Origin of the sequence: Pseudoalteromonas luteoviolacea (assembly GCF_021654285.1) — a bacterium.
GTDB lineage: Bacteria > Pseudomonadota > Gammaproteobacteria > Enterobacterales > Alteromonadaceae > Pseudoalteromonas > Pseudoalteromonas luteoviolacea_J.
Genome location: NZ_JAKFZS010000029.1, coordinates 1 through 55159, shown reverse-complemented (window position 1 = coordinate 55159; position 55159 = coordinate 1). Strand labels below are relative to the sequence as shown.

Sequence of the window (55159 nt, the reverse complement as noted above, 5' to 3'; positions counted from 1 at the left end):
TTGATAATATTGTGTTATATGCAATTCTTTTTTATTGGAAAATTGCCCTAAAGCAATGAAATATAAAGCCAAAATTGCATATTAAAACGTATTTTTAAGCTAGTTTTGGTTAATTTTAGACTGTAAAAAAATGTTAATTAAGTTGCTTTGTGTATGAAAAGTAAGTGATTTAAGTTTTTTTTCTTTGTTTTGTTGTTAATGCAATGTTTTATTTCAATTTATTAAAAGTGGTGATGCAAAATTAGTTTTGAACATGAAGTTGACATGGGCAAATGCATTTAGCATTATTGCACGGTTGATACTTCTAAAAAGGTATCCGGGGTACTCTTCTTAAGTTGAGTGCAAAAATTATAAAAGTAACATTACTTAATTGGTTGGGAACTATGTCTGTTAAAATCAGAAAGAGTCTTGTAGCTTCAGCGTTATTAGGCGCAGCAGCATTTGCAAGCAGCAATGTGATGGCAGATCCTTTGAATGACATACAGAAAGTAGGTCAGCAAACTCAAAAGGCTGCTCAAAAGTCTCAAGAAAAAGTTGATAACATTTACAGTCAGTCAATCGACATGATTGCTGATTATCGTGCTACTGTGGATGAAACAGAACTTCTAAAAGTATACAACGACCACGTTGCACGTTTGGTAGCGGACCAAAATGCAAATATTGAGTCTCTAGAGCGTCAGATCGCAACAGTTGATAAAACTAAGCAAGACGTTGTGCCTTTGATGTATCGCATGATTGATACACTCGAGCAATTCATCAAAGCGGACGTCCCGTTTGATACAGAAAAGCGTTTAGAGCGTGTTGAAAGACTACGCGAAACTCTATCTAACGCAAAAGTAACCACTTCTGAGAAATACCGTCAGGTACTTGAAGCATACACAGTTGAAACTGCTTACGGTACTGCAATGACTGCATCTCAAGGTTCACTGGAAATCAACGGTAAAAACATCAACGTTGACTTCGCACGTTTAGGTCGTATTGCATATGTTGCTCAGTCATTTGATCAAAAGAATGCATGGGTATGGGACAACAGTGCAAAGCAGTGGCAATCTCTAGGTGAAGAATACCTTAAGCCTGTTAAAGACATGATCCGTATTGCACGTGGTCAGGCTGCCCCTGAACTAGTTAAACTTCCTATTTTCGGCGCGGAGTAATAAGACATGAAGAAACTTTTTAAAGGTTTTGCAGTTGCTGCAGCATTATCAGTTTCTGCTGGTGCCGCATTAAATGCACACGCAAACACGGAAGCACTAGATCAGATCCTTGAGCAAGTTAAACAAAACCGTATCTCGGAAGGTAAAATTAACAAAGCTCGTGAACAAGAGTTCTTGTCTGATCGCGCAGACAAGCAAGCGCTTCTTAATAAAGCTAAACGTGACCTAGCTGCTGAAAAAGCACGTGGTGAGCGTCTTAACAAACAGTTCAAGCAAAACGAAGTTACACTTGCTGAGAAAGAAACTGAACTTGTAAATGCACAGGGTACTCTTGGTGAGATGTTCGGTGTTGTACGTCGTTCAGCTGCAGATGCTATCGGTTCAATCGAAGCGTCAATCGTAAGTGCTGAAAAGCCAGGTCGTGCAGAAGTTCTTCGTTCAGTAGCTGTAGCTAAAGAGCTACCAACTACACGTGAACTAGAAGAGCTTTGGATTGCATTCCAAACTGAAATGACTGAGTCTGCAAAGACATCGACTTTCGAAGCTGAAGTTGCTGAATTAAGCGGTGACATCAACGTGAAGCCTGTTACTCGTATTGGTAACTTCAACCTAATCACACAAGATGGTTATGTTGTATATGACGCAGAGAACAAAGCAATTGTTCCTCTAGGTAAGCAGCCTGCTTCTAACGTTGTTGCGACTATCGGTGATTTACTAAATACACCTGCAACTGGCTATGTACCTTTCGTAGTTGACCCAACTCGTGGCGCTATCCTTCGTCTAAACACACAAAAAGCAAGTGTTGAAGAGCGTTGGCACCAAGGTGACACAGTAGGTTACATCATCACTGCATTACTAGCACTAGGTGCTCTTATTGCATTGGTACGTTTTGTTGACTTAATGCTTGTTGGTGCGAAGATCAAATCTCAAATCAAGAACGCTAGCAACCCAACTGATAACAACCCACTTGGTCGTATCTTGAAAGTGTATCACGACAACAAGAACCAAGACGTTGAGAACCTTGAGCTTAAACTTGACGAAGCAATTCTACGTGAAACGCCTCGCATCGAAGCTGGTATCAACATCATCAAGATCCTTGCTGCTATCGCACCACTACTAGGTCTACTAGGTACGGTTGTTGGTATGATCTTGACGTTCGAATCAATCACTCTATTCGGTACTGGTGATCCGAAGATCATGGCAGGTAACATCTCTCTAGCACTTGTTACTACAGCGCTTGGTCTAATTGCAGCACTACCATTAATCCTACTTCACGCAATCGTTGCTGGTCGTAGTAAATCAATCCTACACATTCTTGACGAGCAAAGCGCGGGTATCGTTGCTGCGCACGCGGAGAAGGAGAAAGCATAATGCTAGTCCTGGTGGAGACGTGGGAATCTATCAGGGATTTTGTTGCTACAGGCGGCGACGTACTGTTCGTTGTCGCGATGGCACTCTTTCTTATGTGGGTATTAATGATTGAGCGCTATTGGTTCCTACTAGTTGAGTTCCCTAGAATGCATAAGGGGATTGTAACTAAGTGGGATGCCCGCCAAGATACTACATCTTGGTACGCACACAGAATCCGTGAAGCATGGGTTTCTGAAGCGTCTGAAAAATTAGATGAGCGTATGTTGATTATCAAAACATTGGTTGCAATGTGTCCATTAATCGGTCTACTAGGTACAGTGACAGGTATGATTTCAGTTTTTGAAACCATGGCTACACAAGGTACAGGTAATCCGCGTTTGATGGCGTCAGGCATTTCAATGGCAACGATACCAACAATGGCTGGAATGGTTGCGGCACTATCAGGTGTATTCTTTAGCACTCGTCTTGAGGCGAGAGCAAAAATGGCTAAAGAAAAACTAATCGATAGCTTGCCACATCACTAGAGAGAGATATAAATATGGCACGTAAACAGCGTTTTCGTGAAGAAGAAGAAGCAGCAGTAGATATGACACCGATGCTTGACATCGTATTCATCATGTTGATCTTCTTCATCGTAACTACCTCTTTTGTTAAAGAGGCAGGCATTGAAGTTAAAAAGCCAAAAGCTGCACAGGCTCAAACTAAGAAAAATGCAAACATCTTTATCGCTATCCGTGAAAACGGTGAGATTTGGATGGACAAGCGTCAAGTAGATGTTGAGCGTGTAAGCGCTAACCTTGAAAACCTATTGGCTGAACAACAAACTGAAACTGTCATTATCCAAGCGGATAAAGGCGCTAAGCACGGTGTTGTTGTGAAGGTAATGGACCAAATCAAGGCAACTGATGATGCACTAAAGATTTCAATAGCTGGAGCTAAGTAATGATTCGATTTCTGTTTTCACTTCTAGCAGGTGGGGCAGTAACTTTCGGCTTATTTTTCTTCATGTCTTACCTTATCTCCGGTGGAGCTGAAAGGGCAGACAACCAGAAGGAAGAGATTATAGTCGAGATTATGTCGAATCCGCCTGAATCAGATGTGCAGGAGAGGAAGCGTGTACCGCCTCCTCCTCCTCCACCGCCAAAGCAGCCGCCTAAACCGCAGCCGCCACAGCCAGAGACGTCAAATCCTGCTGCTGGTGCTATCGGTTTCAACATGCCTAGCATCAGTATTGGTGGTACGGCAGGTGGCTTAAGTGGCCCGGGTGATTTCGGTCGTGATGGTGAAGCAACACCGATCGTTCGTATTGAACCTAAATACCCACCGCAAGCTGCGCGTGATGGTAAAGAAGGCTGGGTACAGCTTGAATTTACAATCAACGAGCTAGGTGGTGTAGAAGATATTAAAGTTATCGCAGCTGAACCTAAGCGTATTTTCAACCGTGAAGCGCAACGTGCACTTCGTAAGTGGAAGTACAGACCAAAAATTGTTGATGGGAAACCTGAAAAGCAATTTGGTATTCAAGTTCAACTAGATTTCAACCTTAACCAAGACTAAGGAGTAAGATATGAAGCAAATGTCAAAAGCAACAGCTCTTGCTCTGATGATGTCACTAGCTGGCGGTGCTCTTAGCACCGCAGCATTTGCAGCGCCAGATCCAGCAAAGATCGAAGAGCGTAAAAATGCGAAGACTAAAGTCATGGGTGAGCGTGTTGGTAAAAAGGTCATCAAAGCGTTTGACCTTTACAACGAAGATAAAGTTGATGAAGCCATCACTTTACTTCTTGAAATCGAAGCATCTGACGATTTTGATAAAGCTACAGTTAATCGCTACTTAGGTAACCTTTATGCTCAAAAAGAAGAGTATAAAACGGCTATCAAGTATATTCGTCAAGCAATAGCTCCTGACGTGCTTAATTTTAAAGATCATGCAGATCTAATGAAATTACTTGGTGACCTTTTAATAGGTACTGAGCAGTACGAAGGTGCTAAAAAGGCTTATTACGATTGGATGGACTTTACCGGAGAAAAAGACGCTAAAGTTTACGGTCGTATTGCGCAAGCAAACTATGAACTTAAAAAGTTTGCTGATGTAATTGAGCCTGCTGACCAAGCGATTGCTTTGAATACAGAAGAACCTAATAAGTCTTTCTACATGCTGAAAATTGGTTCATACTTTGAACTAAAACAGTATAAGAACGCAGTTAGTGTTGCAGAAACGCTTGTTAAAATCTTCCCTGAAGATAAGCAAGTGTGGACTCAACTAGGTTCTTTCTATATGCAAACTGAGCAGTACCGTAAAGGTCAAACTGTGATGGAAGTTGCATATGAAAAAGGCTATTTTGAAAAAGAGAACCACTACAAGATTCTTGGTAGTTACTATTCTTTGAATGAGATCCCTTACAAAGCGGCTATTACGTTTGAAAAGGCGATGAAAAACAAACACATTGAGCGTACAAAGCAAAATGTGACTGCGACAGCAAGTTACTTCCACCAAGCGAAGAACATTGACAAAGCAGCAAAGTACTACGAAGAAGCAGCTAAGTTTGACGACGATGCGGAAATGTATAGAAAGGCTGGTAGCTTATTGCTACAGGACCTTCAATACGCAGCAGCAGTTGTTCGTTTGAACAAAGCACTTGAACTGGGCTCTAAGAAGAAGGGTGCAATCTACTCTGACTTAGCCGAAGCTTATCTGTATCAAGAAAAGTACAAGCAAGCATACCGTGCGATTACTAAGGCTCAAGAAGATCCTAAAACTCGCAGATTTGCTCGCAGCTGGGGTGCTTTTATAAAAGAAAAAGCACAACGTAAAGGCATCAGTCTTTAATTTAAAAGCCCCGTAAGGGGCTTTTTTATTGCCTATATAAAAGTTTGATTCAAAACAGATCCATACAATATTTTTTACGTAAACTAGCAAGTTCTGTGTTTTTAAGTAAATTACTCAGTACCCTTAGGCTTATGCTATCGAATAAGCACGCAGCTAAAGTTGAATATCACGTTAAATTTAGGCCATCAGAAAGCCGTTTGTTTGGAGAGAAAATGTCAAAAAGTTGTGTATTTGCCACCGTCCTATCGAGCATATTTATTTTAAGTGCTTGTAGCGAACCTACAGCGCCTGTTAACTTAGCTGACTTTACACAAAAGCTTCATGCCCTAAACTGGTTTATGTCTGGCTCTCAAGAGTCTGAACTTGATAAGGCAATGCCATATGATGAGTTATATTTATCACAAAGACATGCGTTGCTTGATTCAATTAATGCAAAAGAGTTGTCTCAGTTCGACGCGAGCACAATTATGTATTTAAAAATACAGCAACGCTATCCCGAGCGTTACTTAAGCTGGCCGGTACAGACTAATGTTTTGGCATTGTCACAAGCGTATTTTTCTCCCCAAGAAATCGATACATGGTTACTTAATGTCAAAAGACGATTGGAAGATGGGGCCGAGAGTAATATCCACCTCTCTAGAATCGAAAAAAGCCAATTGATGGATTATTTATCTGACTCAGATCACCAAAGTGATACGGTAAATGTGTTTAAGGCGTTTCTTACACAATATAAAACGCGTTCAGGCATTGGGTTATCTCAACTTCCAAATGGCACCGAGTGGTATCAAAGTAAGTTAAATTACTATACTGGCACAGTGCATGCGCCACATGATTTTTTGCGCATAATACAAGACAGTAAAAAGGAAGATGCGTCGAAAGTTGCTTTTGAATGGCGTGCTGCAGAATTTAACAAACCGTTTGTGTTGGCTTTTCTCGAAAAGGCTTGTCAATACAAGTCTGGTTTGAATTGGCGAGACCATTTTATTGATATTCGTGAAACGTTTAGTCGTTGTGAATATAAATTAGATAACGATAATCTCTATATTGCCGCCATTGTTGCTGAAGTGGATCTGGGTGTACATGCATTTTCATGGTCACAGCAACAAGCAATGCATAGGCTACAATCTAAATTAGCGCTGGATGAAGCGCAAGCCTATGCTTTACTCAAAAATATCGTATTTTATCCTGCTTCGATATTCGTATTACTTGAGCAGTTTATGCCTCTTTAATTTTGGTTACTGGGGAACATTGTGAGCACCTTTGTGTCGCAGGATCTTGCACTAATAGGGTATCTTCGATTTCTTGTTCACAATCGCAACAAAAGCCAAATTGGCCGATATCAATTTGGCACAAAGCAGCTTCTAGCTGTACTAATCGTTGATAACTCGGAAATTGGCTTGGGCATATCTTCTCGTTAATGCTATCAATCCAATCAGATGGTGCCGTATTTTCTAATAACTCCGCTAACGCCAATATAACGGGGTTTGTGTTTGTTTTTAAATCTAGGACAAAGCTTGCTCGTGTACGAGCAAGCTCTTCCCTTAACTTTTTTTGACATTGCTTTAGTAGATTTTCATTCATGGGCAGCTTCTCCTCTGAAGGCCCATTATCTATTGCAGAGTAACTTAGACGTTATGATTTGAATCAAGAGACGGAGATTTTGCGTATTTCTGTAATACGCTGACAACTTCGGACTTGGCTTTTAAGCGTTTTATTTCCTCGAATAAATCGTGTGCTTGAGGATATTGTAATTTTAAGTAACCAAGCCACTGCTTTGTTCTGGCAGAAAAGTATTTCTCACTGACATTCTCATCTTGATGCATAGAAGAATGAACAATATGGTAAACCACTTCTTGCCATTCAAGTGGTTTGTAATCCTGTTTATTGATATGTGCTTTTATCTTTGCGGCCAAATCAGGGGTAGCAAGGGCGCCACGGCCCAACATTAAATCTTCACATTGACTTTGCTGTTGACATCTAATTGCGTCTTCTACTTGCCAGATTTCCCCATTAGCAACGACTGGAATGGTTAATCGTTCAAGTAGTGGCGGTATTTTTTCCCAATATGCAGGGGGACGATAGCCGTCGCGTTTAGTTCTTGCGTGAATAGCTAAGCTAGACGCACCTGCACTTTGCACTGCGTCAACAATTTCACTGCTATTTGCATCGTCATCGAACCCGAGTCGGATCTTCGCGCTTACCACATGCTCGTCAGGCACTGCTTCACGCACTGCCTTGATGATTTGGTAAATTTGTTCTGGCTCTTTGAGTAATACGGCACCGCCTTTACTCTTATTGACTGTTTTTGCAGGACAGCCAAAATTTAAGTCAACACCATGTGATCCTAGCTTGACAGCTTTTCGAGCGTTCGCTGCAAGTACATGAGGTACTTGACCTAATAGTTGTATCCTAACGGGGGTGCCTGATCGCGTCAGTCCACCGTTGAGTAATTCTGGGCAATAACGGACAAATACACGTCTAGGCAAAGTTAAGTCAACAACACGAACAAACTCAGTGACACATAGGTCAAAACCACCGATATCTGTGAGTAATTCACGCATTTTAAAGTCGACAACGCCCTCCATTGGGGCCAATATAAGCTTCATCAGTACTGCACCAAATTAAAATTCGGGCTATTCTATATGAGATGGAGCGAATTATTAATATAAATCTTATCTGTTCCTCATACTCTAAGTACCCACTGTGTATGGCTGTACACTCAAAAAAGAAAAACTTTGAAATTTGTTTTCAGGTAACTGGGTCTATTAAATGAACCCGAATTAATGATTGAGAGAAAAATTATGAATACAGTAAAGAAAAATTCCTTAGCGTTAACTTTAAGTGCAGCAGTTGTCAGCTCTGCGGCTCTGGCTTCTGGAGAGGCTTCTGCAAACCCATTTTCTTATGAAGTTATGACATCGGGTTATCAAGTAGATGCGAGTGAAGGCAAGTGTGGCGAAGGTAAGTGCGGCGGTGACGCAAAGAGCAAAGAAGGCAAGTGCGGCGAGGGTAAATGTGGCGGCGCAGCAAAAAGTAAAGAAGGTAAGTGTGGCGAAGGTAAATGTGGTGGCGCAGCAAAAAGTAAAGAAGGCAAGTGTGGCGAAGGTAAATGTGGTGGCAGCACTAAAAGCAAAGAAGGTAAATGCGGTGAAGGCAAATGTGGTGGTAGCCACTAATAAATAGTGTCGCGTGGCATTTAGATTAGGAAGTGATAATGAATAAGAGTTTCGGCCATGTCGGACTTGGCCTGCGCAGAGAAATGTTGGATGACATTTTGAACAGTGCGCCTAATATGGTGGATTTTTACGAGGTTGCACCAGAAAATTGGATGACACTGGGTGGGCGGTTTGCTAAGCAGTTTGAGCAGTTAACTGAGCAGCATAATTTTGTTTGTCATGGTTTATCCTTATCACTTGGCTCCTCAGATCCGCTAGATACTCAATTTATTGCTGATTTAAAAACTTTTTTTGAGCAGCATAACGTCAAGTGCTACAGCGAGCATCTCAGTTATTGTTCGGGCAATGGGCATATGTATGATTTGATGCCCATCCCGTTTACTGAAGAAGCTGTGATGCATACAGCCAAGCGGATTGCTGAGGTTCAAGAGCGACTTGAGAGGCGCATAGCTGTCGAAAATGTGTCGTATTATGCGGCGCCAGGACAAGAAATGTCTGAGCTTGACTTCACGCTTGCTGTTTTACAAGAGGCAGATTGTGATTTGCTATTGGATATCAATAATATCTATGTAAACTCGATTAATCATGGCTACGACGCTATGTCTTTTCTTGCCGCAATGCCAACTGAACGAATTGCATATGGTCATATTGCAGGCCACTACGAAGAGGCGGAAGATTTATTAGTCGATACTCATGGAGCAGATGTTTGCGACCCTGTTTGGACGTTACTGCAAAAAGCGTATGAGTTACACGGGCTGTTTCCAACGCTATTGGAGCGTGACTTTAATATTCCACCTCTAAATTTACTGCTCACTGAAGTACAGCAAATACATCAAGCTCAAGCAGTGCATCAGAAGCAGCAAAGAGGGATTGCTTAATGTCATTTCAAGAAGTTCAAGCTGCTTTTGTTGCCCATATTAAAGATCCTGAAAATACGGTAAAACCTAGCGATATTGAAGATCGCAGAATGAAAATTTATAGAGAGTTGTTTTTTAATAATGTAGAGGGGTTTGTTGCATCAGCGTTTCCTGTATTAAAAAGCCTATATGATGAGAAACACTGGATAGCATTAGTCAGGCAGTTTTTTGCTGAGCATGAATGCACAAGTCCTTATTTTTTGGAGATCAGTCAGGAGTTTTTAAAGTATTTGGATCAAGGTTATCGCCCTAATGAGTCAGATCCGGTATTTATGTTTGAATTAGCACATTATGAATGGGTGGAACTGAACGTGTCGATTTTGCAGCGCGATAAATATGACTTGCTATTTGATGCTGAGCTCGACGAAAATCAACCCTTATTTCTTTCTAGTGTTGCTCAATGTGTGCAGTACAGGTTTCCAGTCCACCAAATTCAAGTTGATTATCAACCAGAGCAACCTCAAGAGGGGCCATATAGCTTTGTCGTGTATCGAGATTTAGAAGAAGAAATCCAGTTTATCGCATTAAATCCAATGACAAGTCTATTGCTGGCTAGCGTTGAGCAGCAACCAGGTATGAGTGTTTTGGAGATTTGTGAGCAAATAGCCCAACAAACTGCTGGTTTTACAGCTGCACAATTGGCAGTGGGTGCACTACAAACTTTACAACAGTTCGCTGAAAAAGGAATTGTCGTTGATAAAAGCAGCCGCTCACCTTTATTGATGTCATAAGTTCTACTAAGATGTGAACGCGATTTGTGCTAACGCCTTGAGTCTCTTATTTGGTTTCAAGGCACATAACTAAGGTTGTCCTCATGTCTAACTCTGAACGAAAAGATCCATTCAAACTTTCCTATTTTCTCGCTTTCCTTGCATGCTTTATTGGTATCGGATGCTTAAATGCGATCCTTGGCTGGATCTATTTAGGTGGCTAAACTTCTAGATGCGTCTATGATAACAAATTAGCAAGATTTTATGGGTTACTTATTCACCGAGTTTGGCCCATTTATTGTACCTTTACTCGTTTTTTCTTCGATTTTTTTCCATTCTCGTTTAAAGTCGATCCTTTCTTGTTATAATCACTTTCTTTCTAAAAGAAATCTGAAAAACGAACGATTATGACACAACAAAACTTGTCTTTGATCAAAGATAGCATTGCAACTGTTCCTGATTACCCAAAGCAGGGGATCATGTTCAGAGATGTAACAACATTACTTGCTAACCCAAAAGCATTCCAAGCAACAATCGACGCATTTGTTGCTGCGTATAAAGACCAAGGATTTGATAAAATTATTGGCACTGAATCTCGCGGGTTTATTTTTGGTGCCCCACTGGCATTAGCGCTTGGTATTCCATTTATTCCTGTGCGCAAGCCGGGCAAATTACCAAGAGCGGTGATCAGTCAGTCTTACCAATTAGAATATGGTGAAGATACATTAGAGCTTCATACTGATGCAGTAGTAGAAGGTGATAAAGTATTGTTGGTTGACGATTTATTGGCAACTGGTGGAACAATTGAAGCGACAGCGCAATTGGTATCTCGCTTAGGTGGTAAAGCGACAGATGCCGCTTTTGTTATTTCATTGCCAGAGTTAGGCGGTGAGGAGCGAGTGACTGCACTGGGCATTAATATTCTAAAATTAGTAGAGTTCGACGGCGAGTAGTATCAATGAGCTATCAGGTCTTAGCAAGAAAGTGGCGACCTCAGTCATTCCATGAAATGATGGGGCAGGAACATGTAAAACAGGCATTAATAAACGCCTTAAATGAGCAAAGGTTACACCACGCTTATTTGTTTACAGGTACCCGAGGTGTGGGTAAAACGACTATTGCTAGGATCTTCGCGAAAAGTCTAAATTGCGAAGAGGGCATATCATCGACACCTTGTGGTCAATGTAGCACATGTATAGAAATCGAATCAGGTAAGTTTATTGACTTGATTGAGATTGATGCTGCTTCAAGGACAAAAGTCGAGGACACAAGAGAGATCTTAGATAACGTCCAATATGCTCCCACTCGTGGACGCTATAAAGTGTACCTCATTGATGAAGTACACATGCTGTCTAAGCATAGTTTTAATGCTTTGCTAAAAACGTTGGAAGAGCCGCCAGAGCATGTAAAGTTTTTGCTAGCGACGACCGATCCTCAAAAGCTCCCTATTACGATTTTATCGCGCTGCTTACAGTTTAACCTTAATGCAATGGCAAAAGGTCAAATTGTAGAACAGTTGGCTAAGATACTACCGCAAGAAAACTTTCAGTTTGAAGATGATGCGCTCAACATTTTGGCAAAAGCGGCTGATGGGAGTATGCGTGATGCGTTGAGTTTGACTGATCAAGCTATTGCGCAAACGAATGGTAATTTGACCGTCACCGCTGTACAACAGATGCTTGGCTTGATGGATAGTAGCCATGCGATGTTATTGATGAGCGCAGTATTATGCCAAGATGGCAGTGCTATGATGGCAGAAGTTGAGAATATCGCACTCAAAAACGGAAACTTTGTCAGCGTCATCGATGATTTAATCGCGTTATTACACGTTATTCAATTGACTCAGTTAGTTCCACAAGCGGCGCATGTAGGTCAATTTGACCAACAGCAAGTTAAAACACTTGCTGAACAGTTATCCCCTCAAACTGCACAGCTTTTATATCAGCTACTTTTAAGCGGTAAAAAAGATCTGAGTTGGGCACCGGATGCAAAGTTGGGTTTTGAAATGGTGATGTTGAGATTGCTTGCTTTTGAAGGCACTGATTTTTCACAAGCGAGCATAGCGCCAGTTTCAACTTCTTCAAATCATGGGGAGGTTAAAAAGTCTAAGGCTGGTGCACTGCGCGATATACTGAATCAAAACCAAAAAAAAACAGTTCAAAACGCACCTGAATCAAATGCAGTAGCGCAAGGTATGCCTCAGCCGTCACAAGTGCAGTCGCAGGCGTTACCTGAACAACATGCGTCTCAGCAACCACCTATGCCGACACCGCAGGCGGTGCCTGAGCAACATGCCCCTCAGCACCCATCTATGCAGACTCCGCAGATGGCACCTGAGCAACATGCGTCTCAGCAACTATCTATGCCGACACCGCAGGCGGTACCTGAGCAACATGCCCCTCAGCACCCATCTATGCAGACTCCGCAGATGGCACCTGAGCAACATTCGCCTCAGCAGCCACCTATGCAGATACCGCAGGCGGTACCCGAACAATATGCGCCTCAACAATCTGAGCCTGCTAACCTCTCTTTACCTGAGAGTGAGTCTTCACAGGCAGATTCAGGCCCATCAGAGTTTGATCAACAGTATAACGATATAATGGCTCAAGCCACTGCTCAGGGCTTTAGTGAATCGGGTTCATCAGCAGGCTTTTCAAATTCTGGCGAGATGTCATCGCCAGTCCATGCAGAAATTGCACCGTCGGCTAGTCAGCTTTATTCGCAAAAGCAAGGCCAAGCACAATCAGCGATAGCCAAAATCTTACAAAACAGACAAATATCTGGCGCAGGCAAGCTGCTGGGAGGCACTGAAGAGCCAAAAAAGCCTGATTCTAATCAAAGTACTTTGAACTCTCACAGAACTGCTGTGAGTAAAACGAGTATGCCTATACAAACTCAGGCACAGCCTTCTTCTACGACAGCGGAGCCTCAGAGTACAGAACGAACCAATACAAATGTGGCGACGACCCATCGCGTACCAGTACCACGTGCTAAAAAGCCAGAAATCACAGAGCGCTTTAAAAAAGACGAGAGTAAATTAGCACCAGAATTACTTGAGCAGTTATCTCCAGCTCCGGCTAAAACTGATGAGCCAGAGCATGTGATTGAAATTCCCATTCCTGAGAATTTTACTAGCCCAATTAGTAGTTTGAAATTTGCACATGAGAAAGATGATTGGGCAAGCTTGATTGAAAAGATGGGATTGAGTGGTCGCGTTAGGCAGTTTGCTTTGCATGCCATGTTTAATAAACAGGGTAACACTTGCGTTCTGAAGGCTGAGCAGAGCCAACAACATTTAGACTCGCCTATGCTACGAGACAAATTGCAGCAGTCATTTACACTTGCTTTGAACGAGCCTGTAGAGTTGCATATGGAATTTGTAGAGCAGGTGAAATCAACGCCATTTTTAATTCAACAAGATATTGATCAAAAACGGTATTTAGAAGCCGTTGACGCGGTAAACTCAGACCCCATAATAAAGACCATGGTTGCTGAGTTTGACGCGGTAGTAAATGAAAAATCGGTAAAGGCATTGTAATTGACAGCAATAGACTTTATCTTTGAGCCAATTAAATTATTGAAGTAAGAGAGTACACTATGTTTAAAGGTGGAATGGGCAATATCATGAAGCAAGCTCAGCAAATGCAAGAGCGCATGGAAAAAGCCCAAGAAGAAATCAAAAGCTTAGAAGTAACTGGTGAAGCAGGTGCTGGTCTTGTAAAAGTAACTATGCTTGGTAGCCACAATGTTCGTCGTGTAGAAATTGACGAGAGCCTAATGGAAGACGACAAAGACATGATTGAAGACTTACTAGCCGCTGCAGTAAACGATGCAGTTCGCCGTGTAGGTGAAGAGACACAAAAGCGCATGTCAGACGTGACTGGTGGAATGCAAATGCCACCAGGCTTCAAGATGCCTTTTTAAGGGTTTTTTGATATAAAAATCAATAGCTTAAATTGCGGTTAGGTGCCTTTGGGACATATGTGGGACATTGTTTTGGCCCAATCTAGCCGCAATTTCGTCCCTGTGCTCTGGTCTTTCATCAACTATCCAGCGAGCATAGACCGTCCTGATCATCCCCCAATCTTTGTGCCCCAACTGTTTTGCTAGCCATGCGGGTTCTGCTTTTGCCATCAACATTTGTGAAGCGAAAAAGTGCCTGAGTTGATATGGTTCACGATGAATAAGCTTTGCTTTTCTTAACCACCCAGCCCATTGCTTAGGTGCTGTTGTTAGCTCAGGGCGCAAAAAAGGCTTGTTCTCCCTACTTAAAAATACTCTTCGTCTTTCAATTTTCTTTTTTCTCCCATGTTTTAAATGTAGTGTTTCATTAATTGGGGCTAGCATGTATGTATGCTCTTGCTGCTCTTTCAGTACTTTTAATGCACGAGGCATTAATTCGACTTTACGAATACCAGCGGCGGTTTTAGGTGGTTTTAATTCACCTTTGCGATTAATGTTATATTTCACATGAACAATACCCTTGAACAGGTCTACATCTTCCCATGCAAGCGCTTTCATTTCACCGGGTCGTAAGCCTGACCAAGCTAAAAACTCAGTCATGCGCTTTGTCTGAGGAACATGAATAACATCAAGCAACCTTTCTAATTCCTCCTGAGTGAACGGGTCAACATCATCATCTTCAGAGGGATCTTTTTCAGTTGTTAATCGAGAAGCATTCTGAAAAGGGTTCATGGGTAGCTCTCCGTTTTTTACACCTTCATCCAGTGCACGCCTGAGGACTAACAGATACTCTCTAACAGTTGAGGGGGCTAGGTTTCGCAGCATTTTCTTCCTGAGCAGCTCAATACAGCGAGGGGTAATTGTATTAATCTCCTTGTGCAGGAAGCCATACCTCTTCATTACATTGACTCCAGTGCGAAGCTTTTCACGAGAACTGTATGACAATTCTAGTTCTCGCGTTTCTCTTATGAGTTCAATGCACTGCTCAACAGTTGATAGCTTAAATTCGGGCTGTTTAACCTCGTTGGGGAAGTGCTTAAGCCAAAAGCCCTCTGGATCAACTTTGAACATGCCGCTTGCAATATCAAGCTTAATTGCTTGTAGCTTCATATTGGCAAAATCGATATTGTTCAAAGTTGGCTCTATGCTTAAGCTTCGTTTTGTGTAGTTACTTTCGCCTGGTAGCTTGAAATGAATCCTTAGCTTTCCACCGTGGCAGTACACTCCCTTTGTTGCTTTAAGTTTATCTTCAATTTTTACATCCATTTTAACAACTCTATAGTGATTCGGTATTTTCAGTTTATAAGATGTTTTCGTATTTGTGCTACATTTACGAAAATAGGTGAGTTACGACTACCCCCATCTTTTTTCCAAATTTCACCTTGAGGTGCTTTGCTATGATAGATTTTCTGATACAGCGCACCTTCAGTCATGCCAAGTATGTGAGCGCCTTTTTTTAGTTTGACGAAGCAGTCATCATTACCAGATTCTAATTCCTCTACCTTTTGGTTTAGTTGCGTTATTTCATTTCGTAGCTGATTTACTTGGTTCAATAAATCAGCTTCTAGCAGCTCTTGTAGACAGTCCAGGCTATTCATGCTGCCTCTCCTTTAGCGTCAAACTTGGTTGTTTCATTTCCCCACACGGACCAACCGTGTTTTGATGTCCGTGCAAATAGCTCGACCTTGGGCGCATCACCTGCCAACTCTTCGCACTTTACTCTGAACTCATTCGGTTTGCGGCTATGCTCCAAAACAGGGTAGTTACCTGAATAGTTGATAGCTTTAAATAGCTCATCACCATTCAGCTCGCAATTACCAACCGCGCGCACCGACCGTGACGCGACTTTAGGTTTGCCTTTAGTTGCGATGATGGCTGACTCACTACCTGAACGGGTCCAGTAACCCATACCAAAAAAAGGTAAGCCATTTTTTGTAAGTTTATTCCACATAAAGCCGTTCATATTTTTAAGAGTGAAGCCCCATGCTTTAACAACTTCGATAGCTTCTTCAGGCATGGCTCCCACGTACCACATAACTAAAATGCAGTTGTCTGCTGCAATGCTATCGACAGGCATTGCTTTTAACTCATCTACGCTCATTGTGTCGTAATGTTGGGCTGCACCAGACTTCATAGAGCCACCAGATTTTTTGCTGTTAAATTGCCATGCGGGATCTGCGTATATCAGACCGAATTTTTGCTCTTGAAATTCTTTAAACATTTTCAGGCCTCAGTTGTATTGTTTGGGTGTTGATACTCAAGAGCAAAATTAGTCATTGAATAAGCTTTAGCAAACCAATTCATTGAAGCTTCTGGATCTCCATTTTCCTCAACTAGCTCTGTTACGTACTGGCCATTTGCAAAGATTGTAGTTAGACCTTCATCTTCGTTGTATTCATATGTAAATACGTTTTTAGGTGGCTCAATTGTTGAGTGGTTGTGTTGTTGCTGTCCATCGATGATACTCTCCAAGCGAGCTAGCTTTTGCTCCATGATTTCTTCTATAGCTAACTGCCCGTGCATCATTTTTAGCTGGTTAAGCATGATTTGAACGTCTGCTATTTCGTCTTGAAGATTACATAAACGGTCTTTGCGATTTTGGGTGTGAAATCTATTTAATTCAGCGGTAAGCTCTCCCATCTCACCCATAGCCATGCTTACTTGTGCTGCGGCACCCCAGTGTTCAATTGCTCTTTTATATATCTGGTTCATATCAATTCCTTTTTAATCAATGTGGTTTAAGTTGTTTAAGCGATGGTAAACACGCGCAGAGCGACCAGGCTGCTTAGCAATCTGAGGGTAGTGGTACAGCCAACCAACATCATTCGGGTTTATTTTCCAGTTAATGTTGTTGAGCTGCTTGGTCACTATCGCTGCTGCTTGTATGCCGTGTCTATTTTTCAATTGCTCTAAAGTGGTTGCTTTACTCAATTGAACCTCCTCTTTGGTGGGCTAACTTAAGCTCACTGGTGTTTACATACTTTGAAGTGTTGCCAACTAATAGTAGGGCTGCATAGCCTTCACCTAGACCAACCTTACAGGCGGGAGCCATCCCAATAATTTCATGCTTAGTGCCTTGCCACTCCGCCTCTCTACCTATTGCGTAATACATGTCACTTTCCTTATGCAGCCAACTCTCTTCGTCCGTTATAGCCCGGGGCAGTTATAACTCCATCTTTCTCAAGTTCTTCTAAAATGTTTGCTGCGTTGTTGTAACCAATTCTTAAGTGGCGTTGTAAAGCTGATACAGTTACCTTTCCAGTTTCAATAATGAAACTTTTTGCTTCTTGGTAATGCTGCGGTTTATCGTTGCTTTGAGGTTCTTCATTATCTGAGCTGCCCATAGAAGTGAACAGGCGATCTAGTAATTCACTAATTTCACCGGCGCATAGTAAAAATTCAGCATCAAGCTTTACTGCTATATCTTCTTTTGGAATGTCAGAATTTGATTCTTTGATGGTGTCGGAATAACTAAGGCGCTTGAGTGAGCCGTCATTTTTTAGCGTAAATTCAATGCTCTCACTCCATTTGAGCGCAAGCTCAGTGACGCGCTTTCCACTGTCTAGATGCAATCTTGTTTCGTCACTACCCAGTGCATGACGCTTCAATGCCACCTCATCCCCTTCGTCTGTCGGGTCTTCAAGCTTGGCATCATATCCAAGAGTGAAGCTTTCAGGGGCTTGCGTTTTTGTTAACCAATCAGTTAGGTGTACGTCTAAATCAAAGTCACAAAATGCAGGAATTATAGGAAGTGTACCGACTGACTTTCTGAATAGCGCTGCTAGCTGCTCCGCTTTGTTAAAGCTCGACTCGTTAACTACAAACAAACCGCGCTTAGTATCGATAAAAGCAAAGTGACAGCTTGATTTTGTAAATGCTTGCGGCAATAGAGCTGTGATAATACTTTCTTTTAGCTCGTCTTTTTCTTTCTTTTTAACGAGGCGACTTTCTTCATGTTCAATATGTCGAACTCTTTCATAGAGAGCTTCATTAACTACCGCTGCAGGTAGTATTTTCTCTTCGCGCTTTGCACATAGCAAAATAAACTCTTTTGAAAAGTGGGGGAGGGTGAGGCCGTGTTTACCAAGCGCATTTGTCCAACCGAATGTACTGTACTCCTGAGCGCCGCATTTTCTGAATGCGTCTTGCTGAAGTAACTGTTCAAGTTGTTCCTGTGAGTAATCAACAGGAGTTTTGTATTTATATACTACTAGGTTTGTGAATCTCATTTTCTTTCCTTAAGTTTTTAAATTCTGTTCAGGCTACATAGGTAGCCATTGAAATTTGGGGCGACCAGCTTTGGTGGTCATTACCCCCCCCCTCAGCATCAAGTACAGGTACTTTTTTCATGCCTTTTAAGTTTCTAAACTGGTCAGGTAACTTCTTTGCTTGAGCTATGTATTCGTCTACAGAACTTGGCATTGAGAGTTCACCACTAATGCTCGTGGGCTTTGCCTTTTCAAATAGGTCTTGCTGCAGCTCGGCTACTTTTACTTCCCAATCATTCGCATTGTTTGGCGCATCATCACCACGCAGGTCATTTACTTTCTTGATTGCCGCTTTACGACACTTGGCCAAACTTACTCCGTATACACAAAACATAATTAACCTCGATGAGCTAAATATTCATACCGCCGTTATACTGCTGGTGTTGATGCCCTGTATTATTTGGATTGCCTAGCATCTGCATCTTGCCGTTTACGTTCACTACTATTTGCGTTGTGTGCTGCGTTTGGCCGCGGCTATCTTCCCATTTATGCGTTTGCAAACTGCCCTCGATATACACGTGTGAACCCTTGCGCAGGTGTTGCCCAGCCACTTCTGCTAGTTTTCCGTGAATAGCTATGCGATGCCATTCAGTACGCTCTTTTGGCTGACCAGTGCTTTTATCTTTCCAGCTATCTGTTGTAGCTAAGCTGATATTTGCCACAGGATTTCCGTTGGGCAAATAGCGCACTTCAGGGTCTTGGCCGAGATGACCTACCAGAATGACTTTATTGACACCGCGAGCCATTAGTCATTACTCCAATAAGTCTCGTACTCACCCGAGTTCAACCCTCCATCCATTTCAATTGTGGCTTTAGTTACGCACATGTTGAAAAGGATCTTTTCTAGTCGATATAAACTTCCTAGCGCCTTTCTTTCCCTTACATCTCCGCCGTCAATTCTGAGGCCAATAACCTTCCACTTTTTATCTTCTTGCTCGCATAAATGAATGTCATACTTGCAGTCATGGCGGTCTGATTCGCCACAAGGGTCGAGGTAAACATTGATAAAGCTGCCATAATTACGCTCAGTGATTTTAAGGTAAATCTCACCTTCATAGTCACCGCTATCTTCTTGTGCACCTTCCATTACTTGTTGAACAAGCCAAGATAGAGAAACTTCATCAGGGACCTCGCCCATGATGTTTTTAAGCTCCTCATCAAGTTTCGCTGCGAGCTTTTGGTCGTAAAAGTCTTGTGCTGCCTCTGCTAATCTATTGATTACAAATTGGTGATAAGTAGGTAGATCACCAATCTTTTCAAGTTGAGGTATGATTGCGTTGGTTAGTTTTTCCTCCATTGCCTTGCCAAGGTCGCCGTACGATCTGAATGCTTGGTCTGCAACATCTTCTATCAGCCCATCTACCTTTGCAGAAATGGCTTTTTCAATAGCGCCATCCTGAATCTTTTGCTGCAAAACCTGACCAAACATATCCTGTACGCTTGTATCACTTGGGTCGATTGTTGGTATAAACTGGTTTTCTTCACTCATTGTTCTGTCCTTAATTTCAAAGTTAAATTAGCTTTTAGTGCTTTCTTCAGCCGCATCACGCTCGGCCCAATACTGATCTGAAACTGCTTCGTCATAGTCCCAATCTTCGTTGTAACCATATTCACGGGGATCCATCTCAGGCTTGGTAATTTGAAAAGCGAATTTTGAGTATTTACGCTTTTGCTCTTGGGATTGCTCATTCCAGTTGGGAGCGATATCACAGATCAACATCTCACCGTTTTGGATAATGTAAGTACCGCAGTTGCTTCCTGTATCCTCATCTGCATATTTAATTGAGATTTTCTCTTCGGGGAGTTTCTTTGATAAAGCGATAATTACAGGTTTTGGGTGTGACCATGCTGTTTTAAAGCGAACCTCAGAACCTTTGTTATTCTCTGGGTTTTGGCCATATGCATTCCACTTCGTGCCCCATGCAGTTCTTGCAAAGTCCATCATGTGGTAATGACCGTGATTTCGCTTGTTTCGCATCATCATGACGAACTGCTCAAAAGTTTCATCTGACATGTCCAAAGCGCTAGAGCGAAGCTGATTGACAAGTTGCATTCTGCCCAGCAACTCGTTGTCGCTTATCTTCTCTTTGCACATGAGCTGCGCCGCACTCTCTGCCACGCTACAAACTGAATCTGCATCATTGAGACTTAAGTCTTCGTGCCTTGGGATTGCACAATTAAAATCGATATAACCTTCCTCATTGAGCATTGATTCGATTACTTTTGGGCTTGCTTCAATAATGTTTGTTATATGATTAGGCATAATTCTGTCCTTAACTTATCTATTAATTGGCTTGATAGCTGGGGCTTTATAGCGTATCCAGCTCCCACGTTTCGCGGTGTAATGCAGCTAAATCCATATTGTCTTTATGTAGTTCTATGCGGCGCCGTGCATTGCATTGTCTGCGCTGGTCTTCCAAAATGAGAGCATCCCTCTTATTTGTAATTGCTTCGGCTTCTTCTGGGGTTTTTAAAAAGTTCATCTCATATTCCTTCATAATAAGAGGGGGCTAAGCCCTCCTCAGATTGGGATAAATTTATGCTGCCTGCGTACGCTCAAGTTGCTGTGTTAAGTGGCGAATGTAATCTTCAGCTTCACCTAGCTTAATATTCATAACCCTTAGCGCAGCGCTTTGTGCTAATTCACTTTCGGCAGGCCATTGGTCGTAGAATTTGTATTTGTAAATCGTGGTTTCGGCGCTTGTTGACTCTTCAACTGTATAATCATCATTTGCGGCTGGCGCTTGTTGTACGGCTACTTCTTCAAGTTGCAACGCTTGGTTACGCATTGCTGTTAGTTGTGAAATAGCGATAGAGACGGCTTGCTCAGCGGCAACTGCATCTGCAAAAAACTCTTCAGTAATTGGTTTGTTTTGAAGCTCAGTGATTTTTGCCGATATTTCGTCGCTGCTTTTTCCAATCATTTCGGTGGGTGCCAGCGCTATTTTGCCGACAGCTAATTGTTTTTCTAGTTCAGCTTGCTGTGCGGCTAGCTCTTCGCGCTGCTTTGTGTCTGCATGCATTTGCCACAGAGCCTGAATTGTTGATTCAACGGTTTCAATGGCTTCGTGAATTAACTCTTGATCGAAAACTGATGTATCAATTGAGTCCACAGCTTCGAGACAATCAGAAATTTCCTGTAGAGATGCGCCTTTGCAGCTATCAACAAACCCTTTTATTTGGGCTATTTCTGCGCGCTGCGCGTTGAGTAGGGCTTCACGCTCGCGCTTTTTCTTATCTTCAATCTCTTTACGTCTAGCTTGTTCGGCTTTATATGCGGAAACATAAGGGGTGTAAATATCACTCGCTTTAGCGATTAAGTCATCACCAGCTAACTTCAGCTGTTTTGCTAAGTCTTTTCTGCGAGTATCTAAGCTGGAAGTAAGCTTATTTGCTTCAATCTGGATTTGGCGCCCTTGCTTGTAGTTCTCATCAATAGTCATATCTGGAACTTTGCTTTTGGGGTACCGTCTTTTAAGCTCTTTAAGGCCTTGCTCAGTCAATTCGCTGCTAAATGCTAAAGTAGTTAAGTCTGTTGATTGCTGTGTCATCGTTACGCTCCTTGGATACGTGTGATTTGCTGTTGCTTGATTTGGTTAATTTGGTTTTCGCAATCTGAGTGATTAATAGATAAAGAGAGGCATAAGCCTTTTAATTCAGGTTTTATCTTCTTATATGCAAGCTCTAGAACTGTTTCGTTTTCAGCGGTTTCAAGTTGCTGTTTAAAGCTTGAAAACTTTTTCCTAAAGCCTTCTAGCTGCTCTTTTCGTTTGCGAGCAGCACTATCTTTGACTAGCTCTAATTGCTCTTTTCGGGCTTTGTTAACTTGGTCTTTCAGGTCTTTTCTACCCAATGCCTCTGCGTACTTGATTGCTTTTGTATAAGCTTCTCTTAGCTTTGTTTCTGTATCAGAGTTATTGATTTCTTGAATGTAAGGTTCAAAATCAGCTTGAGGTAGAGCCCAAGAGGGGAGTTCTGGGGTTTCCCATTGAGCCGCAAGATAAGTTGATTCGTTTTCGCTTGTGTCGTGCCTTACTAATACATAATTAGCGGTGCACTCAGATTTATCTGTTAGTAGCTGGCAGTTAATGTAATAAGGCTCGATAGCATATAGGTAACGGCCAATGCCAAATTGGACAGCTGCTCTTTTACCTGCGCCAGAGAGTGCGCCTTTTAATGCTTCTATTTCAGTAAGAGGGGCGCCATCCCACTTGGTAATCCACTGATCTTCAATCAGCAAACTCAGCCCGCACATTTGACCGCCTTTTACTTCGCGGAACTCATTACGCCACCCCGTCAAACCGAAGATGTCATCTAAACGCTGTTGCACAGCCCTTGCTGTAATGTAAGGGACTACTTTGACCCATATAGAACCATCTTTAGAGATAGTTTTATCTGTTACTAGAAACTCAACATCATGAGCCTCAAGTGGGTTACTTAGTAATTTTTGTATCTGTTTTGATTTAAGTGTCATGAATATACTCACTATTACTAAATTAAAAGCGCTTGTTATTAATTCCCGAATTACTCAACAACTGTGTTAGCATTTCGATTGCCAGAGACTGGTATTGATTTACGCTTTGTAATCTTTGTTGTAATCAATTTACTTTAAGGTGTTTTGGTTTGTCAAGTGATTACATTTATTTTGTATTTAAATTACTTTTAGATTTACAATTTGGTGATTTTGGTTATTATTAACCTGCTCGCTTAATAAGGAGAGACAATGAAAGAACTTAATAACGCACTAGGGCAGAATGTTATGTCGAGGAATTTAAAAGATGTAAAAGGTGGAACCAATGGTGCAGGCCTAGACCCTACCCAAGCCCAAGCTAGGAGCGTCATTAAACTACCAAGAGTAAAAGATAATCTAGGAGGATAAATGATAGGCACAGCCTTCGAAATTGGATTGCTTGAAATTAGTAAGCACATTGTGCTTGCTAGCTTTATTTTATGGTCTTTATATGTGGCTATATACAGGAGGTTGGACAGTCTTAGTTTGACTATGACAATTTCCATATTTGCTCTAATGGCCATGCATATGTTAACACCTTATTTGTATAAGCTGGCGCTCAAAGATGGGTTGGTGTTTAAGGCGATTTGGCACTTTTCATTTAGCTGCATCAATATACTGGTGATCTTGAGTGTAACCAAGTCTCATCAGGCTCTAAAATTGAAAATAGACCCGCTTACAATTGCAATCGGAGGCTGTTTCTTCTTAGCTACAATACTTCAAATGATCAGGTTTTTTGAGAAAGCCATTACAGAAACAAGCTTATTTGCAATTATTTACAGTGATGGAATACAATTGATTAACATAATGTTGACGATTGTATTCGCGGCGTGTATCTTTCGGGGAAGGAAAGTTACTTAGCCGCATTACAAATAAGGAGATGCAATGGCTTTACTTGAGTTTGGTTACTTATGCCTAGGAGTTCTGATTTCCTACTCTGCCCTTAAGGAGTTTGTTGGGCTGGTAAATTCGGCTAAAAAGCATAGTGACGACACTGATATGACAAATATCGCGAATATGGAATTTCACATGGCGCTAAAAAAATACTCAATACCGAGAGGTAAAGTACAAGAAGGTTCATTAGCTATGGAGGCGCTGCAACTAAAGTTTAGGGATGAATTTGAAAGCAAAAAATAAAAGCGCCTCTTGGCGCTTTTTATTAAAAAATTTATATTTGTATACTTTAAGCTGTAACCTTACTAGGTAATCTCTTTATTTTCTCATTTTTAATTCTATTGGCTTCAGCGTAAACGCTGTACACCTCTGCAATTCTATCAAGCTGTAATTTTTCAAGAGTATTAAAAAGATTGATAATTTCCGCATCTGGTAATTTGTCCAGCCTTACCAGAGCCTGCAGCGCCTCTACCAAGCTATCCGTATCTAGGTGATGGGGATCAGCTTGAACGTGCTCCTCCTCGCCCATCAATGAGATTACTGAAACCCCAAGGTGTTCAGCAAGGCTAGCTAGTTGGTCAGGAGTAATCTTATTCCTACCACTGAAATAGTGACTAACTGCACTTGCGCTTTTCACGTCAAAAACACTCACTAAGTCTTTCTGGTATACTTTTTGGGCCTTCATAAGCTCTTGTGCTTTAGCTGCCCACGCTGGAATTTTCATCTCAAACCTAAGTTTTCACTATGTTACAACCAATATTACACATAACGTGTAATCAATTCAATTGAATTACATCCAAAGTGACAATGTTTGCTAACTTGAACACTTATGATTGATAATCTTTAGTAAATCATTTACAGTGTAAATTACAAAATGTAAATTGAGGTGCGAGATGAACCTAAAGGATTGGATAAAACAGAATCCCGAAAAGCTGAACACCCTATGTGAAGCAACAGGGAAGGCCGAGGCTACTATTCGAAGTTATGCATTTGGTTATAGAAGAGTACCTGAAGCTGTAGCTCAAGTGATAGCAAGGCATACCGAGAATGCAGTCTCAGTGTGCGACGCTCAAAGGAAGTATAGTGAGCGGGCGCAAAAACACTCGGCTTTTGCGCTTGTTAAACTTACTGGGAATAAAACGAGCAAGCCGCTTGCAAAGGTTCGGGTTGACCAACCTCAAAGCGACAAGTGTGACTTTGTAAGTTCAGTTATGAGGCTGGTTTCATAGGTGCGCAATGAATAAACAAGTATTAATAGAAGCATTAAATAACCATGGTTTTATACGTTTCTTTAAAACGTCCAGCGGTGGTTTTGATCCGACTGACTATCCACTGTTAGCGCAAGATGAAATTTATCACCTATGGGTGTGTAGTGATGCAGAATTTCTAGCGTCGCAAGAAAAGCACTGTACAGAAGGGGAGCGCGCGCAGCGCCTTCTTGAAAGCCGCAATTTAGCACGAGAAAAGCTATGGCGTTATTTCATCGCGTATACAAATACAAAGCTACCTGGTTCTGCTGTAGCGCATGAACTTGCTTCACAAATAAAACCATGGTCAGCAAGTTCGCAAGAACTGGTGCGCGTTTTTCATTCGGGTGTTGAAACCCTCAGCTCTAACTGTACCCAGCAATAACTTAATTGATGGGTACAGTTGCTCTTTGGATCCGTACCCACACTTTTCAGGAGTGAAATAAAGGAATGTATATTAATTTAAATACAGATGAACTGAGTCAGAAGTTAAAAGGCTTAGCTAATGCGTGTGAAAAACTCAATGATTGCTGTGACAAGCTTAAGTTCAACAAAGGCGTGGCGGAAGCGCAGCTCTATTTTCACAAGGCTGCGCAAACTGCTAATCCACAATACCGCGATATTTTTTATTCAAAGTCCAAGAAGATCGCTCTCGCTCTACAGCGAAAGATAAATCTTCAAGTGACATTGAATTAACTTGTGCGGGTAACCAGTTATGCTTTTGCATAAGATAGTATTTAACAGACTCTATACCGTCTTGAGTAAGCCAAGTGTAACCTTCTTGCACGGCAAGGTCGCGACCAAACATTTCCAGCAAAAAATTAAGTCCCGCTTGGGCTTTATACATCATGTATGCGGCTTTTGCGCTTTCCAAATCAAGATCTCTGTCTTCAATAGACATAAATTTACTCCTTTAAGGTTGATTAAGCATTGTGCTCGAAATGCATCATATCAGCCTCACAAGGAGCTTTCTAACCAAATAAGGAACTCAAATGTTTGAAAATTTATATGAACAACACCCCGGGCATAGGCCGGGTAAAAAGCAATGTAAGCAAAATAGTGCCGGAGGCAATTGTAAGACCTGTCGGTGTGAGCTGGAAAAATCAGAAAATAAAAAGCCTAGATAAAACAAAACCCGCAAACTTTGGCGAGGGCGCGGGTTTCGAATCTTCAACAGGAATGATTATGACACAAGTAGACCAAAAATCAAACAGGGGTGGTTTATGAGTAGAATTGCCACTGACTGGGCTTGGCGGCAAGAGCTAAGCACCTCAACACAAAAACTTCTCTTGCTCTCATTTGCTGATAGAGCCGATGAGGATCATTGCTGCTGGCCCAGCATTGCAAGATTAGTAAAAGACACAGGATTAAATGAGAAGACGGTTGGCTCCAATATTAAGAAGCTAGAGACTCTCGGTTTAATTAAGGACACAGGTAAGCGTAAAGGCTCTACAGGCAAAGTGAAGGTTTACCGCATAATAGGTATTGAAGAAGGTGAAAAACCTAATACATCCAAAAGCGGGGGTATTGGTAATTCTACCCCTGTAGAGGCCCATATAAACCAGGGCGTTCAGCAAGGGGTAAAAGCTAATACCCCCAAAAGCGGATGTATTGCTAATTCCAATACCCCCAATAACGGATCGGTGAATACCCCCGAAATTGGATCTTTGAATACCCCCGAAAACGGATCTCAGAACCAGTCATTAGAACCACCCAAAGAACCATTAAAAAATAAATCAAAAAATTCTCTCGATTATTCGATATGGCCAGAACAACCGAGCGAGCAAGTTCGCAAGGACTGGGAAGCGTCACGCAAAGCGAACAAGGTTCCCGTAACACAGACGATAATCGCTTATTACAAAAAACAAATCACTATCGCGACTGAGCAGGGTTTGACTGTTGATGAATGCTTATCTGAGTGGGTAGTAAGGGGCTGGCAGCGGTTTAAATATGAATGGGTAAGTCCTGAGCTTAAAGAGCTTGGCTTGCAGCGCTTGAGAGAGAAACAAAGCGGCCACCAATCTTCGTTCGCAGCTTCTGGTGTGATCAGCGAATACTCGACTAGAAAAGAGGTTGGTGAGGCCATGGTTGCTGGCTATCAATTTTCAAGCCTACCTCAAAATCACAAAGATGACCTGCTTAAAGAGTGGCGAGCGGGTCGTTTGCGCATTGATTTAATCAATGCTTTAGAGCGACAAAACATAGCCCTATAGGTGAAGGAATATGGCAATAAAAACTCAGAAAGATCGATTACAAGCAATCATAACTGGTGATAAGTACTGGACTCTTGAGGAGGTATGTGACGAAAGTAGGCGCCGATTTAAAAAGACAGATACACCGGCTGCGATGTCAGCAAGATGGCGAAACGTTCATGAGAGCCCATTTTTAACCAAGCATAAAAGAGTTAGAAAAGGCACATCAAGGCTCTATGAATATCGCATTCAAGTAAAGGAAGCTGCAAATTCAGATCAGGAGGTTGCATGAATCTATTGGCATCACAAGTAATTCGGATAGCGCGTAAGCGTGCAGGGTTAACTCAAGCTGAAGCTGCTGAACACTATGGTGTTGAAGAAAGAACTCTTAGGCGCTGGGAAAATAAAGAGAGTAACCCCGATTTCAGAGATGTTGTCGGTGTAGTAGAGGGGTTGGGTCAGGACTTTCTAGACGTATGCAAAGAGGCACGTGGCTTTAATGGAAATTAAGCTTATGCGCACAATTAATGGGTTTATGCCTGTTGATGAGCAAGACAAAGAGGTAGCGCGCACTGTTAAGGTTGGCGATGTTGTTCGTTGTAACTTGGTTCGGCCTAGAAACATCTATTTTCATAAAAAATATATGTCACTTTTAAAGATGGCGTTTGACCACTTCACGCCAAAGCCTATCGAACACAACGGCCGAACACTTATACCGCTAAAGAATTTTGATGAATTTAGAAAGTGGGTGGCTGTAAAGGCTGGGTATTATGAGGTGATTGGCTACCCAGATAGCTCTGTAAGGGTTCGTGCAAAGTCGATAGCGTTTCACAAAATGGAAGAGGACGAGTTTCAGGGTCTCTATTCAAGATCAATAGATGCACTCCTTCAGCATGTACTAAGTAGCTACAAATCATATGACGAAGTAGAAGAAACAGTAAATAAGGTAATGAATTACGCATGAGTTTAAAAAGTAAAAAACTAAGGAATAGTGCAAAGGGTCAAGAGTGCCAAGTTCGTATACCAGGTGTATGCAATGGAAACCCTGAAACTGTCGTACTTGCTCACGTTGGCAAAGGCTCTGGTATGGGTCAAAAGTGCGATGACATTCACGCGACTTTCTGTTGTAGCGCTTGTCATGATGAAATCGACCGTCGGACACGCAAGCATAGCTTAGATTTTGTAGAGCAATGCGCATACGAAGGCATGGTTAGAACTCAGTGCATTTGGCTTGAGCAAGACTTAATAAAGGTGGCTTGATGTCACTCCAAAGTTCTTACTACCTGTATTGAAATAGTTCAGATATTATATTTAAGTTTTCCAAGGAGCTGATAAATGAAAAACTTAGAAAAGAGCAAATTTTTCCGAGAGCTACATGAGGTTTTAACCCCATCAGAGCCAGTAAAGTCTATTGAGCATCTATATGGTAGGGAAGCTGAGATAGATAATATTGAAGAGGCGATGTATGCACCAGGCAGGCATTGCTTTATTTATGGGGAGCGAGGCGTTGGAAAGTCATCTCTAGCATATTCTGTTGCAAATACCATCCAAAGTAGTGATAAGCCATACCTGACGATTAATTGTGATAAAGATTCTACGTTTGTTTCCATCATAAAGCAGATAGTGCGAAAAATAGAGACTTCAATTAATAATAAAAGCTCTTTGTCATCACAAAAACTTGGTGTGTCGGTTGCGGGCCTGAAATATGAGAAAACAAGTACCGAGCTTGAAAGAACCTCTAATTTGGCTGATAGCGTCACTGATGTAATTAGCGCTGTTGATGTTTTGAATAATCTTGCTGCAATTTATTCAGACAATACCATTGTTGTTGTCGATGAATTTGACACGGTAGGGGCAAGTGAAGAGCGCGAGCGTTTTGGGGTTCTTCTGAAGCATCTTAGTAATGAAGGTGCTTCCGTTCGCTTTATATTTACAGGGATTGCTGAGTCACTTGAAGAGTTAATGGGTGGCCATTTATCCAGCAGTAGGCAAATTCACCAAGTCATTTTAGAGCCGCTTCATTGGAATGGTAGGTTTGAGATTATTGATCGGGCTTTCGACCATTTTGGTGTGAAATTACATGAAGATATTCGCTTAAGAATAGCGGGCTTAAGTGATGGATACCCTCACTACATACATCTTATTTGTGAAAAAATCCTAGTTGAATTGAGAAGGAGTGGTGTCGATGAAGTTTCATTTGAAATTTTCCTCCGCTCTTTAGATCACGCTATAGACACAATTGTCCACGACGAAAAGAAACCTTATGACAAAGCTACGCTTGGAAGGCAAGAGCAGTACCATCATATTTTATGGGCTCTGGCAGATTCAGCAGACACAATCAGAAGCTTAGAGCACGTAGCTTTTTCTTATAACGAAGTTTGTGAATGCCTAGGTGTTGAGCCGATCAATAATGCTGAATTGAAAGACGAGCTAAAGAAATTAAAGCGCCCTTCGTTTGGTGCAATAGTTGATACAGGCCTTAAAGGCAGGCCCAAATGGTACAAATTTCGGGAGTCGATTACAAAGGGCTTGGTGAGAATGTTTGCTGAGCGACGAGGTGTGAAATTAGATTTTCAGCGTCTTTTTACTGCCGACCAAACCACTGCAACAGCAAAATCAAGTAATCTCATTTATAGACCTCTTAACAGAGTGGAAAAAGAAGTTGCCCGCATGCGTGGAGAGGTTTGATTTGAGGGGCTTTGAAATACTAAAGCTAGCTCGGCTATATCAAGGTTACACGCAAGAAGATATAGCGAGACTGTACGGTGTTAGTCGAAGAAGGTATCAAAGATGGGAAAAGGGCCACGTCCCAATCCCATATGATGATTTAACAAGCATCGTCAAAGATATATGCAAATTAGATCCAATGAAAATTGCGGAGGTGTCCAATGTCTAACATAAAGCAAGTAAGAAGAGATTTGAGGCAGTGGGGTAACTTCTGGGCATCGAAACAAGAGGTTCAGGGGTATTCAAATAAGTCCAATGTGCAAAAAATAAAAGAATGCTGCGATTTGGGCGGTACCAACTTTAGTTCTGATTTACATTTACACTCTCACGGTTCAAGCGGGATATATACCCCTGAGCATATCGAATCACTGACTAAGCGAATTAATCAACTCAATGATTATGAGCGCTTAGCGTTGATCGGTAAATATATTAAAAAGCTCCACTTGATAAACCTTGTTTCATGGGCCGGATTCCCGAATAAGAGCAGTGCTGAACTGTGGCTTTTAAAGGCCGAGCAAGCCCTGCTATAAACATCACTTTCCTACCCAACCTTTTATTTGCATAATAACCTTTAATTTACATTTGAATTATAAGGAAAATTGCAAATGCTATCTGAAAAAGAGTTAGAAGACTTTATATTTGAAGCCGCAGAAAAAGATCATGAAGAGTTATCAAATAGGGGGCTTTTTATGCCCGATTCACCTAAGTTTTATAGGCAAGTAAAGTTAGGTGATTACGGTATTGCTGACATCATTGCTATTGGCAGATGTAAGGAAACTGACAAGTTAGAGGTTTTTATTTATGAGCTCAAGAAAGAAAAAGTAAGTGTAAGGGACTTACCTCAAATATCTATGTACATGGGTGGGGTTTATATGTGGTTAAGGGGGCAATATAGTCAAGAAGAATATACTATGATAGGGGTTTTATTGGCCCCATCTGTTGACTATGAAAATCTACTCTTTGGAAATGTGACTGATAAGGTTTTCTTTATGGAAATTAAATATGAAGCATTCAACGGGGTTCGATTTATCCCCCATCATTATAATGGCTACGCGAAAAACTACTGTAAAAGCGTCGATATAGAAATCCCACCTCCTACCGACAAAAAAGATGAAGGCAAGGCCGAAGCTGATGAAAGTTCCGAACAAACAGATAAAAACGAACAGGATAATGCAGCTTAACTATCATGATTTATTTTTGGTGGATGAATGCGCCACATATGGCGCTTCATGCACTAAAACTGGCCTTTTTTTATCCCTTAAATCTGGCATAATTTAAATACACTCGCGAGAGTTATATAAAAACAAACCTTATATATAAACCCCGTTATCAAGTGGGGTTTTTTATTGGTGATATATGCAAGATATTAGATGTACTTGCGGCAAGCTACTTTGCAGATTAGAAGTAGGCAAAGTGGAGATTAAATGCCCCCACTGTAAAACAACTACAACCGCAGAACGCCAAGAGCGTCACGACCCCAAGGTGACGCATGACAGACATAAAACTCATTAATGGCGACTGTGTAGAAGAAAGCAAAAACATTCCAGATAGCACGGTTGATTTGGTCCTAACAGATCCCCCATACCTTATTGGCGCCAGCAGTATTGGTAAGCCATCACGCGTAGGTTCGTGGGCTGATTGGATGAATGTAACGCACTTCTATAAGTCATGGTTTGAACAGGCAAAGCGCATACTGAAAGACACCGGCTATTTAGTCTCTTTCTGCAATTGGCGCTCTATGCCAGTAATAACCAAGACACTTGCTGACTTAGGTTTATCGATAACTTCTGTTCTAGTTTGGGATAAGCAATGCTTAGGCACTGGGCCAAAGAAAGCCCTCAGACCACGATACGAATTAGCCGTGTTCGTGGGCATGAAAGATGCCGTTATTCCTAACCGCTCTCTTTCCGATATATGGCAATGCAAACGAGTAGCGCCACAAAACAGAGCGACAGATCATCCAGCAGAAAAGCCAGTCGAGTTATTTAAAAAACTGATATGCGAAACAACAACTGAAAATGCATTGGTTGTAGATATGTTTACAGGAAGCGGAACGGCGGCGGTGGCATGTAGAGAAACAGGACGTAACTTTATTGGATTTGAACTTGACCCGCACTGGTACAACGCAGCGCTAAACAGGTTAAAGCAAGAACCAGAGTAATTAAGAGGCTTTCCTTTGAGTCAATGAGTGCGCATGGATGCGGCTCCTTTTCTTTCATGAATATAAACATATGCAGGATTAAACATGTCTATGAATTGCATAGAACAGATAAAAGCACATGAAGGCTACAGACAGCTCCCTTACCACTGCACAGGTAAAAAGCTAACTATAGGCTATGGCTTTAATTTAGAAAGCGGTGGTATCAGCAAAGAAGAAGCCGAGCTGATTCTCTCTATGCGCATAGAAGGTATTCGAATGCGATTAGCTAACGCTGTTCCATGGTACGCAAACATGGTACCGGCTAGGCAGGCTGTATTTATCAATATGACATATCAAATGGGCTTCAATGGGTTTAAGGGTTTTAAACGAATGCTCAAACATGCGCAATTGTGTGATTATGAATTAGCAGCTAACGAAATGCTTAATAGCTTGTGGGCGAAACAAACACCAGAACGAGCCAAAGCGCTGGCACTACAAATGGAATCGGGGGAGTGGCAATAGTGACCTGGTTATCAAATATCTTTTCAGTTGCAACAAAAGAACCCCTTCAAGCAGTAAGCAATATTATAGATGAGCTATACATCAGTGAAGAAGAAGTGCTTGAGCAGCAGGCAATTAAAACACGACTTCTCAACAAGCAAAGAGAGATACAAGCGCACATTAATTCAGTGCAAGCATCGCATCGCAGTCGGTTCGTAGCTGGAGCAAGACCATTCTTAATGTGGGTATGTGGTCTCGGCTTTCTATTCGCTTTTGTTATTAATCCAATACTGCAATGGTTATTACCTGGCATTGGCGCGCCAGTATTGCCGCTAGATGTAATGCTTGAATTAACCCTTGGCATGTTAGGTCTTGCAGGTCTTCGTACTATAGAAAAGATAAAGGGAGTAACTAAATGAATGGGCAATGGCACATGAAAAAAGAAATCAATGTAGCTCATATCATTACAACAATAACTCTACTGGTATCTTGTCTGTGGTTTCTATCTGACATGGATAAGCGCATAACAACAAACACAACACAGATAGTGCATATACAAGAGCAGCGAAAGGAAGATCTAGCGCGAGTGGAAAAGCGACTGGATTCAATAGAGCGGAAGTTAGACAAGCTAATAAGCAACTCATCAAAGTGAAACATTATGAGCTCGGGGACCCTAGAGAGTTGGAGATCAACCACGGGGAGCAACCTCGCGGTTTTTAAATAATTTTCGGTTTTGCATGGGCCGCCACCACCTTTACCAGTTAGGTGGTTAGTCAATTGATTTTAATAAATATTAAGGTGGCGAAATGAGTAAAAAGTTAGCTTTGCGTCACTTAAACATCAGCCAAATGTCCGGCATGTTTGATTTGTCTCGAAAGACGATTAGGGACCGCTTGATTGCATCAAGCGTTCACCCCTCACAGCGTATAGCGGGGGTGAATGTCTACGATATGCGTAAAGCTGGACCAGCAATTTTTAAATCTGCATGAGCAACATATCCAACATAGGTGATTCAAATGCATGGAATATCACGCGACTAGCTGAAGCATTTGGGCTGCATCGAGAAACTGTTAGAAAGCGATTGCGCAGTAGTAAAGTGAAACCGTCAGGCAAGCGTGCTGGTGTAGATGTTTATGCGTTAGTTGATGTTGGCCCTGCTCTGTTTTCAAGTGAGCGAAATACAGGTGATGATGATTTCCTCAACCCTTCAAAAATGCTCCCAAAAGATAGAAAAGACTATTTTCAATCAGAGCGAGAAAGACTGAAGTTTGAAGAGGAAATTGGTGAGCTAATCCCTGATAGCGATTATAGAAAAGACTTGTATTTCTCTCTCAGTGTTGTAGTTAATTTTTTCGATAATCTCCCAGATAAAATGGAAAGGACCGGCCTGTTCACACCAGAACAATTAGAGTTGCTGGAGAAAGAGGGGGATAAATGTCGCGATGAGATGTACAACAAGCTAATTGAGATAACACCAGATGAGTAGTTACGCTAGAGCTAGCCATACTCGGGTAAATGTAGCGGAGATCGTAAAGCCCCCGAATCGTGAGCCGTTATCGCAAAGCGCAAGGCGCTTACTATATGTTGAGCTTGGAAACGCCATGGTTCCATGGGATGGAGATTTAACTCCCTATATGGCAGAACCAATGGATACATTGAAGTCTCGCCGATATACCTCAACAATATTTGTAGGTCCAGCTAGGACAGCAAAATCGGTGTCGCTAGTGGATGCGTGGGTTATGGATACTATCGTAAATGATCCAGCTGATTTTTTACTTGTTCAGATAAGTAAAGAAAAAGCCGCAGAGCATAGTCAAAAGCGGTTAGATAGAGGGTTTAATGCTAGTCCCGAGGTGCGCGCCGCGTTATCTCCACGAGCGCATGATAACAATATCCATAGCAAGTTTTTCAAAGCTGGTAACTTTCTAAAAATTGGATGGCCTAGTAAAAATATATTTGCCTCATCTACTTACAAGAGAGTAGCAATAACCGATTACGATCGAATTCCGCTTAATGTTGGGGGTGATGGCTCTACATATTTCCAAGCATCAAAACGGACGCAGTCCTTTATGTCTTCAGGCATGACAATGGCCGAAAGCTCTCCGGGTTTTTATGTTACAGACTCAACGTATCGAGTAAGTTCGCCGCATGAGGCGCCGCCAACACCCGGTATTCTTTCACTCTATAACTTAGGTGATAGACGCTTATTCTTTTGGCAATGCCCAGAGTGTGGTGATCACTTTGAGCCCGAGTTCAAATTGCTCACATGGGATGAAGAGATACAAGATCCCGGAAAAGCATCCAAAGAGGTTTTTTTGGCCTGCCCTCATTGCGGTGCAATGCATCAAGAAAAGAAGCCATTAGAGCGCGGTAAATCCCTAAAGTGGTGCCTCAACAAAAGAGGGGTATGGGTGCCTGAGGGGTGTGCGGTAGACCAAAACGGGCAGCTACACGGCGAGCGTAAAGACACTCATATAGCTAGCTTTTGGCAAAAAGGTCCGACAGCAGCTTTCCAAACATGGAATGAGCTAGTTTATAAGTACCTTGCGGCAATGCAGGTATATGAATCAACAGGTGAAATGCATGACCTGCAAACAACGGTTAATACAGACCAAGGCCTGCCATTTTTACCACCAAAAGACCAAGATCGTAGTGCGAATGAGCTTATGGACCGCCGACGAGATTATGGCTGTAAAGAGGTACCAGAAGAGGTGCGGTTTTTAACAGCCTCGGTAGATATTCAGGGCGGTAAAAAGGCGCGTTTTGAGGTTATGGTGCTGGGTTGGGGTGAAGATTTACAAAGTACCGTCATTGATAGATTTAATATTGAAAAGTCAAAACGACAAAATCCTGAAAAACCAGATAAATTCGTAAGGGTAAAACCTAGCGCCTATTTGGAAGATTGGGACCTTGTTACTGAAAAGGTGATCAAAAAAAACTACCCGCTTGCCGACGGCTCAGGTCGCTATATGCCGATATTGCATACCGCGTGCGACTCAGGTGGTGAGGATGGTGTCACTGATATGGCTTATCAATACTATCGAAAATTAAAAAAGAGCAGGCTATCAAGGCGCTTTATGCTAGTTAAAGGTCGAGATGGTAAGGGTGGTAAAGACACCGCAGTGATAGAAAAAAGCCATCCTGACAACACTAAACGGAAAGATCGAAAAGCCAAAGCACTTGGCGACGTTCCAGTTTACTTATTGCTAACAGACAAAATCAAAGACACTGTACAGAACGCATTGTCACGTGATGATGTAGGCCCGAGATACATCCATTTTCCCGACTGGCTACCTGAATCATTTTTCGACGAATTAACCGTTGAGGAGCGTGGTGCAGACGGTAAGTGGAAGAAGCCACACGCTCATGCACGCAACGAGGCGTTTGACCTGTTTGTGTATTGCTGGGCGATTATTTACGAGCGCAAAGCTGACCGTATTACAGACTGGCAAAACCCACCACCGTGGGCCTTACCGCAAGACTGTAATCCCGAGTTACTGAGCGTTGAGCATCAACCCGTCACGCCAGTGCGGCGTAGGCGTAGACGAACGAGTGTGTAATGGCATTATCTCAAAATGATTTAGATGAGCTTGATTCAGCCATTGCCAGCGCTGAATTGAGCGTCGAAATTGACGGCAAAAAAGTAGTCTATCGTTCAATAGGTGATTTAAAAACAGCCCGCCGTCATATTGCTAATGTGCTGGCGAAAAAAGCGGGCCGTAAATCTGGCCCGTATGGCCCTGCGATGGTCACGCGTTTATCTCGGAGGTTTTAATTATGCAAGGCAAAATCATTGGCCTAGATGGTGAGCCGATAATCAAAGCCAGTAGCGCTTATGAAGCCGCAGGTCGCCGTGTAAATAGTCAAATCCATGCGCCGTCAATGGGGCCAAATCGCGCCATTGCGTCAGCGGGTAATACCCTGCGCAATCGCACTCGACACGGTTATCGCAACTCGCTATTACTGCGCAGTGCCATAAATAAAAATGTCACCAGTGAAGTGGGACGTGGGTTTACTTTACTTTCAACCTGCAAAGACACCGAATTTAAAAAAGACATTAACGCGCTTTGGAAAGTAACCAGCAAGCAGCTCGATCCTTGGGGTAACTTCAATTTTGGTGCAATCTTGAAAATTGCCGTTCAAGCACGCAAAACGGCGGGCGAGGTATTTGTCAGGCGCATTAATCGGCGCATTAACTCAGGCTTAAAAGTGCCCGTACAGGTTGAGCTTTACGAGTCTGAAATGTGCCCGGTGAACTTTAATCGTCGGCTCAGTAAGAGCAAGCGCATTGTACAGGGCGTTGAATTTCATGGTCGTGTAAAAGTTGCTTACTGGTTTTATCGCTCACACCCACAAGACGGGCTAGAGTCAGCCAGTTTACACGACCTAGAACGCGTCTCTGCGCGTGATGTTATACATCATTACTTTCCGTCTCGGCCAAGCCAAGTACGTGCCGAGGTCGAAACCGCCGCCGCCCTTGAAAAAGACCGCGACTTCAAAGAATACGATGCGGCCGAACTGACCCGGAAAAAAGAACGCTCAGCGTTCACAGGTTTTTTATATCGTGAAGACATAGGTGAAGAAGACGAGTACTGTTCAGCCACAGGGCGCCCCTTATTCGATGATGGCGAGTCAGGCGGGTATGACTCTGTTGAGCGACTAGAGGCGGGTACGATGTTGCGCGGTGTACCAGGTGAAAGGCTTGAGTTATTTGATGGGGATAACACAGGTCAAGGGTATAAAGATTGGGTGCGCTGGCAATCACTCATGCTGGCCGCAGGTCAAGACATACCTCATGCGCTATTAACGGGTGATTGGTCGGGCTTAAACGATCGCTTAGTGCGGGCGTTTATGAACGAGTACCGACGAGATATCAGTTTTGCGCAAACCAATTTGTCAGGCTTTCAACTGGCGCTCGGCATCTGGCGCTGGTTTGTTGAAACTGCAATCGCTACAGGGGTGGTGAGTGCGCCAAATTATAATCTCGATCAATGGTTTTATTTAGCGCTTGATATACGTCCTGATGCGTTTAAGCACTTACACCCAGAGCAAGATATTAATGCCCGTATGAAAGCTGTTAACTCACAGCACTCTAACCTCGAAAGTGAAGCTGCAGAGTACGGACAAGATCTGACCGAAAACATGGAACGCAATGCCGAGGCAATTGCTGAATGGCAGAGCATTTGTGAAAAGCACAATATAAACCCAACCGAGTTAACTGGCTTATTTGCACAACCAAACGGAGGTCAATCAGAGTGAAAAAGCAACTAGCACTCAACTATTTAATGGCAAGGCCGTGGGCAATTGACCAAAGCACACTTAGCGCCATAGGTGATATTGCTGCCCGTGATGACACCGACTTTGAGGGTTTTAAGTTATCAGAAATTAACGCTGTAACTGCTAAAGCAGGTAAGCAAGTATCGCCTATTATGGAAATGCGTGAGGGAGGGGTGGCGCTTATCCAAGTAAAAGGGGTGATCAGTCGCTATGCCAGCATGTTTGATGACGTTTGCGGAGGTATCTCAACCGAGGCGCTAGGTAAAAACTTCAATAAAGCATTAAACGATACGCAAGTGAGCGGGATTGTCATGAATTTCGACTCTCCCGGCGGCGATGCCAACGGCATACACGAAATCGCTGAAATGATTTATAACGCTCGCGGTAAAAAACCCATTATCGGCTATGTCGGCGGCACTGGTGCGTCAGCAATTTATTGGATAGCCAGTGCGTGTGACGAGTTAGTAATTGACGCTACAGCAATGCTTGGCTCGGTCGGTGTTGTCATGACCCTAGAGCGCATTAAGCCAGACGAAAACAACAAGCGCGAACGGCTCGAAATTGTCTCAAGCCAAAGCCCAAACAAACGACAAGATGCGTTTAGCGATGAGGGCAAAGCTGCCAATCAAAAAGTTGTCGATCAGCTCGGAGAAGTATTCATAAATCGTGTCGCACGCAATATGAATGTCTCAACCGATCATGTGCTCACGCATTTTGGTCAGGGCGGACTTTTAGTCGGTCAAGAGGCTGTCAACAAAAAAATGGCCTCACGCCTTGGCTCACTTGAAAGTGTGATCAGTGAATTAAGAAACAAAAAAGGTAAACATACTATGTCTGGTAATACAGCAGCCTCAGAAGGAAACGCCGAGTTTAACTTGGTATTACCCAATGCCGAGCAAATGAGCGCCACCGCTTTGCTTGCTACATTAACTGAAAATCGCCCTGACGTGATTGAAGCAATCAACCCGCCTCAGAAGATGGCCCTTGATGCGGCCGCTGATGTAGTGAAGTTATGCGCTGATGCAAGCTTGCCAGCACTGACCGCAACTCTATTAACTAAAGGAGTAACGATGGATCAAGTCAAAGCGCAAATTGACGCTGCTAAAGAGCTAAAAGACACGCTCGCTGCGTCGGGTTTGTCGGGCAGCTTTGACGCACTGATGGCAGACCTTAGTAATCCCGCCAAATTGGTGGGGACTGCCATCCATGAGACCCGAGCCGAGTCAGATGAAAATGCTGACAATTCTCGCGTCGTCATCGACAAAGAGAAAAAGACCTCCGGACTCAACACCGCCAAAATCTACGAAAGCCGCAAATAAGCGGTTTCTTTCGTCCTTAAAAAATTAAAAGGTTAGATCATGACTGTAGAAACAATGAAACCAAATGCGAGCGCTCATGTCGCCGTAGAGGTTGATGGGCTATCACGCGACGCAATTACCGTGGTGGGTGGTCCGTATAACTCAGGCACAGTGCTGGGCGAGAAAGCTGACGGCACATTCACGCAATTAGACTTGGCCGTAGATGCCAACGAGGTGAATGTCGCCAAAGCGGTGCTGTTAGGCCATGTTGAAACAACAGCAGCGACGCAAACCCTCGGCCACGTTCGCGTGTGTGCGCTCTATGATGCGTATTTAATTTGGCCTGACGGTATCACTGAACAGCAAAAAATCGACGCTACTGCCGAACTGGCAAAATCACACGTTGTCTTGCGTTAATCGCAAGCCACTTGAGCAAATTAAAAGAGTAAGAGAGACAATACTATGGAAGTTCAAGCAGCCTTAGAGTCGGGTAAGTTCACTATAACTGAGCTTACAGCGGCAATTAATGAAGTGGATGCACCAAAAACTCGCCTTGCTGAGTTAAAGCTTTTTGAAGAGAAGGGTATAGCAACAACAGACGTCGATATTGAATACAAAGATGGTCAAATTCAGCTAGTGCAAGACGTACCGCGTGGCGCAGATGGTCAGCCACTCGATGATCCAAACAGAAAAATCGTATCGTTTAAAGCCGTGCATTTACCTGTCCTCGCCGCCGTATTTGCAGATGATATTCAAAATACCCGCGCTTTTGGTCAGACTGACGAGCTTGAGACTTTGCAAACGGTGATCAATGAAAAGCTGGAAATTTCACGCTCGAGCCTAGACATTACCATTGAATATCTGCGCTTTGGTGCGGTGTTCGGCAAAGTGCTGGGTAAAAATGGCTCGGTCATCGTTGATTTATTCGATAAATTTAGCATTAAAAAAGCCGATGGTGAAAACACTATTGATTTTAACAAGCCATTAGCGACGCAATTGCTGAATGTAAAGCGCAGCTCTGAGAAGTATCAAAAGGGGATGAAAGCCACAGCTTATGTGAATTTGTGCCGCCCTGAATTTTTCGACCAGTTGCTTGAAAACCCTGATTTTGTCAAAGCTTTTGAGCGTCAAAATAACGGTGCGCAATTGCGTGAAGATATGCGCTCGGGCGTGTACTGGCAGGGCCAGTGGTGGGAAGAATACAACGAAAGCTGGCCGAACGATAAAGATCCAATGCCAGCCGAATACGGTGCGGTATGTATTCCAATTGGTAAGCGCAATCTGTTTTTAACGCGCTTTGCACCAGCGGATTATAACGCAACAGTCAATACCATTGGTTTGCCGTATTATACCAACTCAGAGCCTAAAAAGATGGACAAAGGCGTTGATTTAGAATCGCAATCGAACCCAATCAACGTGTGTACCAGCCCACTGGCGGTGCGTCGAATTAAGTTCACACCTAAAACGACGTAATCATGAGTAGGCTCTACAAAATCGAGCAACGACTAAGCCGAACGGTCCTCAAGACGTTCGGCGAATCTCTCGTGCTCAATACGCAGCATTCAGAACCCCTTCAATTTACGGGGGTTTTTGATGATAACGAAATCCTTTTAGATGGTTTTGAGACGTTTGGTTATGTTGTTTCTGTACCTGTAGCAAATTGGTCGGGTAAATATCCCAAAAGCGGTAAGTCATCAATAACTCGATTGAAAACGAACAACGAACATAAAGTTTATAAATCTACTGTTCGAGGTTCAGCTCTTCTCATTTACATTGTTGGATAAATCATGGACCTATCAGCGCAAGTTCAGCGACTTGAAAAGCGATTAAGCACGCTCAATGACAAGCAAGCAAAGTTTGCGCGAAATAGGGCCATTGGTCGCAGTTCTAAGCGTTTAGCTACATTAGTGAGTCGTGAAACGGCAAAAGCTGAACGTTTAAAAGTGGGATTAATTAAAAAGAAAATCCGCATTAGTCAGTTAAAAAAGAAAGGTATGGCCGTGGTGGTCATAGGCCGAACAGCAATACCCGCTATACATATTGGTGCAGCTCGCAGCCAAGTGAAAAAGCGCCGAGGTAAAATGTTGGTCAGTCAATCAAGGCGAGATAGCAAAGGCCGCTTTGCCAAGCGTGAACACGCAGGCAATACCGCCATTCGCGTTGGTCGCCATGTTTTCAATAATGCCTTTTTGCAGCGTTTAGAGTCTGGTCGCTGGCATATTTTGCAGCGCAAATCAGATAAGCGCTATCCGATTGATTTAGCCAAAGTTCCCGTCGAGCAATCAATCAACGCCGCCGCCAATAAACACAGCAAACACATCATTGACGAGTATCTGCCGCAGCTACTTATCAAAGACATGAATTACCGCATAAACAAGTTGATTAAATCCGCATGATAAATAAACAAGTGAGAGACGCTTTGCGCAGTGTGTTGATTGGCATTGAGGTCGATGGCACGCCGCTCTTTGATGAAGATAGCGTGTATGCACATAGGCATACCATCGGCAGCGACGAAAGCGAAACTTTACCCGCCGCCTGTATTTACGTTGAGTCTGGCGAGGTTGAAACCAAGCGCAGCATAGAAGAAGACGACGTTGATTTTGTTGTCGAGATTTACGACAAAGCGGTGCTAAGTATTGATGACCGACTTGATGAATTAATGGGCATTATTCGGCCTGTTATTAAAGCCAATCGCATGCTGAATGGTTTAGTCGATTACAGCAAATTGACCGCATACAAATATGAATCTGACGAATCGAACACTATCGGCGTTTTAACATTGAATTTAGTTGCAACCATAGAGCAATAGGAGTGAGTCATGCCACAAGGCATCGAAGCCACCTTTCACCGCAAGCATAAGGCGGGTGAAGTTACGGAGTTTGTTGAAGTAGGTCGAGTCGTTGAAAACTCAGGCTTAGCAGCAAAACGTGACACAAAAGAAAAGAAAGAATACGGCCAGCAGTCAAGTTGGCGTTTATACGAACCGGGTAAACGTGATCCCGGCGAATTAACTATCGGCATTAAATGGCACGCTTCTCAAGAAAATGAGCAAGCCAAAGCCATGTATGAAGAGTTTGAGAGCGCGGAGGATGATGACGCAATCAATGAGTATGAAATTCATTATCCAGTTGCAGGCAATAAAAAGCGCTCATTTAAAGCCATTATCACAGCCATTGAAGAACCTGTACCAGATGATGAAGACATGGTGCAAAAGTTTAAATTTAAACTAACAGGACCAATCGTAAAAGGTGTGTGGGCATAATGATCAAAAGTAAAGACGCATTTTTAAAAGCTGCATCAATCAAAACCAGTACTGTCAAAGTTGGTGATGATGAAATGCAAGTTACGGAGTTAGATGCTCAGGGTCGCACCATTGTGCTTGATTTGCTCAATAACATCATTAAGCTACAGAAAAAAGGTGAAGCAAAAAGCCATCACTACACCAGTTTAAACATTTCTATTGTTGCTTATGGTTTACGCAATGAAGATGGCAGTTATATGTTTAAGTTGAGTGAAAAGGAAGATTGTGACGCGCTTCGAAACTTGAGTGATGAGGTGTTGATAGCATTGCACCGAGAAATCTGTCTACTTAGCGGTTTGGAAAGCTTTTTTGGCGAAAAAAAGTAAACAGACTGGCTGATTTACCCTACCGAAAAGCCGCTATGAGTGTAGCGGCTAAATTCGGTATTTGGGACGTCGATACATGGCTTGAGTCTATTCCATCCAGTTTATTGGGTGATTGGCTTGAATACTTTGAGTTAGAGCCACAGCTTGATTTTAAAGTATTTGATTTACATATGTCGCAACTCAGCGCCATTGTCGTCAACAGCAGCGGCCATGCCAGTCGCAACCTTAAAGCCGCAGACTTTTCTTTAATTCCACCCAAACCAAAAACACCAGAGCAATTACTCGCAGAGTTAGATAGTTTAGGGCTGTAATATGTCTACAAAATCAGTGCAAGACTTAATCGTCAAAATCAAAAGTGATGGTGATCAATTTGCCGCAGGCATAAGTGCGGCCACAGGCCAAGCCAAAAAGTTTGCCAGAGAAACCGAACAAGAGTTTGCGCGTACTGAAAGCTCAATGATTGCGTTGCGTGGTGCAATTGCTGGCATTGGCTTAGGCATTGCCGCAGCGGGTGTGGGCTTAGGTAGCTTGGTTGCCAGCACCGCATCGTCAGTGGCCGATATGGACCGGATGGCGCAGTCGCTTGATGTGAATACCACCCGCTTTGATAAGCTCAGCTTTGCAGCGAGTCAATATGGTGTAAATCAAGAGGAGTTCGGTCAGCTTTTATCTGATACAAGCGAGCGAATTACCGAGCTTGTTACCATCGGCAGTGGTGAAGCCGTTGATATGTTCGAGCAGCTTAATATCAGCGTTGATGAGTTCAAAGGCTTAAAGCCAGATGAAATGTTCATCAAAATGTTTGAGGCGCTCAGTACAGTTAATTCAGCGCAAGAGCGAAACCTCTATCTTCAGCAAATTGGTGGTGATGCAGGCCAAGCGCTTAGCGTGATTGCAGAAGATGGTGCAGCTAATTTTTTAGAGTTAGCTGAAAGCATGGACGAATATGGTGGCGCACTTAGCGAGTCAGCCATCAAAGAGTCTAAAGAGCTTGATCTTAAATTAAAGCAGCTCAGTGACACGGGCAGCATAACATTGCGTAACTCGCTTGTAGCACTGACACCCGTTGTCAGTGATATAGCTGATTACTTTGCGGATTGGTCCAAAGAAGTCACACACATTTTTGACACCATGCGCGATGAGCCGTTAACCGAACTCGGTTTGGCGCAAAAAATCACAGAAGACAAGGCCGCACTTGAGCAACTTAACAAAGAGCTGGCGTTATTCAGTGAGAAAAAGTACGGCTATAGCTTAGGGATAGGTAATATTTATGAGTATATCCCTGCTATCAATATGTTTGATCAATTCAGTGATAACTTTGATGAAGCAAAAACCAAGCACAAAATCTTTTCGACCTACTCAGGCACATTTGAAGAAGTCCGAAAGAAGATCACCGCTGATATTGATGTTATCAACAAGCGCCTGCAAGACAACCAGAATAACCTAGCAAGGCTCACAGGCGTTTATACGCCAGAAAATAAGCCGCCAGAGCTAGATAACACAGATACAGAAGTTAAATCGCAAGGTGGTCAAGATGCGGTCGGTACCGGCTTTGTCAAACCCGTTGGTTTTAGTAATGAGCAGCTAGCTGATATTGATAAAAACCTTGAGCGTGTTCGCTCAGCGTTAGCGACTGAATTTGACATTGAGCAACAAGCTTATGCGCAGCGTATAACATGGCTAAAACAAGCCAAAGACGCAGAGCGTATTAGCAAAGATGAGTTCAATGCGTTAGAGCTTGATGCAGAATTGACGCACCTAGAGCGCATTGGTCAGATTGCTGTTGATGAAGAAGCTAAACGCGCCCAGCAATTAAACGAAATACGCCAGCGAGAAGATCAAGAACGTCGAGATAGATGGGATCAAGAGCTTGCTGAGCTTGAGGGTTTTCATAATCGCAAAGCAGCACTCGAAGCCGCGCACGAAGACAGAAAACGTAGTGTTTCGCTTAAAGGTACAGGCCAATACGGCCAGATGGTGCAGCAGTTCGTTGAAGTAGACCGCGCCAGTGGTTTGCAGCGTGTTGCTCTTGCCGCCAACATTGGCAAGCAGCTCACAGGCGAAGCCGCCAAGCACTCTAAAAAAGCCTTTAGGCTTAATCAGATTGTGTCGGCGGGTCAGGCAATGGTTAGCACCTTTTTAGCCGCCTCCAAAGCGCTAGAACTAGGTCCTATTGCTGGTCCAATTGCTGCAGCGGGTATCACCGCTATGGGTATGATGAACGTCATGGCTATTAAGAACCAGCCAATGCCGCAAGGTATTGCGCATGGCGGTCTGGGTTATGTGCGTGATGATGCGACCTACTTTTTGCAGCGTGGCGAGTCGGTGTTATCACCCAAGCAAAACGTAGAAGTCAGCAAAGCCGCTGAAAAAATCAACACAGGCGCAGCCAGTGCATGCACAACCGTGATCTTAAACTTGTATGAAGATGCCAGCAAAGCAGGTCAATACTCACAGCGTCAAGTTGACGACCAGCACATCATTGATCTGTGTGTTGCGAATATCAATTACCAAGGCGAAATAGCACAAACGATGGAAATGCATTATCCAGACTTGCAGCGCCAAGGAAGATAAACATGATTGCATATCCAAGAGAGCTGCCTTATCCACAGCTTGACACGCTTAACTATAAGCAGCGCAAAAACATACTCGAAACCGAGATGGCAAGCGGCTATGCGAGGCGACGACCGATAAATCAATCAGTGCCAACTATCATGACCGCAACGTGGAAATTATCCGCCAATAAAGCGGTGATATTTGAAGCGTTTGTTGCAAAAGGGCTGAATGTACTCAGTCCTTTTTTATTGAAAATCCCCACACCAAGAGGCCTAGTTGAGCATGAAGTGCGCTTTAAAACATCGCCGTTTGAAAGCTACAAACCGCTTGAAAATGATAAGTGGCAGTATCAAGCCAACATTGAGGTTAGGCGCTATCAAATCGCCAGTGAGGAACAGGCAGCCACAGCGATGGCAAGGCCAAATGATTTTGAGGGCTTTGTTGGTGAGGTCTCTACATTAATTAATAGTTTTGTGGAATCTTAAATAAATGAGTGAATTTTTTAAAGTAGTTGAAGATTTAAAAACCAGCACAGCAAGCTTAAAAGAGTTGCTAACAGCTGATGAAAATACAGATGTCTCAGTCGGTGAAAGTCTAGCGCCAAGTATTGCCAAAAGAGTAAAAACCCAGCTGGATAACAGTGTTCAGCTTGTACTTGATTCGGCGGCTGATGTGGATGCAGTAAAGTATGCTGACGCTGCATCTGGCCTAGCAGCAACTAACATCGGTCAATATTTTTGCGTTGTTAGTGATAACGAAAATGTGTACTTGGACTTATATCTGCACGACGTAAACAGTGTTGCCACTTTAAAAAAGCGTTACCCAAGCGCTGAAGCAGTAAAAAAAATTGATGGGGCAATTAGTAATTTGACGCTTACAACTGTAGCTGGGGGGTTTGCTGGAGCTATTGAAGTAAATTTTAAAGAGCGCACTTTAGATGTGCTCAGAAGCTTTACCGTTTTTACAGGATCTGGTGCACATAGAACCATCAACCCTCAGTCACTAGACCTGTCAGTAATTCCGGTTTCTGAGGAGGGTTATGCTCACTACATTTACATTGACTCTGAGAGTGCAAAAATAAAAGTGGGAACCCCAAACACTAACGCCCCTCAACTCTCAGATTTGGTGCTTGGAGTACTTTTTCTAGATCATGTTTATGGAAACAACCGCAGTTTATTTAATTTAATTGATTCAGCAGGTAATAATCATGGAGTCGCAGGTCTGAATGGCAACCCAGCTCCCTCTTATGGTTATTACGGTCATCGATTGGAATGCAACTGGATAAATAAAGCGGTTACAATTTCAGATACAACTGGCATGATGTCAAACGGACAGAATATAGGCATCCCATCACAAACACTTCATTTTTCTGATTTTCCCACGACAGTCAACCCTAATCACAGCTATCTCGTGCTTACATATGCGCGTATCGCGTCAGGCGTTAATTATGTTACACAAAGCAAGCTTAAATTGTACAGTTACGATTCACACGCAGTTACATCTCAAAAAATACCAGCAAGCGAATCGTTGGTCGCAGTGTTTAGTAGGCATGGGCAGTGTTGGAGCGCACTGAATATGCCGCCAGTGAACATTAGCGACAACTTGAACAACAAGCGAGGCATAACCACATCTGGCTCATCTTTTGGTACAACTCAATCTATACTGATTAACCCTGAAAAACTCACTATCAATCTCAAAGATAAGGAGATAAGTGTGGAGGACGGTTGTTATGTGGGCATTAATCCCAATGATTTAAATAACAATCGTGGATACAAAACCCTTAAGCCGCAAACAACATCGTTTGCAGACGGCAATCTAGCATACCTGCAAGTAATATGGTACGACTGGCTAAATGAGCGACTACATATGACTGACGCGACAATTTTTGTCGCAGCGTCTTATGCGGTGATTATCGGATTTCTACAGGGGACTCGACTTAGCTGGATGGGGCAAAGCGGGCCTACGCCCAATTTGATTGATGGGAGTGGCGGTCTTGTAGATTTAAAAAGCCCAAATGATTTTGATGAGTATGAAAATAGATTACTAGTACCTGCGCGTTTATTTTTTGTCGAAGATGTTGAGCTTCCCATTTTCACTCGTTCGCTGTTTGCACAATACAAGCAATCATCACTGGATGAAATGAACGTGTTCCTTACCCCTTCAGATGAGGCCAAGCTCACCAGAGGGGCTAAGCATTATCTGAATTTAAGGTCTGATCGTTACCTTCTCTCACAAGAGGTCGGCAAAAATGGGGAAATTGCTTCAGTACGGATGACGCACACATCAAACCCTAACGCTCGTTATCATTGTGATTTTATAGTTAGCAGTGCGCCACGAGATAAGCTCAGAGGTCAAGCTAAGCGAGCACTGTTGATCGGTGACTCATTGACAGAGGTCGGTATGTCAAAAGCACTGAAAGATAAAATGCAGCGAGAGTACGATTGCAGTATAGATGTCGTTGGAACTTACTCTAGCACACACACCGAAGGGGTTAGAAGTGAAGGGAGAGGGTATTGGAGTTACCGCTCGTTTATCGGTAAGTGCAATTTTACTGGAGCGCGCCATAGTATCCCGCAATCGGGTGTGTCAATAACGGGGAAATGGCAAAATCCATTTCTGCGAATTGCAACAAGTGAAGATCTGATGCAAAAACCTGATTTTTGCTTTGCGTTCACAGGTAGCGTCAAAGAAAAAAGCTATGCAGACGATCCAAACTTGGGTGCTTATTACATTTTTGATTTTGCGCATTACCTTCAGTCTCATAGCGTTGATATACCAGACTTTTTGACAATCGCACTGTCAACGAATGATATAAATTTACATCGTGATGAGTACACTCAGGATGAGCGAATGTTTTTCATGGAGCAAGGCTTGCATCACATGCTCTCATCAATTAAGAAAGTCGTACCAAATTGCAAAATAGGGGTTGTTCCGGCCCCTATGTCAGCAGCTAGTCAAGCTGGATTTGAACGGTGGAAAACCGAGACCGCCATATGGATTGAGAAGTGCCATGAGATATGCATGAATCACGGAGTTGACTTTTTACCAGTTTATTTGCACATGCCTCGTGATTACTCTAATCCATGGGGATCTACGGTTCGAATTGGCGACTCAATGATGAGTAAATCATCATTATCAGATTGGGTTCACTTTGACGAAAATGGGCGTGATTTGTATTGCAATGTTACTTCAGCGTGGATAATGAATAGGGCCTGATATGAGTGAAGCGTTAGAAATACTTTACGCCAGCGCACCTGTCAACGACCTACCTATTCATACACTCACATTAATCTCTGAGGCCCTTGGCGCAATTTATTTGTGCCAAGGCCATGATGACCTGCAATTAACGCTAGAAACAGGCGAGACCGTGACGTTTACCGCGTGTGGTTTTGCCGTGTCCTTGCCGCCAAAAAGCACTAAAGGCCATCAAGACTTACAGTTTCAGTTAGATAATGTGACGGGTGAGGTGTTGATGCGGTGTAATGTGGCGATTGAAGCGGGGGATAAGGTCCGAGCGGTTTACCGCGTTTATCGTGCCAGAGACTTAACCGAGCCCGCTCACGCTCCGCTTGTATTTACAACGGAGCAATTGCAAGCTACACGCCGCAGTGTGCAGGTGGTAGCAAGTTTTGGTGATCTGGTAAATAAAGCATTCCCAAAAGCACGGTTTACACCATCCACAGCACCGGGACTAAAGTACGTTTAAGCATGGATTTAAATCAATATTTACAAGTGCCGTATGTGGACGGTGGCCGTGACCTTGCTGGTTGGGATTGCTGGGGCAAAGTGCGATGGATTGGACACCATGACTTTGCTTATCCGCTGTTTGAAAGTTTTGGTCATGTTCACCCCGACGACAAGCAATCACTGCATAACAGCTTTGAACAAATCCAATACGAGTTTGACCCATGCCAGCCAAAGGCAGGCGCAATTGCGTGCTTATTTAGACGCGGTGTGCTGGTCCATGTGGGTATTTGTGTTGAAGTTGGCGGTTTGCTGCAAGTTATCCATACCAGTCGCCAATACGGCGCAGAAATCATAAAACGGCGTGACTTTGAGCGCCTAGCGTTAGTGACCAAGTATTATGCTTATAGAGACAAATAAATCTGTATCAATCAACGTCTATCCAAATAAACTAGATACGTCTATTTATGAGCCATGCACAGGCTTTGTTGGTCAGACATTGAAGCAATGGCTCATTGCCAATGTACCGTCGTATGATGCGCAGCTACCACCGCCTTTCAGTGTGATGATTAACGGCCAGTCATTACAGCCAGCGCAATGGCTTAACTATGCGCTATGTGAGCATGATACGGTTAGCATTACGGTCGAACCAAAAGATCCTGCGACTATCACATTAGCAGTTATAGCCATAGTTGCCGTCGGCACGGCCATCTATGCAATGAGCCAAATTCCTGACAATTACAGCTCAACCACGCCGGATGGATCAAGCATTTATGACGCCAACGTACAAGGAAACCGAGCGCGTTTAATGGGCGTTGTGCCTGAGATTTTTGGCACGCATAACTATTATCCGAGTTACCTAGCACCACCGCGAAGAGAATACAAAAACAACGAACAGTATTTGTATTTGTTTATGTGTATCGGCGTGGGCGAATATGACTTGCCAGCAGAATTGATCAAAATTGGTGAAACGCCAATCAATCGCTATGGCGCTGATGTAAATTGTCAAGTATTCGGACCTAATGAACTGGTCACAGGTCATGAAGCGCACCGCAACGTCTATACATCAAAAGAGGTGGGCGGCAGCGCAGGCCAACAAGGTTTTGAGCTAAAAGGCAAGATTGGCAGCTCTGGTGGCAGTAGTAGCCCCCGGAAGTGGTCATTTAGTGGTAAAAGAATAACAAGTGTAACCACTCAGTTTGATGGGGGTAATGAGCCAAAAATTATAAAAACTATCCCGCCTTTTGAAATTGATGAAATTTTAAATGTATCAGGTACAAATAGCGGTCAGAATGACGGTTTGTACCGCTTAGTTTCAAAATCTATTGATGGCAGCTCGCTGCAAAAAGTAAATGCACAATATGAGGATGATGATAGCTGGACAGGCTTTGTGCTAGAGTCCCACTCATCGGCAATCATTACGCTTGAAAATGGCAGTGGTGACGGTGAGTTCGTCGGTGCGTTTTTTGCAATCCCAGAGGGTGAGAAAACCAAAAAACTATGGTTAGATTTTAAATTGCCACGGGGCTTGGGTGAGCTAGATGATAATGGCAACATTACAAATAAAACCGTTGAGCTGTTAATTGAGTACAGAGACGAGGACGCAAGCACTTGGCAGCAGCACACAAAAACATTCAGCAATGCGACTAATGACGAACTGGCCGAAACGATACAAATCATATTAAGTACAGAAATGAGGCCCGAGGTGCGCGTTAAACGTGTGACACAGGCGTATGATGATACTCGCGTTTATGACACCGTTTTTTGGACGCAGTTAAAAGCCGAATTGCCAACGCATAGCCGCTACCCTGATTGGACCACCATCGCGCTCGAAATCAGAGGTAACAATGCACTGGCTGGCAGCGCTGAAAATAAACTGAATGTAACCGCGACACGCAAACTGCCAATGTACGAAAATGGCGTATGGACCACGCCAAAAGCCACTAATGACATTGCACCGGCTTTTGCGTATGCGATTAAAAAAGTTGGTCATACAGATGAGCAAATCGGTCTTGAAGAACTTGCCGCCTTGCATACCACTTGGCGCAATCGAGGTGATGAATTTAATGCCGTATTTGAAAGTGACAGCACGTTATTTGCGGCATTAAAGCGCATTTTAGCGTGTGGCTTTGCCGAGCCGACCATTGATTATGGTCAAATCATCCCTGTACGTGACCAGCCACGCACTCAGTATCAACATACGTATACGCCAGATAACTACATCGGTGAGCTTAAACGCACCATTAAGCTGCTTGATGATGACGAACACGATGGCGTCGAAGTCGAATATTTTGATCCTGTGACGTGGAAGCCTGCCACCGTAATGTGCTTACTTGCAGGCGACCAAGGCATAAACCCCGAAAAAATCCGTGCGTTTGGTATTACCAGCAGAGACAAAGCCTATCAACACGGCATGCGTAAACGTCGAGAGCGCCGCTATAGACGTACTCGGTTTGAGTGGAAAACTGAAATGGATGCGTTTAATAGTCGTTATCTTGATTATTGCGCTGTTGCTGATGACATACCCGGTTACGAACAAAGTGGTCGTGTTGAGTACGCAATAGGTCGCACCTTGCACTTAAACAACGCACCACAATGGCAATCTGGTCAAAGTCATGTTATTGCACTCAGAAAGCCAAACGGACGCTTGAGCGGTCCATACGCAGCCACAAAAGGTGTAAATGCTAATGAGGTCGTCATAAACCAAGACTTAGACTTTGTGCCTACATTTGATGGTAGATTTGAGTCGCCATTCTATATGTTTGGTGTGAGCGGGAGGTGGTGCAATAGTATATTAATTAAAGAAGTGAAGCCCAGCGGAACCAGTAGTGCCAGTGTCGTGGCGCTTTTAGATGACCCTAGAGTTTATGCGGATGATAATTCTAGCGCCCCCGACTAGCTATGGTGGTGCTTAAATTGAGGGCGGGCGCATTGTTGGTGCAGCGCCCGATCTGCCGTATTCAGAATTAGAGGTTTAAATAAATCCTACCGCTGAAATGTCGTAAACTGTGAATATTTACGTATTCCAACATTTAAACCACTTGATTAATCAAGTAGCTGATTGACTTTTTTAGTTAATGAATCAAGCTTGTTCATCACTGTTTTGTTTGGATTCGGCAACACCTGATATTCAATAACGTAAGGCTTATTAATATCATTTTGGTTTTCTGCAAATTTTTGTTTTACAAATGAATCCCAATGCTTGTTCACCAAAATTTTATAAGCCATATGATAATTACTTCTGTATAACCTGAGCGCTTCCTTTATGTCTTTGCCATAAATTTCAATTTCATAATCGTACAGCTCCGCTTCCCCTTTGACCTCACTATCTAATTTGAAGTCAAAATGCTCTAAGTTATAGTCAATGTCTAACCCATTCTTTTTAGCTTCTTCTTTCACCAAATCAACACGCAGCAATTCATGCTCATCTGATTCGCTATATTTGCCACTGAAACTAATTTCCATATAATTATTTAGCCAATCTATTTTCTGCTGCTTGGTTTGCCACGGCATCTGATTGCTATTACCAGTGATAAAATCGCCGTTAGAAAGCTTCACTTTTACTTCGCATTCGTTCAGTGGTTGGTTCTTACCGTCATATTCAATCCACTCACTATTAACTAGCTTGGTGACTTTTTTGTCTAACGCATCAACCTTTCTAATTAATGTTGAAATTAAGGACTCTAAATCACCATTTAACGGCTGTTTTTCTTCTCTCTTAGGGGTGGCTTTATTCTTTTTCACTAGCTCTTTTCTAGCTTTGATTAAATCGCCAACTCTGCGCCTGACCTGATCTGCGCTGCAATCATTGTTTTCAGCAATCGCTTTATAACTCAGTGCTGAAACAGTTGTTTGCATGTTTACATATTCTGTTAACGATGCTGTTAAATCACTCATGCAAGACCCCCTGATATTTTCCAATTATTAGAAAATTCGATTTTCAAAGTTAATTTAATTGATTCATATAACGTGTCATTTCGCTGCCAATCCATTGACCTACTGGTCTAGGTACACCGTTCCCGATCTGCTTATAAGCAGAGGTGTTAGATACGGGAAACTTGAAACCATCATTAAGCCCCTGTAGGCGCGCAAACTCTCTAACCGAGTAGGGCCTTACACCCATTGGAAAGCGTTTATCTACGACCAAACGAGTTGATTTATCTTTGGCGTAATGTGCAACGCATGTAGGCGCTATATCACCTTTATCTGGATCGCTAATGATGGGTAAATCACGGTACTCGCCATTCATGCGTGCAGTAATAGCTTTTGGTAATGTGACTTGAGGATCACTCTCTAATACAGCTGATAGCGGCAGTTGCTTTGTGTTTGCTGGTGGGCGAATTGAAAAGCTACGCCTTGTGCCGACTATAATTAACCGATCTCGTCTTTGTGGTAGCCACGTAGTCGCTTTAATTGGGCAAAACACTTGTACATAGTAATCTGGCATTTTCGTCATTGCTTCCATTACTAGCGGAAAGGCTCTCATGCCAGGCACATTTTCAACTACATAAAACTCGGGTCTGGCAATGGCTAGGTGCCGCAATGCGTGTAAGAAAAGCTCATCGCCTGTACGTGTGCCGTGAATGTCGGCAATGGTTGAGTATTTAGTACATGGATAAGTGAATACCATGCCGTGGCAAGTGTCTTGCTCTAGTACCAGCTCTTCAGCTATATCACAGTGTTTAATGTGATCACCAAAGTTGTGCTCGTAGGTTTTCACGGCCTCTTTGTCTAACTCAAATGCCTGATTGATATTAATACCTGCATCTAATAAGCCGCTATCAAATAGCCCCGCACCACAAAAATAACTGTTAACTGAAATGTTCATACCTATTCCCTTTAAATCATCTTTGACTTAATATGTGGATTATAATTAATCATCTTTGATTTAATGTCAAATCATTTATGATTTAATTTAAGTCTTTTTTGATTTAACTTTTAGATCACTCTATGATTCGAGCAATAACGGGGAATATATGGCGAGCGAAATGCCAAAAAAGAAAGAAACAGACAGGCGGCATATAGAGGCTGGACTCTCTGTATTGACAAGTTTAAAAGGCGAAGCTAGCAACAGGGTTTTGTTTCGTCAGGTTTATGGATGTGAACCTGATAGTCAGAGTGAATTAAATACTTTTAGTAACCGGCTTCAACCTGGAAGGGGTAACCCCGGGCTCGACTTTTTGGGGAAGTTTGTAGAGGCTTATCCAGAGTTGGCCTCTATGTCATTGGGAGAGTTTTTCAAAATAGAAAAAGAGTAAATTGTGAAACATTTATTGATAGCATCTGCTTTTTTAAGTAGTGCTGTACTTTCAAGTGACGGCTTAAGCATTCCTGAAAAAACATTAAAGTATGAGGCTGATTTTGTGGAGTTTCACTGTCGTGGTGAAATTGAACATCGGCTGCCCGACAAAACACGCATTGATTGTCTAAACGATGAATATGCTATTGAGTATGATTTTGCTAAAAAGTGGGCCGAAGCGATAGGGCAGTCATTATATTATTCAGCAATGACGGGTAAAAAGGCAGGTATTGTTTTAATCGTAAACTCAAAAACAAAAGAACGCTACCTGCGGCGTATTGAAAAAACCATTGAAGACAAAGAGCTAGATGTTACAGTATGGACAGTTAATCAGGGCGATCACAACCCGCCTAAAAAGTTTATGTGAAGGAGTTTGAATTGAAAAAAGTAGCTATTACCGCAATCCTATTTGCAATGAGTATTTGTCAAGCACACGCCAACAGCGGTGGAATTATCATTTACCCTGCTTAAGGGTATTGGTATTTATTAAAGGATTAACTATGAAATATATTTTTTAACTATCTTGATGTTTTTGTTTGCAGCATCCGCTAGTGCTGCAGGTAGTGGTGATGGAGCTTGGCCTAAACACAAAACAAGCTTATGCGGCTCTGGACCAGGTAGCATTCCAGATCCACCTAAAGTGGTTTAAGAAAGGCGCAGAGGGTTATCAATTCTCTGCGCTAACTTAACCGCTGTAATATGCACAACGGAGAAACATTTTTAAACCTAACCGCCAAATCAGGCTCATCTTTATATTATCAAACTGATACTTACGTTTGAAGTAACAAAAGGGGTAGATTTTTATTTTTAATGCTCCC

Annotated in this window: 72 protein-coding genes and 2 pseudogenes (1 of these 74 cut by a window edge); 53 read left to right on the top strand and 21 right to left on the bottom strand. The window is 42.8% G+C overall.

All coding sequences use genetic code 11. The features are described from left to right. The 8 genes from L1077_RS21885 to L1077_RS21850 form a co-directional block, all read left to right on the top strand. A protein-coding gene (locus L1077_RS21885) for a CatA-like O-acetyltransferase (protein ID WP_237138996.1) crosses the window boundary here: on the top strand, positions 1-4 show its end. Its footprint begins 662 nt before the window's first position; 4 of the gene's 666 nt are visible here — the last part of the coding sequence; the start codon falls outside the window, past its left edge; its stop codon occupies positions 2-4. Between the two features lie 379 nt (positions 5-383). After that, a complete protein-coding gene (locus L1077_RS21880) occupies positions 384-1154 on the top strand; it encodes a DUF3450 domain-containing protein (RefSeq protein WP_237138995.1) in 771 nt (256 codons plus the stop codon). Between the two features lie 6 nt (positions 1155-1160). Beyond that, a complete protein-coding gene (locus L1077_RS21875) occupies positions 1161-2525 on the top strand; it encodes a MotA/TolQ/ExbB proton channel family protein (protein WP_237138994.1) in 1365 nt (454 codons plus the stop codon). Continuing rightward, positions 2525-3049: a MotA/TolQ/ExbB proton channel family protein gene (locus L1077_RS21870; protein WP_237138993.1), complete on the top strand. Its 525-nt coding sequence runs from the start codon at positions 2525-2527 to the stop codon at positions 3047-3049. Before L1077_RS21875 ends, L1077_RS21870 begins: the two co-directional genes overlap by 1 nt. Before the next feature lie 14 nt (positions 3050-3063). Continuing rightward, positions 3064-3468 (top strand): ExbD/TolR family protein, encoded by a 405-nt coding sequence (locus L1077_RS21865; protein WP_063362012.1) that lies wholly within the window; start codon positions 3064-3066, stop codon positions 3466-3468. After that, positions 3468-4082, top strand: coding sequence for an energy transducer TonB (locus L1077_RS21860; RefSeq protein WP_237138992.1), 615 nt, complete (start codon positions 3468-3470; stop codon positions 4080-4082). Before L1077_RS21865 ends, L1077_RS21860 begins: the two co-directional genes overlap by 1 nt. 10 nt (positions 4083-4092) lie before the next feature. After that, positions 4093-5355 (top strand): hypothetical protein, encoded by a 1263-nt coding sequence (locus tag L1077_RS21855; protein WP_237138991.1) that lies wholly within the window; start codon positions 4093-4095, stop codon positions 5353-5355. Between the two features lie 212 nt (positions 5356-5567). Continuing rightward, complete coding sequence (locus L1077_RS21850; protein ID WP_237138990.1) at positions 5568-6584, top strand: hypothetical protein; 1017 nt, start codon at positions 5568-5570, stop codon at positions 6582-6584. Here the strand turns inward: L1077_RS21850 and L1077_RS21845 are convergent. Continuing rightward, positions 6571-6936, bottom strand: coding sequence for a conjugal transfer protein TraR (locus tag L1077_RS21845; protein ID WP_237138989.1), 366 nt, complete (start codon positions 6934-6936; stop codon positions 6571-6573). The two genes, L1077_RS21850 and L1077_RS21845, sit on opposite strands and share 14 nt — an antisense overlap. A gap of 44 nt (positions 6937-6980) precedes the next feature. Further along, positions 6981-7961 carry a tRNA-dihydrouridine synthase gene (locus L1077_RS21840; protein ID WP_237138988.1) on the bottom strand — a complete coding sequence of 327 codons (981 nt, stop codon included), beginning with the start codon at positions 7959-7961 and terminating at the stop codon, positions 6981-6983. Between the two features lie 195 nt (positions 7962-8156). Between L1077_RS21840 and L1077_RS21835 the strand changes: the two genes are divergently transcribed. The 6 genes from L1077_RS21835 to L1077_RS21810 all read left to right on the top strand — a co-directional run bounded on the left by L1077_RS21835 (position 8157) and on the right by L1077_RS21810 (position 14082). Beyond that, positions 8157-8531 carry an HvfA family oxazolone/thioamide-modified RiPP metallophore gene (locus L1077_RS21835; RefSeq protein WP_237138987.1) on the top strand — a complete coding sequence of 125 codons (375 nt, stop codon included), beginning with the start codon at positions 8157-8159 and terminating at the stop codon, positions 8529-8531. 38 nt (positions 8532-8569) lie between these two features. Next, entirely contained in the window at positions 8570-9409 is an 840-nt protein-coding gene (locus L1077_RS21830; protein WP_237138986.1) for an HvfB family MNIO-type RiPP peptide maturase, read from the top strand. After that, the gene (locus L1077_RS21825) at positions 9409-10179 is read left to right on the top strand and encodes an HvfC family RiPP maturation protein (protein WP_237138985.1); all 771 of its coding nucleotides are present in this window, start codon (positions 9409-9411) and stop codon (positions 10177-10179) included. The genes L1077_RS21830 and L1077_RS21825 overlap by 1 nt, the downstream gene beginning before the upstream one ends. 386 nt (positions 10180-10565) lie before the next feature. Continuing rightward, complete coding sequence (apt, locus tag L1077_RS21820) at positions 10566-11111, top strand: adenine phosphoribosyltransferase (RefSeq protein WP_237138984.1); 546 nt, start codon at positions 10566-10568, stop codon at positions 11109-11111. Positions 11112-11116: 5 nt separating this feature from the next. Then, a complete protein-coding gene (gene dnaX, locus L1077_RS21815) occupies positions 11117-13696 on the top strand; it encodes a DNA polymerase III subunit gamma/tau (RefSeq protein ID WP_237138983.1) in 2580 nt (859 codons plus the stop codon). 59 nt (positions 13697-13755) lie between these two features. Continuing rightward, a complete protein-coding gene (locus L1077_RS21810; RefSeq protein WP_039607771.1) occupies positions 13756-14082 on the top strand; it encodes a YbaB/EbfC family nucleoid-associated protein in 327 nt (108 codons plus the stop codon). A 27-nt stretch (positions 14083-14109) separates the two neighbouring features. Here the strand turns inward: L1077_RS21810 and L1077_RS21805 are convergent, their stop codons facing one another. The 15 genes and pseudogenes from L1077_RS21805 to L1077_RS21735 form a co-directional block, all read right to left on the bottom strand. Continuing rightward, positions 14110-15387 (bottom strand): tyrosine-type recombinase/integrase, encoded by a 1278-nt coding sequence (locus tag L1077_RS21805; RefSeq protein WP_237138982.1) that lies wholly within the window; start codon positions 15385-15387, stop codon positions 14110-14112. A gap of 29 nt (positions 15388-15416) precedes the next feature. After that, a complete protein-coding gene (locus L1077_RS21800; RefSeq protein ID WP_237138981.1) occupies positions 15417-15719 on the bottom strand; it encodes a hypothetical protein in 303 nt (100 codons plus the stop codon). Next, the gene (locus tag L1077_RS21795) at positions 15716-16342 is read right to left on the bottom strand and encodes an MT-A70 family methyltransferase (protein WP_237138980.1); all 627 of its coding nucleotides are present in this window, start codon (positions 16340-16342) and stop codon (positions 15716-15718) included. Before L1077_RS21795 ends, L1077_RS21800 begins: the two co-directional genes overlap by 4 nt. A gap of 2 nt (positions 16343-16344) precedes the next feature. Then, positions 16345-16833, bottom strand: coding sequence for a hypothetical protein (locus tag L1077_RS21790; protein ID WP_237138979.1), 489 nt, complete (start codon positions 16831-16833; stop codon positions 16345-16347). 12 nt (positions 16834-16845) lie between these two features. Next, on the bottom strand, positions 16846-17052 hold the full coding sequence (locus L1077_RS21785) for a hypothetical protein (protein WP_237138978.1): 207 nt from the start codon (positions 17050-17052) through the stop codon (positions 16846-16848). Further along, a complete protein-coding gene (locus L1077_RS21780) occupies positions 17045-17233 on the bottom strand; it encodes a hypothetical protein (RefSeq protein ID WP_237138977.1) in 189 nt (62 codons plus the stop codon). Before L1077_RS21780 ends, L1077_RS21785 begins: the two co-directional genes overlap by 8 nt. Positions 17234-17243: 10 nt before the next feature. Then, complete coding sequence (locus L1077_RS21775) at positions 17244-17465, bottom strand: DNA translocase FtsK (protein ID WP_237139012.1); 222 nt, start codon at positions 17463-17465, stop codon at positions 17244-17246. Next, positions 17448-18350: pseudogene (gene rdgC / locus L1077_RS21770) on the bottom strand (recombination-associated protein RdgC); the annotation flags it as partial. The gene L1077_RS21775 and the pseudogene rdgC, both read right to left, overlap by 18 nt. A 28-nt stretch (positions 18351-18378) precedes the next feature. After that, positions 18379-18699, bottom strand: coding sequence for a hypothetical protein (locus L1077_RS21765; RefSeq protein ID WP_237138976.1), 321 nt, complete (start codon positions 18697-18699; stop codon positions 18379-18381). Positions 18700-18751: 52 nt separating this feature from the next. Continuing rightward, positions 18752-19135 (bottom strand): annotated as a pseudogene (gene ssb / locus L1077_RS21760) (single-stranded DNA-binding protein); the annotation flags it as partial. Continuing rightward, a complete protein-coding gene (locus tag L1077_RS21755) occupies positions 19135-19878 on the bottom strand; it encodes a hypothetical protein (RefSeq protein WP_237138975.1) in 744 nt (247 codons plus the stop codon). The gene L1077_RS21755 and the pseudogene ssb, both read right to left, overlap by 1 nt. Positions 19879-19905: 27 nt before the next feature. Beyond that, complete coding sequence (locus L1077_RS21750; protein ID WP_237138974.1) at positions 19906-20652, bottom strand: hypothetical protein; 747 nt, start codon at positions 20650-20652, stop codon at positions 19906-19908. Positions 20653-20698: 46 nt separating this feature from the next. Next, entirely contained in the window at positions 20699-20872 is a 174-nt protein-coding gene (locus tag L1077_RS21745; protein WP_237138973.1) for a hypothetical protein, read from the bottom strand. 54 nt (positions 20873-20926) lie between these two features. Then, positions 20927-21940: a DUF1351 domain-containing protein gene (locus L1077_RS21740; RefSeq protein WP_237138972.1), complete on the bottom strand. Its 1014-nt coding sequence runs from the start codon at positions 21938-21940 to the stop codon at positions 20927-20929. 2 nt (positions 21941-21942) lie between these two features. Further along, a complete protein-coding gene (locus L1077_RS21735; protein ID WP_237138971.1) occupies positions 21943-22863 on the bottom strand; it encodes a Rad52/Rad22 family DNA repair protein in 921 nt (306 codons plus the stop codon). Between the two features lie 249 nt (positions 22864-23112). Here L1077_RS21735 and L1077_RS21730 point away from each other — a divergent pair, with 249 nt between their 5' ends. Both L1077_RS21730 and L1077_RS21725 read left to right on the top strand, forming a co-directional pair. Next, positions 23113-23268: a hypothetical protein gene (locus tag L1077_RS21730; protein ID WP_237138970.1), complete on the top strand. Its 156-nt coding sequence runs from the start codon at positions 23113-23115 to the stop codon at positions 23266-23268. A 516-nt stretch (positions 23269-23784) separates the two neighbouring features. Further along, on the top strand, positions 23785-24036 hold the full coding sequence (locus L1077_RS21725) for a hypothetical protein (RefSeq protein WP_237138969.1): 252 nt from the start codon (positions 23785-23787) through the stop codon (positions 24034-24036). 46 nt (positions 24037-24082) lie between these two features. On the opposite strand, the gene L1077_RS21720 is transcribed toward L1077_RS21725, so the two are convergent. Beyond that, entirely contained in the window at positions 24083-24517 is a 435-nt protein-coding gene (locus tag L1077_RS21720; protein WP_237138968.1) for a helix-turn-helix domain-containing protein, read from the bottom strand. A 169-nt stretch (positions 24518-24686) separates the two neighbouring features. On the opposite strand from L1077_RS21720, the gene L1077_RS21715 reads away from it, so the two are divergent. Together L1077_RS21715 and L1077_RS21710 are read left to right on the top strand one after the other, a co-directional pair. Next, positions 24687-25022 carry a hypothetical protein gene (locus tag L1077_RS21715; RefSeq protein WP_237138967.1) on the top strand — a complete coding sequence of 112 codons (336 nt, stop codon included), beginning with the start codon at positions 24687-24689 and terminating at the stop codon, positions 25020-25022. 7 nt (positions 25023-25029) lie between these two features. Next, positions 25030-25425, top strand: a complete 396-nt coding sequence (locus L1077_RS21710) for a hypothetical protein (RefSeq protein ID WP_237138966.1) — start codon at positions 25030-25032, stop codon at positions 25423-25425. 216 nt (positions 25426-25641) lie between these two features. On the opposite strand, the gene L1077_RS21705 is transcribed toward L1077_RS21710, so the two are convergent. After that, positions 25642-25941 carry a hypothetical protein gene (locus tag L1077_RS21705; protein WP_237138965.1) on the bottom strand — a complete coding sequence of 100 codons (300 nt, stop codon included), beginning with the start codon at positions 25939-25941 and terminating at the stop codon, positions 25642-25644. A 95-nt stretch (positions 25942-26036) separates the two neighbouring features. On the opposite strand from L1077_RS21705, the gene L1077_RS21700 reads away from it, so the two are divergent. The 33 genes from L1077_RS21700 (at position 26037) to L1077_RS21540 (ending at position 51941) form a co-directional block, all read left to right on the top strand. Continuing rightward, positions 26037-26267 carry a hypothetical protein gene (locus L1077_RS21700; RefSeq protein WP_237138964.1) on the top strand — a complete coding sequence of 77 codons (231 nt, stop codon included), beginning with the start codon at positions 26037-26039 and terminating at the stop codon, positions 26265-26267. Continuing rightward, positions 26264-27253, top strand: coding sequence for a helix-turn-helix domain-containing protein (locus tag L1077_RS21695; RefSeq protein WP_237138963.1), 990 nt, complete (start codon positions 26264-26266; stop codon positions 27251-27253). The genes L1077_RS21700 and L1077_RS21695 overlap by 4 nt, the downstream gene beginning before the upstream one ends. A 10-nt stretch (positions 27254-27263) precedes the next feature. Next, a complete protein-coding gene (locus L1077_RS21690; protein WP_237138962.1) occupies positions 27264-27524 on the top strand; it encodes a hypothetical protein in 261 nt (86 codons plus the stop codon). Beyond that, positions 27521-27742: a helix-turn-helix domain-containing protein gene (locus L1077_RS21685; RefSeq protein ID WP_237138961.1), complete on the top strand. Its 222-nt coding sequence runs from the start codon at positions 27521-27523 to the stop codon at positions 27740-27742. The genes L1077_RS21690 and L1077_RS21685 overlap by 4 nt, the downstream gene beginning before the upstream one ends. 4 nt (positions 27743-27746) lie before the next feature. Continuing rightward, positions 27747-28196, top strand: a complete 450-nt coding sequence (locus tag L1077_RS21680) for a DUF1367 family protein (RefSeq protein WP_237138960.1) — start codon at positions 27747-27749, stop codon at positions 28194-28196. Further along, a complete protein-coding gene (locus L1077_RS21675) occupies positions 28193-28492 on the top strand; it encodes a DUF1364 domain-containing protein (RefSeq protein ID WP_237138959.1) in 300 nt (99 codons plus the stop codon). The genes L1077_RS21680 and L1077_RS21675 overlap by 4 nt, the downstream gene beginning before the upstream one ends. A 75-nt stretch (positions 28493-28567) precedes the next feature. Further along, a complete protein-coding gene (locus L1077_RS21670; protein WP_237138958.1) occupies positions 28568-29920 on the top strand; it encodes an AAA family ATPase in 1353 nt (450 codons plus the stop codon). Continuing rightward, entirely contained in the window at positions 29907-30128 is a 222-nt protein-coding gene (locus L1077_RS21665; RefSeq protein WP_237139011.1) for a helix-turn-helix domain-containing protein, read from the top strand. The genes L1077_RS21670 and L1077_RS21665 overlap by 14 nt, the downstream gene beginning before the upstream one ends. After that, on the top strand, positions 30121-30489 hold the full coding sequence (locus tag L1077_RS21660) for a hypothetical protein (protein WP_237138957.1): 369 nt from the start codon (positions 30121-30123) through the stop codon (positions 30487-30489). The genes L1077_RS21665 and L1077_RS21660 overlap by 8 nt, the downstream gene beginning before the upstream one ends. 75 nt (positions 30490-30564) lie before the next feature. Beyond that, complete coding sequence (locus L1077_RS21655; protein ID WP_237138956.1) at positions 30565-31140, top strand: hypothetical protein; 576 nt, start codon at positions 30565-30567, stop codon at positions 31138-31140. Positions 31141-31448: 308 nt separating this feature from the next. After that, positions 31449-32120, top strand: a complete 672-nt coding sequence (locus L1077_RS21650) for a DNA-methyltransferase (RefSeq protein WP_237138955.1) — start codon at positions 31449-31451, stop codon at positions 32118-32120. Positions 32121-32204: 84 nt separating this feature from the next. Further along, entirely contained in the window at positions 32205-32621 is a 417-nt protein-coding gene (locus L1077_RS21645; protein ID WP_237138954.1) for a glycoside hydrolase family protein, read from the top strand. Beyond that, complete coding sequence (locus L1077_RS21640; RefSeq protein WP_237138953.1) at positions 32621-33019, top strand: 3TM-type holin; 399 nt, start codon at positions 32621-32623, stop codon at positions 33017-33019. Before L1077_RS21645 ends, L1077_RS21640 begins: the two co-directional genes overlap by 1 nt. A gap of 387 nt (positions 33020-33406) precedes the next feature. Next, positions 33407-33589 (top strand): hypothetical protein, encoded by a 183-nt coding sequence (locus L1077_RS21635; protein WP_237138952.1) that lies wholly within the window; start codon positions 33407-33409, stop codon positions 33587-33589. Continuing rightward, entirely contained in the window at positions 33586-34086 is a 501-nt protein-coding gene (locus tag L1077_RS21630) for a DUF1441 family protein (RefSeq protein WP_237138951.1), read from the top strand. Before L1077_RS21635 ends, L1077_RS21630 begins: the two co-directional genes overlap by 4 nt. Further along, complete coding sequence (locus L1077_RS21625; RefSeq protein ID WP_237138950.1) at positions 34079-36160, top strand: phage terminase large subunit family protein; 2082 nt, start codon at positions 34079-34081, stop codon at positions 36158-36160. Before L1077_RS21630 ends, L1077_RS21625 begins: the two co-directional genes overlap by 8 nt. Beyond that, positions 36160-36375, top strand: a complete 216-nt coding sequence (locus L1077_RS21620) for a phage head-tail joining protein (RefSeq protein ID WP_237138949.1) — start codon at positions 36160-36162, stop codon at positions 36373-36375. Before L1077_RS21625 ends, L1077_RS21620 begins: the two co-directional genes overlap by 1 nt. Positions 36376-36377: 2 nt before the next feature. Next, positions 36378-37859 (top strand): phage portal protein, encoded by a 1482-nt coding sequence (locus tag L1077_RS21615; protein ID WP_237138948.1) that lies wholly within the window; start codon positions 36378-36380, stop codon positions 37857-37859. Continuing rightward, the gene (locus tag L1077_RS21610; RefSeq protein ID WP_237138947.1) at positions 37856-39196 is read left to right on the top strand and encodes a S49 family peptidase; all 1341 of its coding nucleotides are present in this window, start codon (positions 37856-37858) and stop codon (positions 39194-39196) included. The genes L1077_RS21615 and L1077_RS21610 overlap by 4 nt, the downstream gene beginning before the upstream one ends. Positions 39197-39235: 39 nt before the next feature. Next, positions 39236-39592 (top strand): head decoration protein, encoded by a 357-nt coding sequence (locus L1077_RS21605; protein ID WP_237138946.1) that lies wholly within the window; start codon positions 39236-39238, stop codon positions 39590-39592. Between the two features lie 45 nt (positions 39593-39637). Next, positions 39638-40648: a major capsid protein gene (locus tag L1077_RS21600; protein ID WP_237138945.1), complete on the top strand. Its 1011-nt coding sequence runs from the start codon at positions 39638-39640 to the stop codon at positions 40646-40648. Between the two features lie 2 nt (positions 40649-40650). After that, positions 40651-40959: a hypothetical protein gene (locus L1077_RS21595; protein ID WP_237138944.1), complete on the top strand. Its 309-nt coding sequence runs from the start codon at positions 40651-40653 to the stop codon at positions 40957-40959. A gap of 3 nt (positions 40960-40962) precedes the next feature. Further along, positions 40963-41571, top strand: a complete 609-nt coding sequence (locus L1077_RS21590; RefSeq protein WP_237138943.1) for a phage tail protein — start codon at positions 40963-40965, stop codon at positions 41569-41571. Then, on the top strand, positions 41568-41984 hold the full coding sequence (locus L1077_RS21585) for a hypothetical protein (protein ID WP_237138942.1): 417 nt from the start codon (positions 41568-41570) through the stop codon (positions 41982-41984). Before L1077_RS21590 ends, L1077_RS21585 begins: the two co-directional genes overlap by 4 nt. A gap of 9 nt (positions 41985-41993) precedes the next feature. Then, positions 41994-42437, top strand: coding sequence for a phage tail tube protein (locus tag L1077_RS21580; RefSeq protein ID WP_237138941.1), 444 nt, complete (start codon positions 41994-41996; stop codon positions 42435-42437). Then, the gene (locus tag L1077_RS21575; protein WP_237138940.1) at positions 42437-42802 is read left to right on the top strand and encodes a hypothetical protein; all 366 of its coding nucleotides are present in this window, start codon (positions 42437-42439) and stop codon (positions 42800-42802) included. Before L1077_RS21580 ends, L1077_RS21575 begins: the two co-directional genes overlap by 1 nt. Positions 42803-42837: 35 nt before the next feature. Continuing rightward, positions 42838-43113, top strand: a complete 276-nt coding sequence (locus L1077_RS21570; RefSeq protein WP_237138939.1) for a phage tail assembly protein T — start codon at positions 42838-42840, stop codon at positions 43111-43113. Between the two features lies 1 nt (position 43114). Beyond that, positions 43115-45376 (top strand): hypothetical protein, encoded by a 2262-nt coding sequence (locus L1077_RS21565; RefSeq protein WP_237138938.1) that lies wholly within the window; start codon positions 43115-43117, stop codon positions 45374-45376. A gap of 2 nt (positions 45377-45378) precedes the next feature. Next, the gene (locus L1077_RS21560) at positions 45379-45843 is read left to right on the top strand and encodes a hypothetical protein (protein ID WP_237138937.1); all 465 of its coding nucleotides are present in this window, start codon (positions 45379-45381) and stop codon (positions 45841-45843) included. Between the two features lie 4 nt (positions 45844-45847). Further along, positions 45848-48574 (top strand): SGNH/GDSL hydrolase family protein, encoded by a 2727-nt coding sequence (locus tag L1077_RS21555; protein WP_237138936.1) that lies wholly within the window; start codon positions 45848-45850, stop codon positions 48572-48574. Position 48575: 1 nt separating this feature from the next. After that, complete coding sequence (locus tag L1077_RS21550) at positions 48576-49064, top strand: DUF1833 family protein (RefSeq protein WP_237138935.1); 489 nt, start codon at positions 48576-48578, stop codon at positions 49062-49064. Between the two features lie 2 nt (positions 49065-49066). After that, entirely contained in the window at positions 49067-49462 is a 396-nt protein-coding gene (locus L1077_RS21545) for a hypothetical protein (protein ID WP_237138934.1), read from the top strand. After that, on the top strand, positions 49443-51941 hold the full coding sequence (locus L1077_RS21540; RefSeq protein ID WP_237138933.1) for a host specificity factor TipJ family phage tail protein: 2499 nt from the start codon (positions 49443-49445) through the stop codon (positions 51939-51941). The genes L1077_RS21545 and L1077_RS21540 overlap by 20 nt, the downstream gene beginning before the upstream one ends. A 146-nt stretch (positions 51942-52087) precedes the next feature. Here the strand turns inward: L1077_RS21540 and L1077_RS21535 are convergent, their stop codons facing one another. Beyond that, positions 52088-52939 carry a hypothetical protein gene (locus tag L1077_RS21535; protein WP_237138932.1) on the bottom strand — a complete coding sequence of 284 codons (852 nt, stop codon included), beginning with the start codon at positions 52937-52939 and terminating at the stop codon, positions 52088-52090. A 49-nt stretch (positions 52940-52988) separates the two neighbouring features. Further along, positions 52989-53870: a DNA cytosine methyltransferase gene (locus L1077_RS21530; protein WP_237138931.1), complete on the bottom strand. Its 882-nt coding sequence runs from the start codon at positions 53868-53870 to the stop codon at positions 52989-52991. A 160-nt stretch (positions 53871-54030) separates the two neighbouring features. Between L1077_RS21530 and L1077_RS21525 the strand changes: the two genes are divergently transcribed. Together L1077_RS21525 and L1077_RS21520 are read left to right on the top strand one after the other, a co-directional pair. Continuing rightward, entirely contained in the window at positions 54031-54300 is a 270-nt protein-coding gene (locus L1077_RS21525; protein ID WP_237138930.1) for a hypothetical protein, read from the top strand. Positions 54301-54303: 3 nt separating this feature from the next. Further along, a complete protein-coding gene (locus L1077_RS21520) occupies positions 54304-54708 on the top strand; it encodes a hypothetical protein (RefSeq protein ID WP_237138929.1) in 405 nt (134 codons plus the stop codon). The last annotated feature ends 451 nt before the right edge of the window (positions 54709-55159 follow it).

Bases quoted from the DNA above. Each gene is read 5' to 3' on its own strand.
- L1077_RS21880 (WP_237138995.1), top strand. From the start codon at position 384: ATGTCTGTTAAAATCAGAAAGAGTCTTGTAGCTTCAGCGTTATTAGGC.
- L1077_RS21875 (WP_237138994.1), top strand. From the start codon at position 1,161: ATGAAGAAACTTTTTAAAGGTTTTGCAGTTGCTGCAGCATTATCAGTT.
- L1077_RS21870 (WP_237138993.1), top strand. From the start codon at position 2,525: ATGCTAGTCCTGGTGGAGACGTGGGAATCTATCAGGGATTTTGTTGCT.
- L1077_RS21865 (WP_063362012.1), top strand. From the start codon at position 3,064: ATGGCACGTAAACAGCGTTTTCGTGAAGAAGAAGAAGCAGCAGTAGAT.
- L1077_RS21860 (WP_237138992.1), top strand. From the start codon at position 3,468: ATGATTCGATTTCTGTTTTCACTTCTAGCAGGTGGGGCAGTAACTTTC.
- L1077_RS21855 (WP_237138991.1), top strand. From the start codon at position 4,093: ATGAAGCAAATGTCAAAAGCAACAGCTCTTGCTCTGATGATGTCACTA.
- L1077_RS21850 (WP_237138990.1), top strand. From the start codon at position 5,568: ATGTCAAAAAGTTGTGTATTTGCCACCGTCCTATCGAGCATATTTATT.
- L1077_RS21845 (WP_237138989.1), bottom strand. From the start codon at position 6,936: ATGAATGAAAATCTACTAAAGCAATGTCAAAAAAAGTTAAGGGAAGAG.
- L1077_RS21840 (WP_237138988.1), bottom strand. From the start codon at position 7,961: ATGAAGCTTATATTGGCCCCAATGGAGGGCGTTGTCGACTTTAAAATG.
- L1077_RS21835 (WP_237138987.1), top strand. From the start codon at position 8,157: ATGAATACAGTAAAGAAAAATTCCTTAGCGTTAACTTTAAGTGCAGCA.
- L1077_RS21830 (WP_237138986.1), top strand. From the start codon at position 8,570: ATGAATAAGAGTTTCGGCCATGTCGGACTTGGCCTGCGCAGAGAAATG.
- L1077_RS21825 (WP_237138985.1), top strand. From the start codon at position 9,409: ATGTCATTTCAAGAAGTTCAAGCTGCTTTTGTTGCCCATATTAAAGAT.
- apt (WP_237138984.1), top strand. From the start codon at position 10,566: ATGACACAACAAAACTTGTCTTTGATCAAAGATAGCATTGCAACTGTT.
- dnaX (WP_237138983.1), top strand. From the start codon at position 11,117: ATGAGCTATCAGGTCTTAGCAAGAAAGTGGCGACCTCAGTCATTCCAT.
- L1077_RS21810 (WP_039607771.1), top strand. From the start codon at position 13,756: ATGTTTAAAGGTGGAATGGGCAATATCATGAAGCAAGCTCAGCAAATG.
- L1077_RS21805 (WP_237138982.1), bottom strand. From the start codon at position 15,387: ATGGATGTAAAAATTGAAGATAAACTTAAAGCAACAAAGGGAGTGTAC.
- L1077_RS21800 (WP_237138981.1), bottom strand. From the start codon at position 15,719: ATGAATAGCCTGGACTGTCTACAAGAGCTGCTAGAAGCTGATTTATTG.
- L1077_RS21795 (WP_237138980.1), bottom strand. From the start codon at position 16,342: ATGTTTAAAGAATTTCAAGAGCAAAAATTCGGTCTGATATACGCAGAT.
- L1077_RS21790 (WP_237138979.1), bottom strand. From the start codon at position 16,833: ATGAACCAGATATATAAAAGAGCAATTGAACACTGGGGTGCCGCAGCA.
- L1077_RS21780 (WP_237138977.1), bottom strand. From the start codon at position 17,233: ATGTATTACGCAATAGGTAGAGAGGCGGAGTGGCAAGGCACTAAGCAT.
- L1077_RS21775 (WP_237139012.1), bottom strand. From the start codon at position 17,465: ATGGGCAGCTCAGATAATGAAGAACCTCAAAGCAACGATAAACCGCAG.
- L1077_RS21755 (WP_237138975.1), bottom strand. From the start codon at position 19,878: ATGAGTGAAGAAAACCAGTTTATACCAACAATCGACCCAAGTGATACA.
- L1077_RS21750 (WP_237138974.1), bottom strand. From the start codon at position 20,652: ATGCCTAATCATATAACAAACATTATTGAAGCAAGCCCAAAAGTAATC.
- L1077_RS21745 (WP_237138973.1), bottom strand. From the start codon at position 20,872: ATGAACTTTTTAAAAACCCCAGAAGAAGCCGAAGCAATTACAAATAAG.
- L1077_RS21740 (WP_237138972.1), bottom strand. From the start codon at position 21,940: ATGACACAGCAATCAACAGACTTAACTACTTTAGCATTTAGCAGCGAA.
- L1077_RS21735 (WP_237138971.1), bottom strand. From the start codon at position 22,863: ATGACACTTAAATCAAAACAGATACAAAAATTACTAAGTAACCCACTT.
- L1077_RS21730 (WP_237138970.1), top strand. From the start codon at position 23,113: ATGAAAGAACTTAATAACGCACTAGGGCAGAATGTTATGTCGAGGAAT.
- L1077_RS21725 (WP_237138969.1), top strand. From the start codon at position 23,785: ATGGCTTTACTTGAGTTTGGTTACTTATGCCTAGGAGTTCTGATTTCC.
- L1077_RS21720 (WP_237138968.1), bottom strand. From the start codon at position 24,517: ATGAAAATTCCAGCGTGGGCAGCTAAAGCACAAGAGCTTATGAAGGCC.
- L1077_RS21715 (WP_237138967.1), top strand. From the start codon at position 24,687: ATGAACCTAAAGGATTGGATAAAACAGAATCCCGAAAAGCTGAACACC.
- L1077_RS21710 (WP_237138966.1), top strand. From the start codon at position 25,030: ATGAATAAACAAGTATTAATAGAAGCATTAAATAACCATGGTTTTATA.
- L1077_RS21705 (WP_237138965.1), bottom strand. From the start codon at position 25,941: ATGTCTATTGAAGACAGAGATCTTGATTTGGAAAGCGCAAAAGCCGCA.
- L1077_RS21695 (WP_237138963.1), top strand. From the start codon at position 26,264: ATGAGTAGAATTGCCACTGACTGGGCTTGGCGGCAAGAGCTAAGCACC.
- L1077_RS21690 (WP_237138962.1), top strand. From the start codon at position 27,264: ATGGCAATAAAAACTCAGAAAGATCGATTACAAGCAATCATAACTGGT.
- L1077_RS21685 (WP_237138961.1), top strand. From the start codon at position 27,521: ATGAATCTATTGGCATCACAAGTAATTCGGATAGCGCGTAAGCGTGCA.
- L1077_RS21680 (WP_237138960.1), top strand. From the start codon at position 27,747: ATGCGCACAATTAATGGGTTTATGCCTGTTGATGAGCAAGACAAAGAG.
- L1077_RS21675 (WP_237138959.1), top strand. From the start codon at position 28,193: ATGAGTTTAAAAAGTAAAAAACTAAGGAATAGTGCAAAGGGTCAAGAG.
- L1077_RS21670 (WP_237138958.1), top strand. From the start codon at position 28,568: ATGAAAAACTTAGAAAAGAGCAAATTTTTCCGAGAGCTACATGAGGTT.
- L1077_RS21660 (WP_237138957.1), top strand. From the start codon at position 30,121: ATGTCTAACATAAAGCAAGTAAGAAGAGATTTGAGGCAGTGGGGTAAC.
- L1077_RS21655 (WP_237138956.1), top strand. From the start codon at position 30,565: ATGCTATCTGAAAAAGAGTTAGAAGACTTTATATTTGAAGCCGCAGAA.
- L1077_RS21650 (WP_237138955.1), top strand. From the start codon at position 31,449: ATGACAGACATAAAACTCATTAATGGCGACTGTGTAGAAGAAAGCAAA.
- L1077_RS21645 (WP_237138954.1), top strand. From the start codon at position 32,205: ATGTCTATGAATTGCATAGAACAGATAAAAGCACATGAAGGCTACAGA.
- L1077_RS21635 (WP_237138952.1), top strand. From the start codon at position 33,407: ATGAGTAAAAAGTTAGCTTTGCGTCACTTAAACATCAGCCAAATGTCC.
- L1077_RS21630 (WP_237138951.1), top strand. From the start codon at position 33,586: ATGAGCAACATATCCAACATAGGTGATTCAAATGCATGGAATATCACG.
- L1077_RS21625 (WP_237138950.1), top strand. From the start codon at position 34,079: ATGAGTAGTTACGCTAGAGCTAGCCATACTCGGGTAAATGTAGCGGAG.
- L1077_RS21620 (WP_237138949.1), top strand. From the start codon at position 36,160: ATGGCATTATCTCAAAATGATTTAGATGAGCTTGATTCAGCCATTGCC.
- L1077_RS21615 (WP_237138948.1), top strand. From the start codon at position 36,378: ATGCAAGGCAAAATCATTGGCCTAGATGGTGAGCCGATAATCAAAGCC.
- L1077_RS21605 (WP_237138946.1), top strand. From the start codon at position 39,236: ATGACTGTAGAAACAATGAAACCAAATGCGAGCGCTCATGTCGCCGTA.
- L1077_RS21600 (WP_237138945.1), top strand. From the start codon at position 39,638: ATGGAAGTTCAAGCAGCCTTAGAGTCGGGTAAGTTCACTATAACTGAG.
- L1077_RS21595 (WP_237138944.1), top strand. From the start codon at position 40,651: ATGAGTAGGCTCTACAAAATCGAGCAACGACTAAGCCGAACGGTCCTC.
- L1077_RS21590 (WP_237138943.1), top strand. From the start codon at position 40,963: ATGGACCTATCAGCGCAAGTTCAGCGACTTGAAAAGCGATTAAGCACG.
- L1077_RS21585 (WP_237138942.1), top strand. From the start codon at position 41,568: ATGATAAATAAACAAGTGAGAGACGCTTTGCGCAGTGTGTTGATTGGC.
- L1077_RS21580 (WP_237138941.1), top strand. From the start codon at position 41,994: ATGCCACAAGGCATCGAAGCCACCTTTCACCGCAAGCATAAGGCGGGT.
- L1077_RS21575 (WP_237138940.1), top strand. From the start codon at position 42,437: ATGATCAAAAGTAAAGACGCATTTTTAAAAGCTGCATCAATCAAAACC.
- L1077_RS21570 (WP_237138939.1), top strand. From the start codon at position 42,838: ATGAGTGTAGCGGCTAAATTCGGTATTTGGGACGTCGATACATGGCTT.
- L1077_RS21565 (WP_237138938.1), top strand. From the start codon at position 43,115: ATGTCTACAAAATCAGTGCAAGACTTAATCGTCAAAATCAAAAGTGAT.
- L1077_RS21560 (WP_237138937.1), top strand. From the start codon at position 45,379: ATGATTGCATATCCAAGAGAGCTGCCTTATCCACAGCTTGACACGCTT.
- L1077_RS21555 (WP_237138936.1), top strand. From the start codon at position 45,848: ATGAGTGAATTTTTTAAAGTAGTTGAAGATTTAAAAACCAGCACAGCA.
- L1077_RS21550 (WP_237138935.1), top strand. From the start codon at position 48,576: ATGAGTGAAGCGTTAGAAATACTTTACGCCAGCGCACCTGTCAACGAC.
- L1077_RS21545 (WP_237138934.1), top strand. From the start codon at position 49,067: ATGGATTTAAATCAATATTTACAAGTGCCGTATGTGGACGGTGGCCGT.
- L1077_RS21540 (WP_237138933.1), top strand. From the start codon at position 49,443: ATGCTTATAGAGACAAATAAATCTGTATCAATCAACGTCTATCCAAAT.
- L1077_RS21535 (WP_237138932.1), bottom strand. From the start codon at position 52,939: ATGAGTGATTTAACAGCATCGTTAACAGAATATGTAAACATGCAAACA.
- L1077_RS21530 (WP_237138931.1), bottom strand. From the start codon at position 53,870: ATGAACATTTCAGTTAACAGTTATTTTTGTGGTGCGGGGCTATTTGAT.
- L1077_RS21525 (WP_237138930.1), top strand. From the start codon at position 54,031: ATGCCAAAAAAGAAAGAAACAGACAGGCGGCATATAGAGGCTGGACTC.